Source organism: Pontibacter litorisediminis (genome assembly GCF_029360645.1).
GTDB lineage: Bacteria > Bacteroidota > Bacteroidia > Cytophagales > Hymenobacteraceae > Pontibacter > Pontibacter litorisediminis.
Map to the genome: position 1 here is coordinate 1 of NZ_JARDUA010000005.1, position 55,249 is coordinate 55,249.

The following is a 55,249-nucleotide window of genomic DNA, read 5'->3' on the forward strand; positions in this document are numbered from 1 at the left end:
AGAAGATCATCATCTCCCGACCGGTGGTAGAGGCAGGCGAGAGCCTGGGCTTTTTGCCCGGCGACACGGCCCCGGCTATCAACTATAGCCGGGGCCGCGCCGTTCGTATGCCTGTGGAGTTAGGCTGTGGCCTGTGCTTTAAGCCTGTTTCTCCTTTTGTGGCTTAGTTTCCTCCTCTTCCGCTCTGGATGGTACCAGGCTGCGCAGGTAGTCGTATGTTTCGTACTGCGCGCGCACGTTGGAGGGAGTATCGGGCTTTACGTAGCTATTATCCACGGTGCGAGACTTGGTGTCGTCCTGCAGCTGCAGGTCTATGATGTGGCGCACCTGCGCCACCAACTCCTGCTGGTACAGCGGAAAAGCCACCTCCACCCGGCGGTTCAGGTTGCGCGTCATCCAGTCGGCAGAGGCCACATATACTTTCTCGTCGCCGTTGTTATGGAAAATGTACACCCGCGCATGCTCCAGGTACCGGTCCACGATGCCCCGCACTTCAATGTTCTCGCTCACGCCCTTTACCCCCGGCATCAGGCAGCAAATGCCCCGCACCAGCAGCTGCACCTTTACACCAGCCTGGCTGGCCTCGTACAGCTTCTTAATCATGCGGGCGTCCTGTAGGGCGTTCATCTTCAGAATCATGCTTGCCGGCAGGCCTTTCTTGGCATTCTTGATCTCGCGGTCTATCAGCTTCACGAATTCTTGCCGCATGTTAATAGGGGCCATCAGGATGTGCTCAAACTTCTTATCCGTCTGCCGATCGATAAAGAAATTGAATACCTGCTCCACATCCTTTGTCAGGCGCTTGTCTGCGGTAAAGAGGGCATGGTCGGCGTAGATCTTGGAGGTGGTCTCGTTGTAATTGCCGGTGCTCAGGTAGGCATAGTTTACCAGCTTCCCTTTTTCGTTGCGGGTGATGAGGCCCAGCTTCGAATGCACCTTCAGGCCAGGGAGGCCAAAAATAACGTTAGCCCCGGCTTTCTGCAGCTTGCCAGCCCAGTATATGTTCGACTCCTCATCAAAGCGGGCTTTCAGCTCCACCACCACCGTTACCAGCTTGCCGTTCTTGGCGGCCTTCACCAGCGCCTTCGCAATCTTGGATTTATCAGCCACCCGGTATAAGGTAGCGCTCATGGCGGTTACCTTCGGGTCGTTGGCTGCCTCATCAAACAAGCGCAGCACGTAATCGAACGACTGGTAAGGGTAGTGCACCAGGTAGTCGCGCTCCTTCATGGCGGCAAGTATACTTGGCTCCTGCTCCAGCTGCGGATGTATGAGCGTGGGCTGTGGTTTATACTTCAGGTCGGGCAGGTTAAAGTCCGGGAACCCAAAGAAGTCGCGGAAGTTATGGTACTTGCTGCCCTCCACCAGCTCCTCCTCGGTAATGCCGGTGTGCGCCATCATCATTTCCAGCAGGTCCTGCGGTGCCTGGGGGTCGTAGAGCAGGCGGGCCGGGTATCCTGTTTCCCGCTTCTTCAGGCTCTTCTGTATCTTGGCCATCAGGCTACCCGATACCTCTTCCTCAATATCCAGTTCCGCGTCCCGCGATACCTTCACGGCATGGGCAGCAAAAGACTTATACTGCGGGAACAGCTTTGGCAGGCAAAAACGGATCACGTCATCCACAAACATTACATAGCGCTGCTCATTCACGGTGGGAAGCTTCACGAAGCGGCCACCGTGCTTCTTGGTCGGGATCTCCAGCATGGCAAAGCGCTCCGGCTTGCACTCCTTCTCCGTAGAGTCCCACATCTTCACGCCCAGGTATACGGTCTGGTCGCGCAGGAAAAGGTGCGTTTCGGTCTCATCGAGGATGATGGGGAGCAACAGGGGCTCCAGCGTCTCCTTAAAGTAGTTGTGCACCCACTTCTCCTGCTCTGGGTTCAGGTCGTGCTCAGTAAGCATGTGGATGTCGTGCTCGCGCAGGTCGGCCAGAATGCCGTCGCGAAACACCTGCCCAAACTCCTCCTGCTGCCGGTGTACCTCCTTTAATACCTGCTCCAGGGTCTCCTGCGGCTCATCGTCCAGCTTGTCGCGGGTTTTGGGTTTTAGCTTGATCAGGCGCTTCAGGGTAGCTACGCGCACCTTAAAATACTCGTCCAGGTTAGACGAGAAGATCGCCATGAACTTGATGCGTTCCAGCAGGGGGACGCTCTTGTCTTTTGCCTCCTGCAGTACTCTATAGTTAAAAGCCAACCAACTTAGCTCACGGTTTATGTAGGGTAATTCTGAGCTGGCCTTCGGCTTACGTTTATCTTTCTGTTTTTCCATCTTTGGTAAGTAAGCTTTCATCCCGGGGCGGGATGTTCGGGTGATTGTTATTTGTGGTTCTTCGGGAAGTCGAGGAACAGCAGCGAGCCATTCTCTTTAGAGATGTCGAACCAGCTCTCGCAGTTAAACTGCAACGCCACTATGCCGGCAGTAGGCAAGCTGCCGATCGGCTCCTGCGATAGCATGTTGGCAAATTCGGAAAGGGCTTCGTTGTGGCCTACCAGCAGCAGGCTGTCTACGTCGGCAGGGGCGTGTTGCACCACATGCAGCAGGTCCTCCTTGCCGGCTCCATACACGCGGGTATCCACGGCAATGTCGTCGGGGTCGTAGTCCAGTTCCCTGCTCACAAGGGTGGCTGTGCTGATGGCCCGCACCGCTGGGCTGGAGATGACAAGCTGGGGCGCCACGCCCCGGGCCGCCAGTTCCTGCCCCATCAGGGGGGCGTCGTGGCGGCCGCGCTTGTTCAGCGGGCGGTCGTGGTCGCTGAGGCCATCAAACTTCCAGCTTGACTTGGCGTGCCTAAGAATATATAGCGTTTTCATAAGTTTTTCTGTTTCTCAAGGCTATGCAGCTGCCTGAATGGCCACAAAGGTGGCTTTGCTACTTACTGAAAGTACGGGTAAATGGTTGTGCTGCGCCAGGTAAGCACTAAACGCGCAAAGCCGGAGGGTGGAAAAGCAAAATCCCACCCCTTGCCGCGGCAAAAGGTGGGATTTTGGTAGTTTGGCGGAAGAAAGCCTCTTACACGTTGTTCGGGTAGCGCTGAAAATGGATCTCAGCCACCCGGCGCTGCAATTCCTCGCGCAGGGCGTCGATGTTGAGCTTATCGGTGGCAGAGATGAACATAGCGGGCGCGTGCTCCTTGGCCATATAGGTGGCTTTCAGGTCCTCGATGGAAGGACGCACATGATGGTCGGTCTCCAGCATGTCCTGGTGCTCTTCCTGCAGCTCCTGCTCGCGCTGCCGCAAGTACTCATCGATCTTGTTGAACACCAGCAGCACGGGCTTGTCAGCCGAGTTGATGTCCTTGAGCGTCTCGTTCACCACAGCGATGTGGTCCTCGAAGGAGGGGTGCGACACGTCCACCACATGCACCAGCAGGTCGGCCTCGCGGATCTCATCCAACGTGGACTTGAACGACTCGATCAGCTTGGTGGGCAGCTTGCGGATGAACCCTACCGTATCGGAAAGCAGGAAAGGCACGTTCTCCAGCACCACTTTGCGCACGGTGGCGTCCACGGTGGCAAACAGCTTGTTCTCGGCAAACACCTCTGATTTGGAGAGCAGGTTCATGAGCGTAGACTTGCCCACGTTCGTATACCCCACCAGAGCCACACGCACAATGCCGGCACGCGCCTTGCGCTGCTCAAAGTTCTGCTTCTCAAACTTCTTCAGGCGGTCGCGCAACAGCGATATCTTGTCGCGCACAATACGGCGGTCAGTCTCGATCTCGGTCTCCCCTGGTCCCTTCATACCGATACCACCTTTTTGTTTGGAAAGGTGCGTCCAGAGGTTGGTGAGGCGCGGCAACAGGTACTGGTACTGGGCCATCTCCACCTGGGCATGTGCCTGGGCCGTTTTGGCGCGCAGGGCAAATATATCCAGTATGAGCAGGCTTCGGTCCACGATCTTCACCTGCATCTCGCGCTCTATGTTGCGCACCTGCGAGGGGCTCAGGTCATCGTCAAAAATAACCATGTCCACCGCATGCTCCTTTACAAAGGCCTGTATCTCCTCCAGTTTGCCGCTGCCCACAAACGTGCGCACATCGGGCTTGTCCAGCTTCTGCACAAAGCGCTTCAGGGTTTGGGCGCCTGCCGTTTCCGCCAGAAAGGCAAGCTCGTCCAGGTATTCCTCTGTCTGCTCGTCGGTTTGGCGATAGCCTGGCACAGCCACCAGCACCGCCGTTTCCTGTGGCTTGGAGGTTTCGTAATATTTCTGTTTAGCCATTCATTATTTTTTAAGCGTCATAGTATAAGCAGCCAACGCCTCTACTTCTTCATCAGAAAGCTGGCTGCCAAAGGCCGGCATCAGGCCGCGGCCTCTTTCGATTACGTGTACACGATTGTTTTGGCTCAGGTTGCTGACCTGCAGGTTTGTGGCGCCGCCCAAGCCTCTGGCCCCGTCGGCGCCGTGGCAGGTGCCGCAAAGCTGCGTGTAAATAGCCTTGGCGTTTGCCAGCTGCGCCTCGCCCATGGCGGCCACAATCTCCTGCTGCTTCTCCTCCGACTCACTCATGCCTATGTCACCGGTTTCGGTGACGTCCGTTTCGGGAGTAGCGCTCATGTTGGTAGTCGCATTCTGGATAGCGCCAGGTTGTTGCATCGTCAGGCTTTTGGTCTCGGCCACGCCGTATATGTACAGGAATAACAGCAGCGCAACAGTGGCCAGCACTTTGCTCTCGCGCTTTATGCCCACAATACCCAGCGGAATAGCCAGCAAAACCAGCGCCACCTTAAGTATAAGCCAGTTCGGCACACCCTGGTAACTGAAGAGCAGGTAACCGCCTGTTACAAGTATAAGCGTGCCAAAGGTGATGTCCAGCATGCGGGTTTGCCTGCGTGCCTTTGCCAACGCATCGTGCTTGTTTAGCAGCAGCAGTGCGGCTTTGAAGGCGAACAAGAGCAGGAAAAGTACCACCACCAGTACGTGCGTGTGCAGAAAGACAACCGTTTCTTGCATGTGTATACTTTGGTTGGATGAACAGCTGCAAATTACACTAAAATTTCTGATGCTGCGGGCAAAATGGCTAACTTGCGGCTTTTTAGACCGGGTAGCCATATGGCGGTAGAGGTAACCGTGCTGGACGACACTAATTAGCAATGGATCACAAACTTTTTTACATCGATGGCCTGGTCGAGTTCCAGCCACGCATCTTCCGCGACGACCGCGGGTATTTTATGGAGACCTTTAGCATGAAGTGGTTTGAGCCGCTTGGCCTGGCGCCACACTTTGTGCAGGATAACCAATCAGTTTCTAAGAAAGGGGTGCTGCGCGGGCTGCACTTCCAAAAGCCACCGCATGCGCAGGCAAAGCTGGTGCGGGTAACAACAGGCAAGGCGCTGGATGTGGTGGTGGACCTGCGCAAAGATTCACCCACTTACGGGCAGCACGTAGCTTGTGTACTCGATGCTGAAAAGCAGAACGTATTTTATGTGCCGGAAGGCTTTGCTCATGGCTTTGTGGCGCTGGAGGATAATACGACGTTCCTCTACAAGTGCACCGATTTCTATGCCCCCGAGTCAGAAGGGGGTATACTTTGGAATGACCCTGCTTTAGGGATAGACTGGGGTATAGCCGAGCCGCTGGTCTCGCCAAAAGATGAGGTGCTGCCGCTGCTGGAAAGTTTCAGCTCACCGTTTTAGGAAGTGTTTCCGTAATAATCATAAATGATAAAGCCAGAGAACTTATCTCTGGCTTTATCATTTATGATTATTTATCCTGATTAGAACCGCATTAGGAGCGAGATGTTAGAAACAGGCTTGTAACTTATGCTAGTCTGATCTGTTTTGTATGATCTTTCTGTATAATGGTCAGATCTTTGTGTATAAGGGTAATTGGCGAATATGGTTTGTTCTTCAGTCATTTGATTTTTGGATCGGTATAGGCTCGCTACTATTGCTGTTTCAGTGGCTATATACAACCTGTCTGTAACTTGATATGCTATACCTGAAAACGGACGTATGATAGCACCAAATGTTCTATATTGTTGAGAATAGCTAATGGTGCCATGCTCGTTAGAGTTATTGTATGCATCTAGACTTTCAGAGTTACTCCATCCATAATTGGGACCTGCTTCAGCGCCATAATATAACAGCCATTTATTGTTTAGCGGTACATGCCATTCGTATCCCCCCGTCAGCTGAACATTAAACCCTTTTGCTGTTCTCTCAATATCGCTTGTTGAGTATGAAACTGCAGTACTTTGGCTATAACTATTTTGGGAGCCAATAAAGGTGCTCCTAAACATGCCGTTGCCACTGCCTTGCCGTTTGTAAACTAAGCCCACAGGTAAGCTGGTGTTACTGGTAAAAACTTTTTGGAGAGTTGGACTTGCAACTATGCCGAAGTGGTGCTTATAAGAAGGGGTATCTGTTGTTTGAGCGTTAACAAATTGGGCTAAGCACAACAGGAGGGCAAGTAATATAATCTTTGTCTTCATAGCAGTGATTTATATTTGTATAATTATATTCAAATATAATAATTACTTATGAAGCATGCTCTATTTCAGGCATGGCAACATAGATAATTGCTATAAGGCTGAAGGCAGGAGCATGAATTAATTGAACTTATCATATCAGGAGTTAGGCAGTATACTCTTAAACTTTTAAGAATATACTGCCTGATTAACTACAGCTCTTCCACCAGCGTTTCCAGCCCCATGCCGCGTGAGCCTTTGATGAGCACATAGCTCTCGGTCACTGGGTTCTTGCGCAGCCAGGTTTGCAGCTCCGGCTTCGTCTCGAAGTATAAAAAGCTGTCCTTTACTCCGGCGGCATACTTCATATCTTTGCCGCAAAGTATCACCGTGTCGAACGGCTGCTGGGCCACCACTTCGCCCAAAGTCCTGTGCTCGGCCTCGCTCTCGGAGCCCATCTCAAACATGTCGCCAAGTATAACTACCTTTTTTGGCGCATGCATACTTCCGAAGTTGCGCACGGCGGCGGCCATGGAGGTAGGGTTGGCATTGTAGGCGTCCAGGATGATGGTGTTGCTGCCCTGCTGCAGCACCTGCGAGCGGTTATTCACCGGGCTGTAGGCGGCAACGGCCGCGTTGGCTTGCTGCAGCGGCACCCCAAAGTACTTGCCAATGCAGGCGGCTGCGGCCATGTTCTCGTAGTTGTAGCTGCCCACCAGCTGCGTACGCACCACGCTGCCTTCCTCATCCTTATACACCACGTAAGGCGATGCCTCCAATAACTCGCTGTGGTAGAAATCCCCTTGCGCAGGGTAGGTTACTTTGCTTTCAATGCGGCGGCTCATGCGCATCAGGTGTTCGTTACCGGTGTTGATGAACACGGTGCCATCATGCTCCAGCAGGTGCACGTACAGCTCACTCTTGCCACGGGCCACGCCCTCCAGGCTGCCGAAGCCTTCCAGGTGCGCCTTGCCGATGTTGGTGATCATGCCGTGCGTGGGCATGGCAATACTAGAGAGCAGCGCGATCTCACCGATATGGTTAGCCCCCATTTCGATAATGGCCATCTCGTGCTCCGGTGTGATGCGCAGCAGCGTGAGCGGCACCCCAATGTGGTTGTTCAGGTTGCCCTGCGTGTAGAGGGTGTTAAACTTTTGGCTCAGCACCGCATAAATCAGCTCTTTGGTGGTGGTTTTGCCATTGGAGCCCGTGATGCCGATTACCGGAATGCTCAGCTGGCGGCGGTGGTGGCGCGCCAGATCCTGCAGCGCCTGCAGAGTGTCCTCCACCACAAACACATTTTCCGAGGCCATGGTTGGGTCATCTACCACAGCATATTTTGCCCCCTTCTCCAGCGCCATCTGGGCAAACTTAGCACCTTTAAAATTTGGCCCGTTCAGGGCGAAGAACATACTCTGGTGCTGCTCGGCGCGGGAGTCGGTGCTGACGTGGCGGCACTCGAGGTATTTTTGATATAGAAACGCAATAGTGTTCTGCATGAAATGCGTAATTTTAGCTTGGTTCTGACGTGTTTGGTTACGTTTGGGTATAGGCCACACGTGGCAGCAATATACGCTCAAATAAATAAAAACGACAGCACGGCAACCTACGTTCATCAAAATAGCAAAAGCCATACCTGTGGCGGCAAACCCTTTACCCATGAAAGCATCCATACCGCTTCTGTTCATGCTTCTGGCACCGCTTTGTGCGTGGGCACAACAGGCAGAGCCGCTCCAGTTCCGGTTAAGCCAAGGTATACCGGTCACCACCTCTGGCAGGCAACTGGCGCAGCCCTGGAGCGGCGGCCTCAACACCCCGCAATTCTCTACCATAGACCTTAACCGCGACGGGCAGGACGACCTTTTTGCTTTTGACAGGCAGACGGGCAAGGTATACACTTGGCTGGCTGTGCAGGAAGCGGGGCAGTGGCGATACAACTACGCGCCAGAGTATGAAAGCATGTTTCCGGATGGCTTGGTGTATTGGGCGCTGCTGCGCGACTACAACTGTGATGGCCTGAAGGATATCTTTACCAATTCGCCTTTGGGCATACGGGTGTTCAGGCAGGAGCCTGGCGAGCAACTGCGGTTCACGCAGGTTACCGATGGGCTGCGCTACAGAAGCGGCCGGGTGAACATGCAGATGAACGCAACGGATGTACCCGCTATCGCCGACATCGATGGCGACGGAGACCTGGACATTCTGCTCACCAACTTTGCGCAAGGCTATAATTTGGAGCTATACGTTAACATGCAGGCGGAGCAGGGGCTGCCTTGTGAGTCGCTGACGTATGAGCAGCAGACCAACTGGTGGGGCGGTATTACAGAGTGTGAACACTGCAACGACTTTAAGTTCGGGGAGCCGTGCAGCAGCCATGACGGACAAAGTGTCGCTGCGCCCATGCACACCGGCCACGAGGGATCGACGCACCTGCTGCTGGACATGGACGGCGACGGTGACATGGAGCTGGTGTTGGGAGGGGTGTTCTGCGAAAACCTCGTGCTTCTGGAGAATAAAGGAGACCGTCACAATGCCATCATGGATGGTTTCTCGCCGGATTTTCCCGCTGCGAAGCCTGCCAGTTTCAATCTTTTTCCGGCCGCCTTTTACGAAGACGTCACGTTCGACGGCGTACCCGATCTATTGGTAACGACCCAGGCCTTTGAGGAAATCAGAGATATGGATTTCCAGCACTCTGCCTGGCTGTACCGTAACACGGGAGCTGCCGACAGGCCAGTTTTTGAGTTTGTGCAGGAGGATTTCCTGCAAGGCCAGATGATCGATCTGGGCGAAGGCGCCTATCCGGCCTTTGCCGACTTGGACGGCGATGGTGACCTGGACATGTTGGTAGGTAACGATGCTAGTTACCGAAACGGCACCTACAGCGGCTCCATCAGCTTTTTCCGGAACACCGGCACTTCCTTGCAACCCGCTTTTGAGTTGGTAACCAACAACTACTTGGGCTTGCATAACAAACAGCTGCATAGTATAAAGCCAGCCTTTGCTGACGTGAACAGTGACGGGAAACTTGATCTGGTGCTTACGCTGAAAGGCACAGGCATGGGCAGCAGCCGCGTGGTATGGCTCCGCAACTTGGCAGCCGCCGGGCAGCCGCCGGCTTTCGACTTTGCGCAACAGCAGGAGCTGCTGAAAATAGCCGATGGCGACGTGCCTGCCTTTGCCGACTTGGACGGTGACGGTAACCTGGACTTACTGCTAGGCAAAGCAGCCAGCAACCTGGAGTTTTACCGCAATACCGGCACCGCCTCCGCACCGGTTTACACCCTGGAGAGCAGCAGTTTTGGCGGCATCGGTTATGACTTTGACAGGCGCTTCCTGCACCCTTTCATCTTCGATGTGGATGGGGACGGTACCCAGGACCTGCTGACGGTTGATGAGAGTGGCGGGCTGCGCATCTACCGCCATGTTGCGCAGGGCCTGAATGGCACTCTTGCTGCAGAAACAGAATTGCTGGAGAACGAGCTGACGCAGCAGGTGCAGGCAACAAGACTGGGCAGTGGCTTAAGTATAACAGCGGCACCCTTGGGCGGCAGCGGCGAGCAGTACCTGGTGCTGGGTTCCAAAGGAGGAGGTTTATACTTGCTGCAACAGGTGTCCGGCTATAACGGCACGCCGGGCACTGGTGAAAACCTTATGCTGCAGGTATACCCAAATCCGCACGATAACAATCAGAAAGAGCCAGTAAGGGTAAAGGCATCGGAACCGGTGCAACTGGAGGTGTTCGACGTAGTGGGCAAGCGTGTATTCCGTAGTCCGGGCGGTATGTATGCCCGCTCCCAAACGTTGCCAGTGCAGGGGCTGCAGGCGGGCATCTACATTGTCAGGGCTACTACCGCTAGCGGTGCCCAGGCCACAGCTAAGCTACTAGTACGCTGATGCAGGCGTTTCTGTACATTGTTCTAACGGCAGACACGGCTTTTCTTCAACCGGTGGTGGAGCGGGTGCGGCAAAGCCTTCCTGCTGTTACTGTACTTGATTTGGATGCACGATCTGATGAACTGCTGCAGCACTACGCCCTGCGCTTGCTCCGGGAGTCAGAGCGCGCGGTGGTATGTATAAAGGCAGCGGAAAGCACAACAGGTTTCGGTAGCCTGATGCCGCTGCTGGAAGAACTGTTTGAGGAAGGTAGGCAGCGGCTTGTGCTTTTACAAGGCCAGCAGTCGCGTCTCCAGCGCATTTTTGCCGCACGCCCCCATACAGCTTTAAAAGTAGTGGGGGAGGAGGAAGTAATGGAGGAAGTAAAAGGCTTCTTTGAAGTATAGCTCGTCCTGCCAAATAAAAGCAGTCCTATTGCCGGGGTTTTTATCGCTTTCTATTAGCGCCTGCGTCCGCCTGTGCCTCTATCCGGGCGCAAGTCTCCATACTTGTGTCCGATTGTGGTGTTGAGTCTGAGACTCGACTGGCTTGTATAGCCATACCTTGTACTTGGGCTATGCTTCATACTTCTGCTGGTGCAAGCATCCGCTCGTGCTTTCCCTGTTGCTACTGCTTCCTGCAACTGGAAGCAAGCTATCCTCTCTAGCCACTCTTCATCCTCCAGTCTTACATACCTATTGTTTCATCTCTGGCTTTGGTGCTCTCAAGCCCGAGAGGGCTCGTCCTGGGGGTAGGGGCCCTCGATAAGGGCATCGCGCTGTGTTCCCTTCCTGCCCTCGTGCCTCGGGCTGCCTCACTAGCGTTCGGCACCGGAAAAACTCGCATAGGCGCTCAACCCAAGGACTGGGATTAGTTTCCAATAGCCACGGCTGATGGAGTTTCAGCCAAGTTATGGGAGGATGATAATCGTCTGCTAATTCCCCTCCTTAGCCAAGGAGGGGCAGGAGTGGTTGGGCCCAGAACAGCCCCAGGTCCTCCTACGCAGCGATCAGCTAAAGTCAGCCATCTAACCTTACGACTCCAGGCTGAATTTATCTGCATCCAGGTGTGCCGGAAAAGCCTCCCTGAAATCCTCCAGTTCCTTTTTGCTTAGAGTAATGGTATGGATGCCCTCTACTTCGGCAGTCTCCAATAGGGGATAGCCTTTCGGGTGGATGATGGCAGAGTCGCCGGAGTAGGGGTGGTTGTTCCCGTCGGTGCCAACGCGGTTCACGCCTACTACATAGGCCAGGTTCTCTATGGCACGGGCCTGCAGCAGAGTGCTCCAGGGCTGCCGGCGCACTTTCGGCCAGTTCGCTACATACAGCAGCAGGTCGTAAGCATTGTCTGTGTTGCGGCTCCACACCGGAAAGCGCAGGTCGTAACACACCAGCGGGCATACTTTCCAGCCGTTTAGGTCCACCAGCAACTTCTCTTTGCCAGGCGTGTAGGTATGGTGCTCCTTTGCCATCCGGAACAGGTGCTTTTTATCGTAAGCGGCGTAGCTGCCGTCTGGGCGCACCCAGTAGAGGCGGTTCAAAAACTGCTCTCCTACCCGCACCATGACGCTGCCCGTCAGCACAGCTTGGTGCTGCTGTGCCTCCTGCCGCATCCAGTTCAGCGTGGTAGTGTCCGCGTCCTCGGCCACATCTGCGGCGTTCATGCTAAAGCCGGTTGTGAACATCTCCGGCAGCACGATCAGATCTGTTTGCGGGGCGGCGGCAGCCAGTTTTTCCGAAAACATGCTTCTGTTAGCTTCGGCATCCTGCCAGTGCAGGGTTGTTTGTACTATGGTAACGCGCAGGTCCGTCATCGTTATTAGTTACTGGTTATTGGTTTTTAGTTGTTGGAGAGTGTAGAGGCCAAACATGTTGTCTCTTGTTGGCTACAGGTCTAAAACGTGTGATAAGCACGAGGCAGTGATCAACAATCAAAGCCTGGCGAGTTTCACTCCGGCTGCCTGTAGCGTCTCCTCACCCTTGGCAAAGCAGAAGCGCAGGTACTTGTTGTCGGTTCTATCGTGGTAAAAGGCGGATACGGGTATGGCGGCCACGCCAACCTCTATGGTCAGGCGTTTGGCGAAATCCAGGTCGTGCTCTTGTGTAACGCCGCTATACTTTGCCAGCTGGAAATAAGTACCCGCTGAAGAAACCACCTCAAAGCGCGTCTGCCGCAGCTGCTCTACAAAAAAGTCGCGCTTGGCCTGGTAGAAGCTTGGGAGATTAAGGTAATGGCTTTCCTCGTCCATAAATTCAGCAATGGCCAGCTGAAAAGGAGTGGCGGTGCAGAAGGTGATGAACTGGTGCATCTTGCGCAGCTCGCTTGTAAGCTGGGGCGGTGCTACCGCGTAGCCTACTTTCCAGCCGGTGGTGTGGTAGGTCTTGCCGAAGGAGGACACGACAAAGCTTCGCTTACGCAGCTCCGGATGCTGGAGTGCGCTGTAATGCTGCTGCCCGTCAAACACCATGTGCTCATACACCTCGTCGCTCAGCACCAGGATGTCGCTTCCGCTGAGCAGGCTGGCCAGCATGTCCATGTCCTGCTTTGTCATCACGGCACCGGTAGGATTATGGGGTGTGTTAATGATGATCAGGCGGGTGCGGGAGGAAATGCGTTTTCTCACCTGGTCCCAGTCCACCGAAAAGTCGGGCAGGGCCAGCGGAACGTATATAGGCGAACCGCCGCAAAGCCGGATGACCGGGGCATAGCTGTCGTAGCAGGGCTCCAGCACCACCACCTCATCGCCTGATTTTACCACCGCCGTGATGGCGGCGTTAAGTGCCTCCGTAGCCCCGGAGGTAACCGTAATCTCAGTGTCTGGGTCGGGGCGGTAGCCATACAGCCTCTCCGTTTTCAGGCTGATCTTCTGGCGTAGCTGCGGCATGCCGGCCATCGGGGCATACTGGTTAAAGCCCTCGTGCATATACTTCGTCACCAGGCTCATCAGGCGTTCGGGGCAGTTAAAGTCCGGAAAGCCCTGCGACAGGTTAATGGCCTGGTACTCGTTGGCCAGCGCCGACATCACTGTGAAGATACTGGTGCCAACATCAGGTAGCTTGCTTGAGGGGTAGTTCATCATAACGCACGGAGCTAAGGGTGTAAGGGTGCTACAGAAACTCAATATACGAATGTTTCTAAAGAATTGCCTGTACCAACTGTTGCACATAAGGAATAGCCTCGGCCTCGAACCACGGGTGGCGACGCAGCCAGAACTGGTTGCGGGGCGAGGGGTGCGGCATAGGCATATAGGCTGGTAAATACTCGTGCCAGTTAGTAACGGTTTCGGTTAGAGTTGGCTTTGCCCGAGCCCCCAGGAAATGCTCCTGGGCATACTTGCCGATGAGCAGTGTGAGCCGGATGTGGGGCAGCTGGCTGAGCAGTTGCTGGTGCCAGTGCCGGGCGCACTCGGGGCGTGGCGGCAGGTCACCGGATTTGCCTTTGCCGGGGTAGCAGAAGCCCATGGGGATAATGGCCACCTTGGTGGCATCGTAAAACACCTCCGGCTCCAGCCCCAGCCACTGCCGCAGGCGCTTGCCGCTCTGGTCGTCCCAGGGGGTGCCGCTCGCATGCACCCTGGTGCCGGGCGCCTGCCCCACAATTAACAATTTTGCCGTTTTGCTGGTCGCCAGCACAGGGCGCGGCCCCAGGGGCAGGTGCTCCTCGCAGATGCGGCAGGCGCGCACCTTTTGTAATAAACTCTCCAGGTCCTCCATCTATGCAAAGTTACAAAGTATAAGCGGAGTGGCGGCAACAGGGCAGGAAAGGTTAGGTTTTTGGTATCAAGTGGGTGGGGTGATAAGTATAAAGCCTTATATGAGCACTAAAATTATACCCTGCCTGCTATCGCTGCTCCTGTGCCTGCACCTACTGCCGGTGCGTGCACAGGAGCAGCACGTGTACAAAAATGCCGTTACAGTAAAGCTATTCGGCCTGTCGGCGCACCTGAGGCAGAGCCAGAACCCTGAAATTTTCCCGAACAGATTGGATGAGAGGGGAGTGCTGGTACTGAACCTGGGCGCGATTGTAGGCTATGAGCGATTTGTGCTGCGCGACAGAATAAGTGTGCGCGTAGAGCAGGGGTTGTATGCCGATTGCGCAGCAGAGTTGGCAGGCTTCTCACACATCGGTTTCAGGGGCGTGCTATTACATAAGGGCAGGCACTCTGTTAACGGCGGCTTCGGCCCCACGCTGGTGTACCGCAAAGATTGGAACAGGATAGAGGGCTATGGCGACGATGGGTACTTTAACCGCTACGGGCAGTGGCAATACCGGTTTTACTGGTATGGCGGTGAGTTCGAGTACAACTACAGGTTCAAGCCTGATACAGAGCTTTCGGTGAACCTGGTGCCGGGTGTGCCAGAACTCGTATCAGTGGGGTTTGGCCTGCGGAAGCTGTTTTAGTGTTGTGCCAAAAAAACGAAAGCCGGACTACACCGGCTTTTATCATTTTACACTTTGTGCCAAGGCACGTTAGTCCTCATAGTCCTGCCAGAAGCCATCGTAATGGCGCGGCGGGCGGCGGTCCGGGTGTGGCATCAGCGGGTCCTCGAACCAACGGTCTTCTACGCGCTGGTTGCTGGGGGCAAAGTGCACATCGCGCTGGCGCCATATAGGTTCATGCGGCGGCCGCTGCTCCCCCATGTGGTGTTGGTTAGGGCGGTGCTGGTGCTGCTGCTGCTCAGGGAGCCACTCCTCGCGGTAGTACCTGCCCCTGTTCTCGAAGCGGTCGGTTGCCTCCGGGTGCCACTCCTGCTGGTGTTGCTGGTAGGGGGGCATAGGCTCACCCCAGCGGCTCCTGAAGTCCTGAAAGTGCTCTGGATGGTGCGTGTGGCGACGGTGCTGCTGGTGCTCCCAATGGTGTGGGTGATGTCTTGGGTCTTGCTCTTCGTGCTGCATGCTGTGATTTTTAAAAGTTAAAGACTACTCCTGAAAGGCCAACGGTTCCTACATGTACGGCGTGATAATCAGGAGGTTCTTTTTTAAGATAAGCAAAAAAGCCTAGAATAACAAAGCCAGCTACACGGCTGGCTTTGTTATTCTACTAACTAAAACTAATCTACTTCCAAATCTACCTAATCCGTTTAACCTATACGGCTTAACGGCGGTAGCGTTGGTCTCGGTCGGTATCGTTGTAATAGTTGTCTCTCCCTGAGTCGGTTTCGTCAGCCCAGCGAGGGCCTCCCTCATAGCCTCTGTCAAAGTTGCGGTCGCGGTAAGGCTCGGAGCCGTAACGTTGTCTGGAGCTGATGCGGTCTGCCTGGGATCTGTGCTGCTCGCGTGGGTGATAGTTCGGGTCGTCAGAGTGCCAGATGTCGCTCCAGGTGTCTTTCATGCGCTCCATAAAGCTGCGGTGGTCGCGTGGGTAAGGGGCGGTTTCCTCACTGTCTGGCGTGTAGCGGCCCTCGCGGTACCAGTTGTGCGAGCCGCTGCCGTAGCGGTAATCGTCTTCCTTGTAGCGGCTGCGGCTACCCGGGCCCTCACGCCACGGGTCGGTGTGGCGTTCGTTCATGTCGCTGTAGTTGCCTTGCAGGGAGCCCCCCGGTGTTTGCGGGCGCTGCATGTACTGGCCACCGTGGTCGCCGTAGTTCAGATACTGGTCTTCGTGGCGGTAGGCGCTGCCCTCGCGGCTGCCGTAATGGTCGCTTAGATGGGCGTTGCGGCCCTGCGCGTAGGTGGAGTTGCGGTCGTGCTGGTAGTTCTCGCCATACTTGCGTTCGTTAGAGTCCTGGGCGCCTCGAGGGTTGGGCCCTGTATGGAAGAAGTTACCCTCCCCCCACTGGCTGGAGTTCTTGCTGCCACGGTAGCCGTAGCGCTGCGGTTGCTGCCCTTGTTGCTCTTGGTCTCTGCGGTATAGGTCGCGGCCTATCTCATGGTTCTCTCCCTCGCTGGCGTTAAGGTTCTCTGGTTTGTTTGCCATAGCTTTATTTCTTTTGCTGTTTTACAATGTTTTTTGCCTACTGAAAGTATAGGCTTACATCTATTTACGGCAATGCGGAGGGGATAGTTAACAAGGGGTAGACACAAAAAAGCAACGGCACCCTTGCCTGCAAGGGTGCCGTTGCCACAGCCGGACAATGATGGCCTAAAAGTATTCCTGCAGAATCTCGCGCACGTCGGCCTCAGCCAAGGGCTTAGAGTAGTGCTTGCGCACATCCGGGAAGGCCTTCAGCTTCTCCAGGTCGTAGAAGCTGGCCGAGGAGGTGAGCATCAGCAGCACGGTCTTGTCTTTCTGGCTTGGTGAGAACTTCTGGTACTCCTCCAGAAACTCAAACCCATCCATCACCGACATTTTGATGTCCACGAAGACAAGGTCGGGGCGTGGGTAGCCCTCGACGCCGGCAAAGGCGTGCTCCAGGTAATCCAGGGCCTCCTCCCCGTTCATCACGACCCGTATATCCGGGGCAACCTCCAGGCGCGAAAGCAGGCGGTGGTTAAGGTAATTTGTTGTTTCGTCGTCGTCTATTAAAAGTATCGTATTCAATTGTCTCATGTCGGCGTTTGCTATGTCAGATTTCTACGTTCCTCCTTCTAAGTTTGAGTGAGAATTAACAGAAGCTCTTGTTATTATCCGTAAAGATAACATATATCCTAACGTTTCCTTTTCAAATGTAGTGTAACGGCGCTAAAGCAGCCTTACCCGGTGTGCTCCCCGGCGGCACCGGCGTTCTGTGCCTTTTGCTTGCACTGCACGAGCTCCGTAACCTCCAGGGCAGAAAGCAAGATGCCCTCTATCTGCTGGTCTGAGTTGATGATGGGCTGGAGCTGCAAATCAAAGTAAGCCTCTTGCTGCGGGTCGCCAAAGTGTCGGCTAAAGGGGATACACACTTCCTTGATGGTGACAGGGCTCTGCTCCTGGTATACTTGGTCGAGGGACAGCATGAACTCGGGCTGGGGCATGTCTGGCCAAATCTCGCGGGCCGGCCGGCCCAGGTATTGCCGGCTGCCATACATTTTGTATATACCTGGCGTTACGTAGCGGCAAACGTAATCCGGGCCCATGAGCAGGCAAAGGTGCGCCGGCGACAGCCTCAGGATGTTCTCCAGCTGCTGGTCCTTAAGCTGCACCTGGGCCAGGGCGCTGCGTTGCTCTTCTATGTCCGTAAAGGTTCCGATCCAGGCCTCTACCTTGCCCTGTTCGTCAAACATAGGCACCCCCCGGTCCAGAAACCAGCGGTAGGTGCCATCGGCCTGGTTGCGGATGCGGTACTCATGCTCAAACATGTAGCCATGGGTATAGGACTCTGCCCAGGCAGTAAGTACATGGGCGGAGTCTTCTGGGTGGATGGCGTTTATCCAGCCCTGCACCTGCCCCTGCGGAAGGCCGGTATAGTCGTACCAATTTTCGTTAAAGTATATCAGGCGGCCTTTGGCATCAGCCATCCAGGCCATGTGCGGCAGCCGCTCCAGTATGTGCCAGAACCGGGCCTTGCTTTCCCTCAGGCTCTCCTCCGACTGCTTGCTTTCTGTTAAGTCGATCATGGCACCGAAGAGGCGTTCTATCCGGCACTTCTCGTCATACAGGATCACACCCTGGTCCTGCACATAAGCGTAGGCGCCATCCGCCTTCTGAAAGCGGTACTCACTCGTCCAGGTATTGCCTCCGGAGGAAACGGCTTGTTCCAGGTTCTGCTGCACGGCCTCATAATCAGCGGGGTGCACGCGGCTGCTCCAGGATTCCCTGCCCCGCGCCATGTCTTTAGGGGAGTAACCAAACACCTGCTGCAGCTTCTCGCCCCAGTTCAGTTTGTCTTGTGCCACCTGGTACTCCCATGTTACCGCGTTCAGCGTTTCGGTAAGCAGGGTCAGGCGCTCCTTGTTTTCTTCGTTTAGTTGCTCCTGCAGCACGGTTTCCGTCACATCACGGGTTTCCTGCAGGATGTACACCAGCTCACCGTTGGCATTCAGTATAGGGGTGTGGGTGGTGGTCCAGTACCTGCGCTCAAAGCCGCCTCCTGCAAGGGGTACATCGTAGCGCACCTGCGGCATTGTGTGAGGCTGTTTTTGCGCCAGTACATAGCTTAGCGACGCCGTTAGGTCTGTTTTGGCAGGCTCATCCGATTTCTCAGGGTTCTCAGGAAAAGTATCCATGATGTGTTTCCCGATAGTGCCTTCCAAGTCAAAATTCGAGGTACGGGCATATCTCTCAGTAGCATCCAGCACCTTCAGTTCAGGCGAAAGAAGTAGGTACAGCCCAGGCAGTGCGCGAAACACAAGGGCAAAGTCTGGGGAAAGTTTGACTTGGGTTATAGGCATAGTAAGCTGACTTGGATGCTTATACTTTAAAAGTAAATTAGGTAAAAAAGTTATCTGGCGCAACGAAAGAGTTGCCTGCCACCGCAATCTCTTTTTACGAGGAGCAGCAGAGGCAGGCACCTTAAAAGCAGATAAATTAACTTATACTTTTACTTTGTCCGGTACAACCTCCTTCAGCCCAAAGCCCCCGAATACCTCCTTGGCGTCGGCTAAGCTTTGTATGTCCTCCACAATCACAATGAGCTTGTCCTTCGACTCCTTCAGGCGCGAGCGGCGCGGGTGCTGCTGCACATATTTGAGGATGTTGCCGAAAACGTCTGACTGAAAGTACTTGTCGTTGTTCTCGGCGGGAAGGTAGCCTTTCATGGTTTCTTTCTTGATGGTGAGCTTCTCGAACCCAAGCTGTTGTGCCTGCCAGCGCAGCTTCACGATCTCCACCAACTGCTGCACAGCCTCCGGCATTGGGCCGAACCGGTCTCGTATACTGGCGCACAGCTTGTCCAGCTCTTCCATGCTTTTCACGCTGTCGAGCCTGCTGTACAGGTTCAGGCGCTCGGAGATGTTGCTCACGTAGCTCTCCGGGATCAGCACCTCCATGTCGGTCTCAATATTACACTCGCGCACCGGCTCTATGAACTCGGCCAGGTTATCTTTCATGAACAGGTCGCGGAACTCTGTTTCCTTTAGCTCCTTGATCGCATCGTCGAGCACCTGGTGGTACATCTCAAAGCCAAGGTCGGAGATAAAGCCACTCTGCTCGCCGCCCAGCAGGTTGCCGGCGCCGCGGATATCCAAGTCGCGCATGGCGATCTTGAAGCCCTCGCCCAGGTCGGAGAACTCCTCCAAGGTGCTCAGGCGCTTGCGGGCGTCTGTCGGCAGGCCAGCCACCGGTGGGGTGAGCAGGTAGCAGTAGGCTTTCTTGTTCGATCTGCCCACGCGGCCACGCATCTGGTGCAGGTCCGAGAGGCCAAACATATGCGCCCGGTTGATGATGATGGTGTTGGCGTTCTCAATGTCCAGGCCGGACTCGATGATGTTGGTCGATACCAGCACATCGTACTCGCCGTTCACGAATTTCATCATGCGCTTCTCCAGCTTCTCCGGCTCCATTTGCCCGTGGGCGTACGTAACCCTGGCATCCGGCACATGGCGCAGGATCATATCGGCAATTTCCTCGATGTCTTTGATGCGGTTGTGCACGAAGAACACCTGGCCACCACGCTTCATCTCGTTCACCACGGCATCCCGGATCAGGACTTCGTCGAACACGTGCAGCTCTGTTTTTACCGGCTGGCGGTTGGGCGGCGGCGTGGCGATAACCGAGAGGTCGCGGGCACCCATCAGCGAGAAGTGCAGCGTGCGCGGAATAGGCGTGGCCGTCAGGGTCAGGGTATCCACGTTCACGCGCATCTCCTTGAGCTTGTCCTTTGTCTTCACGCCAAACTTCTGCTCCTCGTCTATTACCAGCAGGCCCAGGTCCTTAAACTTCACATCCTTGCTCACAATGCGGTGCGTGCCGATCAAAATATCCACTTTGCCTTCGGCTACGCGCTTTAGTGTCTCCTTGGTGTCCTTGGCAGTTTTAAAGCGGTTGATATAGTCGACCGTGATCGGAAACTGCTCCAGCCGGTCGCGGAAGGTGCGGTAGTGCTGCATGGCAAGTATGGTAGTGGGCACCAGCACGGCCACCTGCTTGCCGTCGCAGGCGGCTTTGAAGGCGGCACGTATGGCCACCTCGGTTTTGCCGAAGCCCACGTCGCCGCACACCAGGCGGTCCATGGGGTGGGGCTGCTCCATGTCAGCCTTCACATCCTCGGTAGATTTTGCCTGGTCCGGGGTATCCTCGTAGATAAACGATGACTCCAGCTCGGCCTGCAGAAAGCCGTCCTTGCTGAAGGAATATCCCGGGGCGGCTTTGCGCTTGGCATACAGGCTGATCAGCTCGTGGGCAATGTCCTTTACCTTGCCCTTAACCTTCTTCTTCTTATTTTCCCACTCCGGCGAGCCCAGCTTGCTCATACTTGGCGGGCCGCCTTCCTTGCCGCTATACTTGCTAATCTTGTGCAGCGAATGGATGCTAACGTACAGCAAATCGTCGTCGCGGTACACCAGTCGGATGGCCTCCTGCAGGCGGCCGCCCACTTCCACTTTCTCGAGTCCCGCAAAGCGGCCGATGCCATAGTCCACGTGGGTTACGTAATCGCCGGGCTGCAGCGAGCGCAGCTCTTTCAGCGTCATGGCCTTGGACTTGGAGTGCCCGGTTTTGGCCTTGTGCTGGTAAAAGCGGTCGAAGAGCTGGTGGTCGGTGTAGCAGGTAATCTTTAGTGTCTGGTCGATGAAGCCCTCGCGCAGCGAGATAGGCAGATGCTGGAAGCGCACGTCGTGGTCCAGCTCATCGAAAATCATGGTGAGGCGGTTGATCTGGCGCGGCGAGTCTGTAGCGATCACGTTCACGAAACCGGCGCCCTGCTGCTCGTGGAGGTCTTTTACCAGCCGCTTAAAGTCCTTGTTGAACGATGGCTGCGGCTTGGCTTTTAGCTGAATCACCTCTGCGGACTTGTAGTGAAAGCGCTTGCCGATCTCCACCACGTTATACTTCTCCAGCAGTTGCTTGAACTGCTTTTGCGTCTGGAACAGCTGCTCCGGGTCCGATACGATCTGCGTGCCGCCGCTGCCGGCCATCATCTTCTCGAAACTGTGCGAGGCCTTGTCGAAATACTCCTCGATCACGTCCAGCGTCAGACGCACATCCTTAAACCAGATGGTGGTGTTGCCGGGTAGGAAATCCAGAAAAGCCTCGCGCGTTTCCTGCAACAGCTTCGTCTGCACGTTGGGAATAATCGAGATGGCTTTCTTCGTCTCTACCGACAGCTGCGTGTCCGGGTCAAAGGTGCGTATACTTTCGATCTCGTCGCCGAAAAGCTCGATGCGGTAGGGAAGGTCGTTCGCGTAAGAGAACACGTCCACAATGCCGCCGCGCACAGCGTACTGGCCTGCCTCATACACAAACTCGGTGCGTTCAAAGCCATACTCAGCCAGCATCTCGCTCAGGAAAGCCGTGTCCAGCTTCTCGCCTACCTTGGCGCCCAGCGTGTTCTCCACCAGCGACTTTTTATTGATCACCTTCTCAGTGAGCGCCTCCGGGTACGTCACAATCAGCTCACCTTTACCTGTCTTCTGGTTCAGGCGGTTGAGTACCTCGGCCCGCATGAGGATGTTGGCGTTCTCGGTATCGTCGAAGCTGTAAGGACGCTTGTAGGAGGTAGGGAAAAGCAGGATCTCTTTCTCCTCGCCCAGCAGGTTCTTCAGGTCGGTGTAGAAATAGGCAGCCTCCTCCCGGTCATGCATCACGAAAAGCTGGTGCTGCGGGTTTAAAGTATAAACAGCCGATGCCAGCACGGCGTCCTGGCTGCCCGCCAAGCCCTTTATCTGGAGCCGGTAAGGTTTATCCGCTTTGAGCCGGTCGGCGATGGTCTGCACCTCGCCATCGAGGCGGTAAAGCTCTAGAAAATCAGTTACTTTCATTCAGGTCTATTACAAAACAGCAAAGGCAGAACGCAGGGCTTTTACCAAGTCGCGTTCTGCTGTTTCTTCTTTACAAAGATACTACAAGTTAATGTCTTATCAGAACAGGATGCAGGAGCAGAAGGTTGCAGGGGAGTAGAATATGCTGGCGGGTGCGAACGGCCCATGTGGTAATTCAGAAGCACGAACTGCAAGCTTGCGGGAGCGGGGAGCCGTGGGCTGTGCCAGCGGAAAGTATAGAAGTGATCTAAAAGTACCCAAGCACCCAAAGCTGAACTATGATTACAATCATGTTCATGATCGCAGCATTTAGTAGCTGCTCTTTGTTATGCCACATGGCTACTCCAAAAATGGCTATCAATCCGAACGCAATAGGTATAAATGCGAAACTGCCAAATATGCTCGCTCCTTGCCGTAATTCTTTTTCAACACCATTAGCTTTAAGATAGGCTGTTTTTACAATTTTAAATATTCGCGTAGTAACCAAACGAGCCGAGTCTGCCTCCTTTGGATTGAATCGCTGTACTTTGTGATAAGCGTACCGGAAGTGCTCGGTATAAAGAATTTCGTTGTCTAATTGAATTGTGTAGCTGTGGTTACTGTATCTAGAGCGCCCTGTATAGTGTATCTCCTGCCGGGAGACGATCTTTTCATTGTAGACTTTATATGGTAGAACATAAACGTCAAGAAGGGCAACTACTGTAAAAAGTAAGCAGCCGGCGTTAAACCATCGGAAGAAATGTAAAGCGGGTAAAGGTAGTTTGTCAGCATAGGCCATAGCCAGGCAATATATGAAAACAAGTATAAATATTTATTCCCGCTCTTTCGGATTTACAATCCGACTTCTGCAGCGGCGTTAGCTAATTGCGCCAGCGGGGAAAGTTATCTGTAAAAGCTGTATATTTAAAGGCTATGGAAACACCTTTACTTCGCTACAGGCTAACCGACCCTCCAGGCTATGGGACGAAGGTAAGCGCTATCATTATTACAACCGGAGGAATAGCCTTGGCCATAACTCAGCCCGTGGTAGGCTTGATCCTGATTGTAACTGGCATTCTGCCGTTTTTGTACTTCAAGTGCCTCGAAATAGATATGTATAGCGGGACCTATAGGATAGGAGTGCATGTCTTAGGATATACATTGGGGCAGCAAGAGCCATACCCCGGGATCAAGTGTATTTTCCTGAAGAAGAACAGAACAATCCACCAGCCTTCCGTACGCTCTTGGTCTCGGGTCGTCTCCACTTCTTTTGACGGCTACCTCTGGTTGGAGGATGGCACCAAAATACTGCTGTCACAGGAGGGGAAGAAGGAAGTTGCCTTGCTTAAACTACAGCCCTTTGCCGATGAATTGCAGACTGAAATCAAAGATCTGACAGCTCCTCTGTCGCAGGCGTAGTGGTTTATTACATTGAACCAGCCATAAGTATACCCACGCGTAAGTTTTAGAAAGCGAACCATCGTTAAAAGCCCCAATCCGCTCTTTCGGATTTGCAATCCGAAAGCACCTACTGCGAGGATTTGTAATCCGACTTCAACAGCTGCTTTAGCAAAGAGAACTGCCACTTCAAAAGTATAAAAGCGGATTATAAATCCTGATAGTATTCGTTTTCGGATTGTAAATCCGAAAAAGCAGTGGGAAAAGCGGATTACAAATTTGAAAGAGCAACCCCTATTCCACGCGCTCACCGCCGCTCTTCGGGATTTGTAGTTCCGAAGCACCTGTTATGAGAATTTGTAATCTGACCTTTACTCCAGCAGTATAACATCCAGCAGGCCGGGGTGACCGGCGTAATTCAGCGCCGAACTATACAAGTAATGCTCTGGCTCGGCTACAATTTCAGCTGCTACTGGGTTCTGATGGATATACTGTAGCTTCTGTTCCATGAAGCTGTTTGTGTGTAGTTCCTTGGCTTCGTTGCCGTCCTGCCAGAATTTGAAGTTCTTGGTTTTTACATCATTGGCCGCTGCGTATGCAAAACGATTGAGCAGCCAGTCTTTGCGGCTTTCATTTTCTTCCTGTATAGCCTTTAGGATTGCTTTGCTGGAAAATTTCTTGAAATCACGAAGTATGTCTGAAAGATTATAGCCGTCTTGTGCCCCGGCAATTAGGTGCAGGTGGTTGCTCATCAGGCACCAGGCACATAACTCCAGTCCTTTGTGTTGCTGGCAATATTTCAGAGAATCTATGAGGATGTGCCGGTATGCCGGGCGGGTAAACACATCCACCCAGTCCACTACCGTCAGGGTGAGGAAGTATAAATAAGCTGAATGTGTTCTGTTTTTCAGTCCCATGCAGGCTTGTACGGCTGTTCGCGACGGATTATAAATCCCTGTAGTAGAAAACTTTCGGATTACAAATCCGAAAGAGCGGGTGTTCTAGCCGGTGTAATGCTCATCTCTATGCTTTGGCCCGTTACAAAATGGCTGCCACGCTTAGCTCCTCTTTGATGCTGCGCTCAGCAAGCAGTATAAATAATGATCTGTCCTGCCCGTCTGCACGGCTGTCTGCTCCAAGGTAGGGTGTAAAGTATAGAAAAGCGCCTGAGGCTACAGCCCCAGGCGCTTTTCTATACTTGTATTTTATACTTAATCCCAATAGGTTGGCTCGGTTACTTCCTGGCCATCCTCAGCAAAAACTATCTTTTTGTCCTGGCCTTTTTGATCGAGCTCTAACTGGTAGTAGGTTTTGCCGTCTTTCTCGACCTGCTCCACATCATCTACACGCATACCTTTGTATTTTTGATCTATGGCAGTGCGTATACCTTGTGGCAGGTCTTTCTCCATTACATCGCGCTTGGTCATCAGTATCTTGCCGGAGGGGTCGATCATGGCAGCATAGTCGATGCGGTCCACGTCGAAATCAGCCTCGTAGTTATTGCCATCTTTTTCCCACTCAAGGTCTGTGGCGTTAGCATATTTCTGAGTCAAGGCACTTTTCACAGCCTCAGGAACTTCCTTGGCAGGTACATCCTGTGCCTGTGCGGCAATAACTGAAGCTCCAACAACGGCGAGTCCAACAAATATCTTCTTCATGGTTCTAAATTTTTGGTGAAACATGTGTTCAATTACAATCTAACGAGGTGAATCTGAAGAAAATCTGAACTTGGGAGGATTTGCTTGAATAAGGGTGGAGTTTTGCCCTTTAATACTGCCTTAAAAATGGCCTGTGTTGGCAACCCATGAGGAGTAATGAGCTGTGACTGCTGGCAAAGAAATTTTCGGACAGTTTTACCTTGGTGCTTGGATTTAGCTTTTTTAAAGCGCAGCGTTAGCGCGTTTTCCAACTTGCGGTGCGCCTGGGTCACTTTCATACTGCCGTTGTGGGGGCAGCGGAAGTGGGCGGTATAGTTGGTTGTCTCTACTTCAACAGTGCCTTCACCATATGCGGGTCCTGCAGGGCACGGAGATTTTGCTTCAGCTGCTCCAACTCCCGGTTCAGGTCCTCTTTGGCCCTCTTAAACTTCTGGTCCATTTGCCCGGGGCTGCCGCCAAAGCGGGCGTAAAAGCCTGCGTTGGGGCCAGAAGCGAATTCCTGAAGTCTGGCTTTGAGCTCATCCTCCTGGTCAGCCAGTATGCGTACGTAGTACTGCAGCCGTTCATCAGGAAGTTCGCTCAGGGCCTGGCCTTGTTCCTGCATAAACTCCATCTGCAGGCGCAGCAGCTCAAAAAAGTCATCGTGGTGGTAGGCCTGGGTTACGCGTTTCATGGCTTCTTCTTTCCAGGCGCGTTTGGCTGCATCCTGCTCCTTATCGGGGTGCAGCTGCTTGGCCAGCTCGGTGTACACGCGGCGGCTGGCTTTGCTGATGTTGCTCAGCTCAGCCTTTGCCTGCGCCTCCTTGGCAAGCTGCGCTTTGGTTTTGCGGCTTTTCTGGCGGTGCTGCTTTTCACGCTCCCGGCGCTCCATCTCCCGGTCCAACTCCGCCTGTATGCGCTCATAGTCATCCAGATCTTCGAGTTCACCTGCTGCCTCGGCCTCATCATCCGCTATACTTTCATCCAGGCCTTCTGTACCCTCATCGGTGTAGGCTGCTTTTTCATCGTAAGTGAACGCGGCATACCTGTCGTGCAGCTCCACCATGTCCCGGCGCTCATAGTTGCTTATCAAGTCAAAGGAGAGGTTCTCAATAAGGGCAGCTAGTTTTTCTTTTTCCCGGTAACTGAAAATGGGGAGTGCATAAGCCTCATCAAGCAGTTTGGCCAGCTCCACCCGTTTCTCGAGCTGCTGCTCTATAATAGGCCGCAGTTCCTTCTCGACACGCTTCTGCGCCAGGTTTATACTTGCGTGCCTGTCTGCAAGCTCCTGCTTCAGTTGGGCTATTAGCGCCGTCTTTTGGTTAAACTCCTGCTGCAGCGCGCTCAGTTTTCGCGTGGCCGGAGCGGCGATCTGGGGCGTGAGCTGCCGGACAGGCTTATCAGTTGGTGACATAAGGGTATGGCGGCAAAGTAAATCAGGGGTAAAAGCAAGGCCCTGCAGCAGGCAAAGTTACCAAATTCGGCGCCAGGCGTTACTCCTGCGCATCGAAAGGTATAAAACGGTTGTTTTGCAGCACGTAGAGCGTGGTGCGGTTGTCTTCTAACACTGAAATGCCATCTGTTTTCAGGCTGGCGCTTTGCTGCTGGCGCGGGTTGCGCACCAGCGAGTCCTGCGAGGCAAGCTTAAGTTGGTAAGTGCTGTAGCGGCCGCCGTTCAGGAGCTGTGCGGGATAGCTGGCCACCTTTACCTCCCGGGGCCGTTGGGTGTAATCCAGGAAGGCCAGGATTTGGATAGAGTCGTTCTGGAGGACCTGCACCGCGTAGTCGGGTGTGCCGTTGCCGTTAAAATTACCGCGCAGGAACAGCGGGTTACGAACCTGCGCCTTTTTGTTGGCCATGGCCTGATCGGTGAGTGTGGCCACCTCCGCCTTGGGCTGCCTTTGCTGCAGCAACCGGACTAATGTGTCGGGGAGGGGGTGCAGAATTGTGCCCTCCTCGGCTGCCTGCGCTATGCTGTCGATGGTGGCTTTGGTGCTGGTGTCTACCTGCGCTGCTATCAGGTCTTCGTCTGCGGCGCGGTTATAGTTTCCGTCGGCGGAGTCGGAGCCGCAGGAGCTTAAGCAAAGCAGGGCGGCAAGTATGGCGTGGTATGGTTTCATGAAAATATCTGTTTAAGGTAGGCAGGCATACCTGATTGCCTGTCACAAAGTTACAACGTGCATCGGCAGCTATGGGCCCGGATGACATAGATGCGCCGGCTTATTCAGGGCTATTGCCACGGCCTATGGCGCTTGCCTGGGCAGGCACCCCATCGGGGTTGATGAACTGCACCTGCTGGCGAGGGTAAACGGGGATGATCTTGCCCCGGTACTCGGGTTTGGCTGTTTCCTTGGTGAGGCGTAGCGAGAGTTCGCTCTTCCACTTGCGGCGCTCCCGGGCACCCACCAGGTAGCGGATGATGATGTTGGTCCAAGACTCTTCCAAAGAGATGAAGACCTGTGGCCTGTCGGTTACATTATAGTCCAGGTCCGCGCGCTTGAGCAAAGCGGCGTAGCTCCGGGCAGGGTCCACCATGTAATTGCCCAGCAGTTCTTCGGCCACATTGCCGATCACCTCCATCGCGAGCGGAATATCCGACTCATTGGCCACGCCGAAAGCAAGTTCATCCCATACAAAAGGGAAGTCGCGCGTCAGGTTAATAACAGTGCCCGTCAGGATCTCGTTGTTTGGGAACGTAACCAAGCGGCCGGTTGGCTGCTCTGCCATCACAAAGCCAGGCTGGTAAGGCGCCCCGATCTCCCACACGGTGGTTGTCAGGAAATCAATCCGGTACACATCGCCGAATACATCGCCTACCCGCACCCGGTCGCCTACGCGGTAGTACCCCTGAAAAGAATTAAGCAGCCAGCCCGTAAAGCTCTCGATCGGCGTCTGTAGCGACCAAGACAAGGCCAGGCCGATCAGGCCCAGAGAGCCTAGCATGGCGCGTATGTCGCCGGCCACCACACTAATGGCAATGCCTATGGCCAGGAGCCATACGGCAATAGAGAAGAGCGAGATGATGGCGTTGGAGCGCTCCCAGCGGCCCAGAATTTTCTGGAGCAACAGCCGCAGCAGCCGCACCGCCCCCCAGGCCAGCAACAGCGTGCCCAGGGCGATGAGCATCTTGGGCAGGTTGTAAAAAAAGCTGTCCCACATGCCTTGCAAGGCTCCAATGGCTTCGTCTGCCGCTTCCTTGCTCGATAATAGTTGGGAGGTGTCTGTTGCGGCAGCGCCGGCAACTGAGTCTGCGGCCACTAAGTCCTCCACGGCTATCTCCTCGATAACGGCTACCGTGTCGATGGTATCCTGCCCACCCCCCTGCGCCAGGCCTGCCTCGCTCGGGGCGAAGAGCAGCATCATAAAGCCCGTGATGGCCACTGCCAGTATGGTGGCCTGCCGAAAGTTCTTGAGCCTGTTCTTAGCACCCTCCACCGCCGAGCCACGCCTTACACGCCGGCTTCGTGCTTTGCGGGAAAGCCTTTTAGCCGCTTGGGAGGAGCGGCCAGCGCCGTAAGTCTGCCCCGGCTCAGGGGCGGCGTAGCGGGCCCTGCCGTAGGCTGTTTCCTGCTTTGGTGTGCGGCTGGAGCTCCTGGTGTTTCTGCTGTTGTAGGCTGATGATGGCATGAAATACGTGTTTTCGAGGTTCGGTGCTGTGGTCTTACCTTCCCCTCCCTATACGGAAGAAACGGCCAATGTTGTAAAGCGGCTGGAGCAGCCGGGGCCTTGGCTGCTCATATTCTCTCCTGATAATCAGGTAGTACTTATACTTGCGGAACGCTTTTACGTATGTTGTTCTTGAACTAAAACTATAGCTCGTATGAACAAATCTAAGGTAATGAGTTGGTGCATGCTGTTGGTTGGCATGCTGATGTCTTTTAGCGTGCTGGCACAGGGTAACCAGCAGAAGGCGAGTCCGGCAGCCACTGCCACGGGCAAAGTCGGAGATGTGACGGTAACAGTCAACTACAGCAGCCCTTCGGTGAAAGGCCGCAACATTTGGGGCGGTTTGGTGCCTTACGGGCAGGTGTGGCGCTCTGGCGCCAACGAGGCTACCACCGTAACCTTTGACAAGGATGTGCTGGTGGAAGGCGAGCGGCTGCCCGCAGGCACCTATAGTTTCTACACCTTGCCTAGTGAAGAGGAATGGACTGTGATCTTTAACAAAACAGCCAAGCAGTGGGGAACGCAATACGACGAAAAGCAGGATGCGCTGCGCGTAAAGGTAACACCGCGTAAATCCGGTGAAATGAACGAGCGCCTGAAGTATGATGTGACGGACGAAGGGTTGTTGTTGAGCTGGGAGAACCTGGAAGTGCCGGTGAAGATAACGGCTGGTAAATAGGCTAAGTATAAAGTATAAGCAAAGGGGGCAGTTGCTACAATGCAACTGCCCCCTTTGCTTATACTTTCAAAAGGTTTTGCCTGTAACCGGAGGTTGATTATACTTTATACCTTCTGCTGGCGCAAGCGTCCGCTTGTGCCTTTCCTAGCCGCAGCTTCCCCTACTGGAAACAAGCTATCCTTACTAGCTCCCGTTTATCCTCCAGACTTACATGCAGCTCGTTTCACCTCTAGCTTTTGTGCTCTCAAGCCCGAGAGGGCTCGCCTTCGGGCATCGCGCTGTCTACATTTCCTTTGCTCCTGACGTCGCAATGCCGCTAAGGCGGCACCAGAAATCTAGAAGGCGCTCAACCCAAAGGCTGGAAACAGGTTCGATAGCTAAGACTGTTACTACTGTCCCCTTGAGGACAAGTGAGAGCGCGAGTTCGAAACTTGCGAGCGCAGCTCTAGGGGTGTAATCGTCTCTTGAAAGGCTCCCTCTCCTGTTTTTAGGAGAGGGTTGGGGAGAAGTGAATTCCCCTCCTGGGAGGGGTTGGGGTGGGTTTATACTTGTGCTGATGAGGACTGCAGCTATGCCACTTACACTTCAGCAAAAGCAACTACAGGCTCCCCTCCTTGGCTAAGGAGGGGTAGGGGTGGTTGGACCCGGTGCTGCATAAAACTCCCCCCTGTTTTTAGGGGAGGGTTGGGAAGGGGTAATCGTCCCATAAATCCTTATCCAGCCAAAACTCACTTTTTCCCAAAATCTCCCAAAATCAAAGTATAAACTCGTATTGTTTCCGAGCTGCCGTTTCTGTACTTTTCTTTTTGCTAAGCCCAAGGCCTATGAGACAGAGTATTAACCGGGAGCTGATCTACAGCGTTGCCCGGCACAGCAACTGGCAGGCAGCCGGTATCGAAAACAAGCTGCGGAGCGAGGAGGTATATGCTACCGCCCGCAGCTGGGCCACCTTTGTCCGGCTTTTCTTGCTGGGTACGGGTGCCAGTTTTACCCTGGCAGGCATCGTCTTCTTTTTCGCCTACAACTGGGCCGATATGCACAAGTTCGTGAAGCTGGGCCTGCTGGAGTTCCTGCTGCTGGCTACCACCCTGGCTGCGCTTCTCCCCAAATTCAGCAAAACCATCCGGAACGTGCTGCTAACAGGTAGTGCCGTGCTGGTAGGTGTGCTGTTTGCCGTGTATGGGCAGATCTACCAGACCGGTGCCAACGCCTTCGACTTCTTCTGGGGCTGGACCTACTGCGTGGTGCTGTGGGTACTGGTGGCCAACTTCCAGCCGCTGTGGTTTATTTTCCTGGCGCTGCTCAACACCACGTTTATACTTTATACCCAGCAGGTAGCCACCCATTGGAGCTTTGCCCTGGTGCTGGATGCGCTGTTTGTACTTAATGCTGCGGCCGTGGTAGTGTGGGAGGTGCTGGCAGTAAAAGGAAAAGTAAATGTGCAGCACAGGTGGTTTCCCAGAATCGTAGGGCTGGCCGCAATTGTGTTCATCACCATCAGCATGATTTCGCTCCTGTTTAGCAATTTCGAAGAAGACTATGGCCTGGCGCTCTTGCTGGGATGCGGCATGTATGGCGGGGCCATCTGGTACGGCAAACGGGTGCGCGAGCTGTTTTACCTCACGGCTGTTCCCTTTAGTGCGATCGCTTTCCTTACCGCGCTTTTTCTGAGAATCGGAGAGAACCTGCCTGAACTGATGTTCATGCTGGTCACAGTGTTTGTGGTTGGCAGCATTACCTTGCTGGTGCAGTACCTGGGCAACCTTTACCGACAGTGGCATGGAAAATAACGAGACAGCACAGCTCGACGCGCTGCTGCAGGAGCTAGCGCAGGAGCAGCCCGGCTTTACCTTCGACCGCGACAGCATCGTGGCGGAGAACACCGCCACGGCTTCGCTTATGAAGCGTGTTCCTATTAAGGTGCTAACCATCCTGGGCAGCCTGTTGGGCATGGCTACTTTTATAGGCTTCCTGCTGGCGGCCGGTCTGTACAACTCCAGTATAGGGATGCTGTTTTTTGGCCTGTGCAGCTTGGCGGGGGCAGAGGCCCTGATCAGAACGAAAAAAGATGCCTCTGCGGACTCTATCGGAGTTTCGCTCTACATAACAGGTTATGTGCTGCTGGCTGTTGGTATAGGGCAGTTTACTGAAAATACCACGGCAGTAGCCGTGATACTGGCATGTGTGGCAGCAATAGCCATCGGGGTTACAGTAAGCACTATAAGCGTGTTTATCGCGGTGCTGGTGCTGAACGGAAGTTTGCTGGGCCTGATCTTCATCCATAAGGTATACTTCCTTTCCCACGGTTTTACGGCCATACTTGCTCTTGTACTTACCTTCCTGAGCCTGAACGAGGCCAGGTTAATCGCTGTTTCCCGCCGCTTTGCGCTGGTGCTGGGACCGGTGAGGATGGGCGTAATCTTCTCGCTAGCAGCCACACTGGCGCTGTTCGTGCACCAGAAGTTCCTATCTACTACCATAGCGCACCTCTGGGTATCGAGTCTGGTGCTGATCGGTTGCCTGCTGCTGCTCGTGTACCGTGTGCTGCGCGATGTGGCTATACTTAGCCCGAAAACAAAGCTGGTCATTTATACTTGCGCGGTGCTCTTGCTGGCGCCGTTTATACTTACCCCCTCGGTGCCGGGGGCGCTGCTTATACTTTTGGCCAGCTTCTACATCGGCCACAAACCGGGCTTTTGGGTGGGGCTGCTGGCGCTTGTATACTTCATCGTCCTCTACTACTACGACCTGAACATGACGCTGCTTGCCAAATCCGGTGTGTTGGTGGCGAGTGGGCTGCTGTTTCTGGGTGGGTTTATACTTCTCAACAATTACCTCAAACACCATGCTGACTAAACGGGTGATCATCATACTTACTAACCTGGCGCTGCTGCTGGTGATGTTTAACTTCTCGGTGGCAGAGAAGGAAGAGGTGCTGGAAAACGGCGAGCTGGTGTTGCTGAAACTGGCCCCTGTAGACCCGCGCTCGCTCATGCAGGGCGACTACATGCGCCTGAGCTACGCCATCAGCCAGACAGAGGACCTGGAGAAGCTGCCTGCCAGAGGATACGCCGTAATAAAGCTGGACGAAAAGCAGGTGGCGCAACTGGTTCGCTACCAAAAAGACAAGGTGCCGCTGCACCCGCAGGAGCACCTGCTCAGGTACACCAAGGGCGAGTGGAGCATCAATTTGGGTGCTGAGTCATACTTTTTCGAAGAAGGGCAGGCCAAGGTGTTTGAGGCGGCAGAATACGGCGGGCTGAAGGTGGATGAGCAGGGCAACAGTATCCTGGTGGGGCTTTACGACGCGCAGCGGCAGCTGATTCAGCCGGAGCGGAAGTGATAGCGACTCCTGCTCTGGATGTCTCTGTCCGTGTAAAGTGTGCTCCTATACTTTATGCCTAAGCTGGCGCAAGCGTCCGCTTGTGCCTCTCTTAGCCGCTGCTCCCGCTGCCTGAACAAAGCTATCCTTCCAGCTGGCGCGACTTACCCTGTTGCTGCTGCTTCCTGCAACTGGAAGCAGGCTATCCTTACTAGCTGCCGTTCATCCTCCAGACTTATTAGCGGCTTGTTTCATCTTAAGCTTTGGCTCCCTCCAGGCCGGGAGGCCTCGTCTTCGGGCATCGCGCTGTCTATATTTCCTTTGCTGTCGCAATTTCGCTAAAGCGAAACCGGAAATCTAGAAGGCGCTCAACCCAAAGACTGGGAATATGTTCGATAGCCACTGCTATTACGACTGTCCCCTTGAGGGGACTACAGGGGTGTTAAAGCAGAACCTATGAAATATATACTTCAGCACCAGTAATAACAGGCTCCCTTAGCCAAGGAGTGGTAGGGGTGGTTGGACCCGGTGCTACTGAACTCCCTCCCCCTGTTCTTAGGGGAGGGCCGGGGTGGGGTTAATTCCCCTCCTCGGAGGGGCTGGGGGTGGGTTTATACTTCTGCTGATGCGACCCCAGCAGCCATAAAGCTTATACTTCAGCATCAGTAATGACAGAACTCTCCTCCTTTGACAAGGAGGGGTAGGGGTGGTTGGACCCGGTGTTACAGAATTCCTGTCCTTTAGGCTAGCTAAAGCACGAGCTTCAAAGAACGATCGTAGCTCTATCTTATGGCAGCATACTTCTACTTCACCTCCCTTCCTCCAGAACCTTACTAGAAGAAAAACTAGTGGCATGGGTTACTTGGACGGTTAAAGAAGCTGTAAGTGTAATGCCCTTACCTATCCAGGTCTTACCAAACTTTTTAGGGAAGAAGTAAGGTGTTAGGCTGAATTCTAAAACAGCCGAGAAACCCTTCTCCTAGAGCAAAAAGGAGCCCGCTACACCCGCAGCTCTTTCTGGCTCATGTTCCGGAGGTCCTCCAGTCTAAACTTATCCAGAAAGCTCCTGGCATCCGTTATATTTCTCTCCTGCCAGCCTAGCGTGTGCGCTATGGTTTGCCAGAACGCTTTGCTGCTGAGGCCGCCTTTGCGCATCTCTGTAATAGATAGGGAGTCGTGGGATTTGGAGAGCTTGCCGCCCTCGGGGTCTGCTACCAGCGGGTGGTGCACAAAGTTTATACTTGTAAAGGCTTCCGCGCCCAGTAGTTGCGCCAGGTACAGTTGTGCTGCTGTGGAAGAAAGCAGGTCTTCGCCCCGCACGATGGTGTTGATGCCCATCTGCAGGTCGTCGGCCAGCGAAGCAATCTGGTAGGCGGGGATACCTTCCTTGCGCTGCACCACGAAGTCAGGCATCTCCTCGGCTAGTTTTACCGTGGAGGTTTGCAGCAGCTGGTCCTGAAAGGTAACCTCTGTACCTTCAGGTATGCGGATGCGCCAGGCAATGCCGGACTGGTGCAGGGGCAGCTGCTCGTGGCGGCAGGTATGCAGGTCGCAGGTGCTGCTGGGCAGTGCGGCCAGTTGTTTGCGGGAGCAAGGGCAGGCGTAAACAACTCCCTGCTCTACCAGTTGCTGCAGCAGGGCATGGTAGCGCGGCAGGCGCAGGTGCTGCGAGTAACCTTTCAGAAAGTCCTCGGCATCGGCAGGGCCCTCGTCATAATCCAGTCCCATAAAGTGCAGCGTGTCGAAGATATCCTGCAGATACTCCGGCCGGAAGCGGGCATTGTCCAGGTCATCGACCCGAAGCACCACGGTGCCGTTCTGCTGCCGCGCCAGCGCCCACGTAATGGCAAACGAGAGCGCGTTGCCCAGGTGCAGGTAGCCGCTGGGGGTGGGGGCGATGCGGGTTTTCAGCGTTGAAGGCATGGGCGTATACATTGGGTGTTGCGGCAAGGTAGCTGTACGCATAAGCCGGCCGAAAGGCGCCGGCACTCACTGTACCTTCACCCCGTACTCCTGCGTATATATCGCTTACCTAGGCTGCTAAAATAGGACTTAGGCTTAAAATTACGTAATTTAGAAAATTCCGCAGCGCCCGATCTTAGGACGCGCACTGTTGTTCAACTTACCCTACTACTGTTTATGGAGATCCTGTTTGGCGAAATGCCTAACCCCTTTGTCTATTTTGTACCCCTGTTCTTCCTGCTGATCGTTGGCGAGGCCTACATTAGCTACCGCGAGGATAAGGACCTCTATAGCCTGAAAGATTCACTGGCCAGCACATGGGTAGGGCTGGGGGCCGCCGCGCTAAACACGCTTACCAAAGCGTACCAGATCGGCTTGTTTTTCCTGTTCTATAAACTCTTTGAGCCGCTACGCGTGGAGTTCCTGGGTTACGAAAACCTGGGCTGGGCCTGGTGGGTGTGGGTGCTCTGCCTCATCGGCGACGATTTTAACTTTTACTGGCACCACCGCTTCTGCCACACGATACGGATTTTCTGGGCAGCGCACCTGGTGCATCACTCCTCCGAGAAATTTAACCTGGGCACGGCCTTCCGCAACGGCTGGACCATTTTCCTGTACAAGCCCATTTACTGGATCTGGATGCCGATACTTGGCTTTAACCCGGTGATGATCGCGCTGTGCATGTCGTTCAACTCTATTTACCAGTTTTTCCTGCATTCCACGCTGGTGCCTAAAATTCCGGTGTTCGGGCAGGTGTTCAACACGCCCTGGGTGCACCAGGTACACCATGCCCGTAACATAGAGTACCTTGACCGCAACCACGGCGGCATCCTCATCATCTGGGACAAGCTGTTTGGTACGTATATGGATAAGGACAAACAGCTTAAGACAGAGTTTGGGGTGCTGCACCCGCCTACCAAGCACGACCCCATCACCCTCAACTTTCATGAGTTTAACGACATCTGGAAAGATGTGCGCAGCGTGAAATCGTGGAGGGCAAAGTTCATGTACGTATTCGGCCCTCCGGGCTGGAGCCACGACGGCAGCCGCAAAACCTCTAAAATGCTGCAGCAGGAGTGGCAGGAACAACAGAAAGCCATGGCTGCCCCCACTGCCAGGGAAGATAAAGCAGAACTGGTGGCATAGAAGACGATTAAACCGGCGCGGCCCCCAAAGTATAAGTTCTTACTTTGGGGGCCGCGCCGGTTTAGTTTACATCGTTTTGCCTACTGCTCTCTGGCCGTAAAACCCACCGGAATCAGCAGGTCGCCCTCGTCGTACATGTTCAGGTAAAGGCTTAGCGTGTCGGTGCCGCCATCCCAGTATACCCTGTACAGGTCCAGCAGGCCGGCATCGCCCATCAAACCGTTTGGGGTTTTAAAGGTACAGCAACTGCCTTCGCGGTAGTACCCTACTTCCTCGCCATTGGGCCCTAGCAGCGCATTCAGGTAGCGCCTCTCGTTCATTGGACCGCTTTGGTCGCGCGCACCACCTACCTTTATGGCATTCTTCTGCTCATAGCCATAACTGTTGTCGTCCGACTGCCGGGTTAGCTTATAGGTTCTGTCGTTTAGGTACTCCACGGCTGTGGTGCGGGTGTCGCCGGTAGCCTGGTTGCCACTGGTGGCCAGCTTTTGGGTGGCGCAGGCCGTAAGCACTGCTGCGGCGCTCAGGGAGAGTATAAGTTTTTTCATGTGTAGGTTGGTTAGGGTGTAACTTTTAGGGGATGTGACTTTATTTATACTTCGTGCCCGGGAAGAGGCAGGCGCAGCTGGTACAGATCAAAACCCGTGGCCCAGAAATCCTTTTCTGTCTTCTCCAGCACAAATCCCTGTTTCTGGTAAAATGCGTACACCAGCTGCGTCGTCCGGACGATGACCAGGTGTATACCTGATTTGCCCATGATAACACGGAGCCTGTGCTGCAAGAGCTGTTTGCCGATGCCTTTGCCCTGGTGCGCCGGGTGAATCATGTCCCAGGAAATACGCGCCAGCCCCTCCTTCGGAAAATAGTTGATGCCACCTGCGCCTATTATCTCGCCCTTTTCCTCCACTACAAAATAGTCTTCTCTATACTTGTCCAGGTACTCCGCGAAATCATTTTCTTCGGCCTCGGCGAAGTAGGTTGGCGTGTTGAGCCGCAGCAAAGCTAGAAGCTGCTCTTTGTCGGTCGGGGTGTAAGGCCGGATCAAGTTTGGGATGATAGTTTAGGTTACTGCTTTACCTCATTGAGAGACTTCTCGATCTCGTTCAGTAGCGGCAGGTAGGCTGGGGGGACATCTCTTCGCGCTTCATCGAAAATCCAAAATTTCCTCTCGCCTCCTTTAGCGTACTCTATGTAGTAGCCGCTCCAGTTATGGTCTGTTTTGCCCACAAAGCCGCTTTTTATCTCCAGCAGTTCTTGTGGGATGCTGGCTGCAAGCGTGCTTATTCTATTATACTTCTCCTGACTCAGTTTTCGGAAATCACCAGTGTGGAACTGGTTAAAGGAAGGGTAGTTGGTGCTGTCCTCCAGAAACTCATAAAGGCTGTTGTTTTCGAGCTTGTACAGTTTCATGCACTCGCCGCCCACGCAGTCCTTGTAAAAACGCCCGAAGATAAGGTAGCTGTCTTGTGTTGGCGTTTTTTGGATGAAGCCGGAGGCCAGGAGAAGTATAACTCCAAGCAGCAGTAGGTGATGGGTTGTTGTTTTCATGGCTTTTAACGTCTAGTATAGGCAACGTTATTTTTCATTTTGTCAAAATTGCCCTTTATCCTCTTTATCATTTCATAATCGGTAAAGTCAGCAATATTGAGAACTTTTTCGCCGCCTGTCGTTTTTAGTCGCACCTCCTCTAAGCCAATTGTGATATTTTCAATTAATTCTGTCGGGATGGATTGTTCAGTGCTGTCTTCTCTCAACTTATAACTAATCTGGTTCTCTTGCCATTCGATAAATTGGCCACCTCTACCTTTAGTAGTTTTATAGCCTTTATACATTAGATAAATCGGGAAAGCCATTACTAGCAAGTCCAGCCAAAAACCTGTTGTCCCAAATTTATTAGGATTGAAATATATCTTTAAAACTAACAGGACTAAAGCGGCTAAACCCAAAAAGAGAAACATCTTATTTGATTTTTCCGCTCTGTTTGTTTCTATTCTGTCAATTATCTGAGTTTCCACTGAATCTTTTATTTATTTTAATGTTGCCTAACGTCTCTGCTAAACGACGGCATAGGCCATCGGCCGTAGGCTGGGGTTTAGGTTTTGTTAGGTTTAGTTTTTCTTTTTCAGTGTCTGCTTAACCAAGTATTTTATTTGGATCTAACTCCGCTGTTCTAAGAATAAGCTCATAAGCTCTCAAGAAACCATTGAGTTTTCTTTTATCAGAATCATATTTGGGTGTATTAACATGAAAGGATACAGCTGTGCCCAATGAGCCATAGGAGATAGAACAAGCTTCCCCATCTAAAAGAGAAGGATGCGGACCACCTATAATTTCTGTTTGTTTAATTCCCTGTATAGCATTTACAATATAGTTAAACTGCCTTTCTGTTATAGTAATTTCTTTGTCGATGGATTTAGCAGGATCTACCTGCTGAAGAGATACCGACTCCACTTTCAGATTGTAGGTATTGTTTGTGTTGGGTTTGATGGTAACTTTTACAGAAGCATTCACAGGTTTAACCGCTGTGCTATATTCCAGGATTATAAATCTAATATCTTGGCTTTGGGCTGTTATCGACATCAAAATAAATAAGCTAACAAGCAATGTAGCTCTGATATTAAGTATACTATTCATTCGCCTTAGTATTTAGATCTGACAACCATTCTTATACTTAACCTATTTTTAGCAAGACTATTAAACAGGTTTTATTACTAACTAATACTTTATATTAAACCTTACTATAGTGTATAAGGAGCTGTTCCGGTTATTGGCCCTATATGTGGAGTACAGCGTCTCATTCTTAACCAACCGGCTTAACCAGTTTCGAGAACAGAAAATAAATGGCCGCATACACTACACCCCACGTGGCCAGGTCAACTGCGAACTTGAGGTGAAGTATGCCTTCCTCTAACAAATCATACTTGAACCCTGCCAGGAAATGCACAAGTTTCACGGTAAGGTAGGTGATAAAGAATGGGACAAGCGCGGCCTGTGTGGTGCCTTTTCTCATGTCTAGTTCCTTTACCTGGTTATAAAAAACTGATAGATGTAAGCGCCTGCTGCTATACCGAGCACCAGCAACAGGATGATGTTGGCTATGAGCGGGATCTTGATATGTTTCTTTTTCTTGTGATTGTACAAGGAACCTCCTAAAATAACGGCAAGCAGAACGGAGTTGATTGTCGTAAGGACGCTGTTGATGGCAAGCCAAATGTTTCTGAAGGTAAAAGCCATAGGAGGTTCTTGTTTAAGTGCTCTGGATATTAAGCTTTAACAATATAAGTAATTCCAGATGAAAGTATAGTGCCTGTTCAAGAAATTATACTTTATAATTGATTGTACATTGCAAAAAAAAAACAGGAGCCAGGGTTTGTTTGCCCTGGCTCCTGTTCTTTAAGTATAAATTTATAGGCTTAAACCTGCGTAAAGCAGCTTTGGTCGGTCATTAGCAGCTTCTCCACCGGAAACCCTTTCTGGTCGGCCAGCTGCACGAGGCGCTCCAGTACGTCCTGGTCCAGGGTGGGGGTGCGGGAGAGGATCCAGAGGCTCTCCCGGTCCGGAGCACCCACCAGGGCGTAGGCATAGTCAGGGTCCAGCTCCAGTACCCAATAGTCGCCCCGGAACGGCCAGAAGAACTGCACGCGCAGCTTGCTGTGGTTGCTGCCCTCTACCGGAAAGCCTTTGCCCTCGGCCATGCTAAGCTTGCCGTTCGGGCCGCCTTTGCGGCAGGCGTTCTTCACCTCCACATAGCCCTCCGGGTTCAGGCTGTATTCAGCGTACACGCAGTGGCAGGCTTTCTCATAGCGCTGCGGCAGGCGGGCAATCTCATACCAGCGGCCCATGTAGCGGTGCAGGTCCAGGTGAGGCACGGTTTTGAGCGGGGCATGTTTGCGGCCCCGGTTGCTAAGTATGGCCACGCCGGCCAGCACCGCGCCTGCGGTTAGCAGTAGTTTCGTTTCTTTTTTCATAGTAGCAGGTTACAGCTGCTTGGCCATCAGGTAGTGCTGTATGGAGCCGAACAGCAGGTGTGTTTTTTCTACTACTTCATACCCGTTGCGGCGGTAAAAGTTTACGGCATTTTCGCGCGCCTGCAGCGTCATGCGCGCTGCCCCCAGGGTGCGGGCGCGCTGCTCCATGTACTGCAGCAGCTGGTCGCCAAGGCGCTTGCCCTGCTGGTCGCTGCGGATGCCCATAAAGCGCAGCTGCCCCTCCTGCGGCGTGGCCAGGTGCAGGCGGCAAACGCCAACAGCCTCTCCGGCCTCGCTTAGCAGCAGGGCATGTATGGCGGTGGCATCATCGGCGGCACGCTCACTGCCCTCCGGCTGCCCCCAAGGCTGGCGCAGCGTCTGGTAGCGCAGGCGGTAATACTGTTCAAACTGTTCGGGCGTGGCGGGTTCTATTATTTTCATTGCTGATTGTTAGTGGTTGATTGTTCCAGACCGGTTGGTATCACCTGTAAACTTCTTATACTTTAACCAATAGCTGCGGCTTTAAAAGGTATTAGAAACCAGTTTAACAATTCCTGCCTCAACAAACAACAATTTAGCCGTGCAGCCATTCAGGCTTGCAGCTCCTCACGGATCGGCTGGCTCAACAAACAGCAAATACCAGGTAACAATTAGCAATTAAGAAATAACTTTGTTGGGTTAATTAAGTAAATCCATTCTTAAAGCATAAGTATAAAACTATGGCATCTTTCGACATTGTAAGCAAGGTAGACCCGCAAACCATGGATAACGCCGTGAACGTGGCCCGCAAAGAGATCCTGAACCGCTACGACTTCCGCGACACCAAAGGGAGCATAGAGTACGACAAGAAAAGCAACATCGTCAACATAACCATGGAAAACGATATGCGGGTGCAGCACACCGAAGACGTGCTCATCAGCAAGATGGTGAAGCAGGGGCTTGATGCCACCGCCCTCGATTTCTCTAAGGAGGCTTACCAATCGGGCGCCATGCTGAAAAAAGACATCAAGGTGAAGGCTGGCATAGAGAAAGACACCTCTAAGAAGATCATGAAGATCATCAAAGACAGCAAGCTGAAAGTGTCGGCAGCCCTGATGGATGAGACCATACGCGTTACCGCCAAGAAGATAGACGACCTGCAAGGGGTAATCGCCCTGTTGCGCAGCAACTCCGAGGAAATAGGCATGCCGCTGCAGTTCGTGAACATGAAAAGCTAAAACCCGGATTGTTGATCGTAAGTTGTTGATTGTTGGGAGTCCAAGCGATAGGTGCTACCCTCTAATCAGTATCAGTAGATGAGCATACGTGTGCAGGAAGTAAGCTTGTTCGCAATAAAAAGCTTGCATGCTGTTTTAGGCGAACAGAAAGATCAGCAATCGTCAATAAACAATAAACTAAACTATGGAAATATTCGCCAATCCGGATACCTGGATAAGCTTGCTGACGCTGACCTTTATGGAGGTGGTGCTGGGTATCGATAACATTGTTTTCATCTCCATTATCGTGAGCCGCCTGCCGAAGGAGCAGCAGGCAAAGGGCCGCAATATTGGCCTGATGCTGGCGTTGGTGTTCCGCGTGATCCTGCTCTTGTTTATCTCCTGGATCGTGAGCGCCTCCGACCCGATCTTCTCGATCAACCTGCCGTTTACCGAGGAGGCGTTTGCCGTCTCCTGGCGCGACATCATCCTTTTTGGCGGTGGCTTGTTCCTGCTGGCCAAGTCGGTTACCGAGATCCACAACAAGCTGGAGGGCGAGGAGGAAACCCATGCCGCAGGCAAGGCATATGCCACGCTGGGCCAGGTGCTCATCCAGATCATCCTTATCGACATCGTGTTCTCCTTCGACTCCATACTCACAGCCGTAGGCCTGGCGCAGGAGGTAATCATCATGATCATTGCCGTGATCCTGGCCATGGGTATTATGCTGATCTTCGCCAAGTACGTAAGCGACTTTGTGAACAAGCACCCGACGGTGAAAATGCTGGCCCTGTCCTTCCTGCTCCTCATCGGCTTCATGCTGGTAGTGGAGGCGCTGCACCAGCACATTCCGAAAGGCTACATCTACTTTGCCATGTTCTTCTCGCTGATGGTAGAGATGCTGAACCTGCGCCTGCGCAAGAAAACCACGCCGGTACACCTGCGCCAGAACGAAGTACTGGAGCCAAAGGAGGAGGGAGTGGCAAAATAACCGTCCCGGAGAAGTATAACCACAGCACCGGCACCCCTGCTACAGGTGGTGCCGGTTGTTTTTTAACCCCGCCGTGAGTAAAAGAAGGGCAACGTAAGGTGATCTTGTCTGCAGATTTTAAGTATATTAGCTTTATACTATGCTGCTCCTGCCATGCGCCAACGCCCTACTGCCTTTGCCCTCCTGCTGCTGCTTGCGCTCCTAGGGCTCTCCCTGCTGAGCCTGTGGCTGCTGATGCCGCCTGCCCCGCTGCCTGCCACGGCGCCGGCCACGGAGTTTTCGGCGGAGCGGGCCATGGTGCATGTGCGGCAGGTAGCGCAGGAGCCACATGCCATGGGCACCCAAGCCCACGCCGCGGTAAGGAACTACCTGCAGCGGCAACTGCAGGAGTTGGGGCTGGAGCCACAGGTGCAGGAGGCGACGGTGGCTGGCAACGAGGGCACAACTGTGGGCCATGTCTATAACCTGCTGGGGCGGCTGCAGGGCACCGGCCAAAGCGGCAAAGCTATACTGCTGATGGCCCATTACGACTCGCAGCCTAACGCCCGGGGTGCCGGCGATGATGCCGCCGGGGTAGCCGCCATCCTAGAGACTATCCGTGCCCTGAAGCAGGGCGAGCCACTGCAGCACGATGTGCTGGTGCTGCTTACTGACGGTGAAGAGTACGGGCTGTATGGGGCCAGTGCTTTTCTGAGGCACCCCTGGGCAAAAGAGGTGGCGCTGGTGCTGAACCTGGAGGCCCGCGGCAACAGTGGCCCGAGCATGACTTTTGAGATGAGCCCGCAGAACGGCTGGGTAGCCAGGCAGTACGCCCAGGCCGCGTCATACCCTTTCTTCAGCTCGCTTGCCTACGAAATCTACAGCCGCATGCCTAACGATACCGACTTTACGGTGCTGCAGGCTGCCGGCTACAGTGGCCTGAATGCTGCCTTCATAGACGGCTTTGTGAACTACCACCGCATCACCGACTCACCGGAGAACCTGAGCCGGCGCAGCCTGCAGCACCACGGCAGCAACCTGCTGGCCCTTACCCGCCACTTCGGCCATACTTCGCTGGAGCAGACAAAATCGCCGGATCGGGTGTTCTTCAACGCGATCGGCAGCTGGGTGGTAAACTACAAGGCCAACCTAAACCTGCTTTGGATGGCCCTGGCTACGCTGCTGTTGTTTGTGACGGTGCGGGTGGCGCTGCAGCAGGGGGCCGCGAAGGGGCGTGGTATTGTGATGGGCGTGGTGGTGTACCTGCTGTTGCTGGTATTAATCACGGCCCTCTTTTACCCCTTGAACGAGTTGGTGCTGGCACAGCTGCCGCTGCCGCGCAGGCAAAACGGGCTGTTTGGCGCGAATCTGTTTTTTGCGGCGTATGTGTTGCTGGCATTGGGGCTTTTTTTGCTGCTATGCAGGCTGGCGCTGCGCTGGATGCGAGTGGCCTCGCTGCTGCTGGGCGTGTTTTTGCTGCAATTCATACTTTTGGCGGCTGTGTACCTGGTGGCGCCCAATGGGGCTTACCTCTTCCTGTTTCCGCTGCTCTTCGGGCTTGGGGGGGCGCTGGCGCTGCTGCTGATGGGCTGGCAAGGGCACTATGCGCTGAAGCCGAAGTTCGCGCTGGTGCTGCTGCTTGCCGCTTTGCCGGCCATATTCCTGGTGCTGCCCATTGCGCAGGCTGTTTTTACGGCTTTCTCGCTGCAGTTGCCTTATGCACTGGTGTTGCTGGTGCTACTTATAGCCGGCTTGCTGCTGCCGTTGCTGGTGTTTATAGCGCGTGCCCTGCGCCTGAAAAGTATACCGTTGCTCTCGCTGCTGCTCCTGTTGAGCGGGGTGGGGCTCCTGGTGCTGGCCATTGCCGGGGAGAGACCTTCTGCTGAGAAGCCGCTGCCGAGCCACGTCAGCTATTACCTGAACGCCGACACCGGCCAGGCCTGGTGGGCCTCCCGGTTCCATACCCTTGATGAATGGAACCAGCAGTTCTTTAGCAGCCCTACCACAGCGCCCCTAAAGGAGATGTATCCGCATGCTTCCATCCAATACCTGAAAAATGAGGCGGAGGAGGTGGCGCTACCTGCTCCGGTGGCTAAGGTGTTGCAGGACTCTGTACGTGGCGGTGAGCGTATGCTTCGCCTGCACCTGAGCTCGCCGCGTGGGGCTGCCCATCTGGAGCTGGCGCTGCAGCCAGAAGATGCCGGGGCGATACGAAGTATAAAGCTGGCGGGGGAGGAGCTGCCGCTGCAGCCGATAAAGACAACAGCGGGGGGCGTTTACTTTACCCGTTTCCATGGCCTGCCCGCAAGTAAGGCAACAGTCCTGGAGGTACGCCTCCGCCCCGGGGCAGGCCTTACGCTGCATCTCCTCGACCAGAGCATTGGCCTGCCACAGGAGCTGGTCTCAGAACCGCGCCCGGCGCACATCATCCCCGAGTTGGGCCGAGACAGCAACCTGACGGTGGTGCGGAAAAGTTATACGTTCTGATGCCTCACTGGTAATTGATATAGCCAGATTTATACTTTATGATGAATCTTAACATCCGTTAAACCAAAGGGGTAGCGTGTGTAGTATAGGGTATAACAACCGAGAATATGCTACCAGACACCACATGTTTTTAGATAAGATCATCACCTTTGCCCTTGCCGCCATTTTTCTAATAGCCTTGTCCTGCGAGGGGCCCGCTTCCGAAGAGTCCACAGCCCAGGAAGTCCCCCGAAAGAAGACCCTGCAACACGAGCCCGCTTTCTGGGACTACGCCGCCAGCAGCAACATGCTGCAGGTGGCGGTAGCCAGCGTGGCCGCCGAGCAGGGCGCCGCAGCGCACACCAGAAGTATAGCTGCCGATGCCCTAGCCTTTCACCGGCAGGCGCTGAAGCGACTGCAGCAGCTGGCACAGCGGCACGAGCACATACAGCTGCCCGACAGCCTGGGCGGTGCCGACATGGGACTGGTATCGGAATTTAAGTTATTGCAGGGGGAGGAGCTGGACACGCGCTTTAGGGACTTTGTGATGAGCACCCACAACGCCCAGCTGGACAGGTATGAGGAAGCGCTGCTGAAAGCAGATGACAAAGAGACCCGTGAGTGGTTGATGGACATGCGCGCGCACCTGCGCGAGGAGATACACCTGATGGCAGCCGCAGACTCAGTGGCTGCAGTGCCAGAAAAGTAAAGTATGGCGTTTTACTTCCAGAGCTCAGAGGCTTTGTGTGCCATCCGGAAGAAAAGCTCACGCTCCAGCCCCGCTACCTGTCGTGCCTCGCACTCAGAGTAGCCGTTTTCCACCGCGTTCAGGTAATCGTAGTATAACTGGGCCAACTCCAGGGAGTCATCCTCAAAGCACTCCTTTAAATCCTCGGACGACTGCCTCTCCGGCTCAAACAGTTTGGAAGGGTACAGCTTGTCTAGCTGGTAAATGAGGTACTTCTGGCGCGTTTTGTTCTGCTTGCCGCCGAAAAGCTCTTCCAGGGGCAGGTCTTCGTCGTTCTCGTCCAGCGCCTCCAGATCGTCCTCTACGGCCAGCGGCTCATACACAATAATATCGTGGCCGGTTAGCTCCAGGTACTCGTCAAACTTTTCTTTTATGGGGATAAGGGTGGGAGAGTCGTAAGGCTTGTCGAGCAGCTCGGCCATGTGCAGGGCTATCTCCTTGCCTTTGTCGCCGGCAGCAATCAGGATCTGGTTAAACTGACTGAAGTCGCAACCTAGGTACACAAATTTATACTCATCGTCGAGCACCGTAAAGCACCAGAGCGTGATAAATTCCGTATCATCTATCACCACCGTGTCGATGTATAGTTCGTTGATTTGAACATAACGTGGCGAATATTCCTGAGCATCCATGGCGTTAGGCTTTAAGGTTATGGTTGCGGCACAGTATAGGTACTATTACAGGGTATACGGAGTTTTGCCCCACATGGCAAATAATATATATACAAATTTCAACGGACTGTCCGCCATTGTGCCAGCGCAGGTGGTAAAAGTCACTGTCCCAAAGAGGTAGCCTCATTCCGGCTTGCCCAGCTCCTGGATTTGCTAAACATGTATAACATGTTGGCAGCTATGCATTTACGTCCATGGTATCCACTTCGCGTACTATAGGCCGCGCCAGCAACACAGCTAAGCCCACAAACCACAGGCAAAGAAATTATTTAGTGAAGGTGCTGTAATAGTAAGCCAGCTTCACCACCAACCTGCCCACTATGATATATAAGCTTCAATAAATATAGAAAAAAATAAGTATAAAACCAGACTTTCGGGGTTTATACGTAGTAGCCTGCCATGGGCCCATGAGGTGGCCTAAACAAGGAAGCCCGCAGGTGCTTTAACGCCAGATGCGTTCTATAAACCGCTGCGCATTTCCGTAGGCCAGCTTCTGGAGCTGCTCCTTCGTAAACTGCTCCTGCAGTCGCCCCAGCACATAGGCATAGCTGCTGTTGGCCTGCGCATGCTCCGGGTAGTAAAACGGGTAGCGGCTCTGGTCCTGCTCGTCAGCAAAATAGAAGTAATCGGCCCCAAAACAAATGGCGTCTTCCGCACCTTGGTTAAAGCCGTACGCAATGTGTTGCAGCAGCGCCTCCGGGTCCTCGGTGTTCAGGAACTTGCGCAGGAAGTTCATGCCGATCAGGCCTTTGCGGCGGATAATCTCCTGCGTCAGCTCATCAGGCAGGTTACGTTCGTGCGGCCATACCGGCCGAAAGTTGGAGTGGCTGGCAATAACGGGGATGTCCAGTCGCTCAGTATCGATGTGGTTCAGGATATCGAAGGCCAGGGCATCGCTGGTGTGGGAGAGGTCTACGGCAATGCGGCGGCCATGCAGGTAGTCGAGCAGCATGCGGCCATCGGTGGTAATGCCATGGGTGGGAGCGGAGAAGTTGCCGCCGCCGAAGCGGTTAGCGGTATGGTGGGTAAAGCTGATGTAGAGGATGCGTCCGCATACTTCAATCATCTTCTCCAGGCGTTTGAACCCTTCCTCCAGCGGTTCATCCTCCTCGCAGAAACCGGCAGCGTTCTCTATGGAAGCCACCATGCCGGTGCTTCCTTGCCGTTGCATAGCCTGCTGCAGCTGTGGCACATCGGTTATGGCTGTCAGGCAGTTTTCGGCATCGGCCAGCTGGCGGAACATGTCGCGCTGCAACGCCGCGTAGCGGGTGCTTCCGGGGCCGGTGGCCGAGTAAATGGCCATTACCTGCAGCCGCACGTTGCCCTCCACCAAGGCAGGTGCCGCGCATCCTATTTCCTTTATGTGGTTCATGTCGGAGTTGGGCACATCGGTCAGGTATACCAGTAAGTCGCAGTGCAGGTCTATTATGGGCAGGCGGTTAGCGGGTGTCGGCATCATGGGCTGTGGTTTAAAGCCCCAAGATAAGGCAAAAAAGCGCATTTAAGCTACACCAAGTATGGCTTATTAAGCTGGAGGAGAGGCCAGAGAGGCTCTGTGAGGCTAGCTACAGCTGGCTGGTGAAGCGGGTTTCTTCCATGCGTGCAATTCCCTCAGTCATCCAGCAGTCTTTGTAAGTGCCTTTGCGCTGCTTGGTCAGGATGAACATAAAGGCTTCCTGCTGCCCGTCTGCGGTTTCGATCACCACCAGCTGGTACGCATGTTTACCGGATACTACCAGTTGTCCTGTTTTGTAACTTTTAAAGTTTAGGATTGGACGATATGCAGGCTCGCGGACCATCAGGCGGAAGTGCCGGAGCGGTCCCAAGTAAGCCCTGTTGGAGGGTGAGGAGAAATTGAACAGCGTGATTACGCCGCTATCGGCGGGGTCGTTCTGCTGTAGGGCATGGAGCTGTATGCTGATCACCTGTCGCGGCGAAAGCGCCTTATCAGGCTTCAGGTAGGTCCATTTAGAGGTATGGGTTATGTCGGGGCTAGCCGAAGTATAGGAGGCGTAGTGGTGCTCATCGGCAGTGGGCATGGCCGGAAACTGCATCCAGAACATTACGAGCAGTAACACGCCAATGGCAAGCATGATTTTGTCGAATATGTTATCTGGCAGCTTCATGTAAATATGTACTTTATTTAGGCAGGGATTGTTGTGAAAGAACAGGCTTTTGGGGTAAACGGGTGCCTGTGGCCTGCCAATGTTTCAAAAACCTGTAACAAAGGATAGCGTCTCCGTATATTCTTTCAGCGACATATCATGAAAAAATACATCCTGACAGACAAAGTCCGAGCAGCCACCAGTTGGGTGCTACACCAGCCGGTGGTGGTGCGCCTGCGGCAGCGCTACCCGAGGCTTACCTCCTTTGTGGCCAACCGTTTTGATACTAGTTACTTTGTTGGCCTACCGCTGACGCTGGTGGTGCTGGCTTGCCTAGTGAACATGATGCTGCTCTCGAACCTGACCGAAAGCGTGATGGAAGCCGAGTGGGTGGTGCAGGTGGATAAGAAAATCAACACCCTGCTTTACGGCATCCGCACCGACGGGCTTAGCCAGTTCCTCTACACGGTTACCTGGCTCGGAGATCAGCAGGCCGTGTTCGGGCTGGGCGGCGTGGTTACAGCGTACCTGCTGCTGCGCAGAAAATGGCTGTACATCCTTGCCTTTTGGCTGGCCATGGGCGGGCTGGGGCTCTCGGTCAGGTATGGCAAGACGATCATCTCCCGCAGCCGCCCCTCGCAGGACATGGCCTACTATGCGGTTGAGCATTTTTCCTTCCCGAGCGGGCATGCCACCACGGCCATGGTGCTGGTGGGCATGCTGGTGTACTTTCTCTACCGCCACCAAGAGCGGAAATGGCTGCGGTACCTGCTGTTGGTCCTAGGCGCCATCCTTATTGCCCTGGTGGGCTTCAGCAGAATGTACCTGGGGGTGCATTATCTCTCAGACGTGCTGGCGGGCTTCCTGCTCGGCATCCTATGGCTGCTAGTGGGTATCAGCCTGGTGGAGGTGCTGGATTACCGCAGGAAGCGCTACAACAACCTGCACCGCCTGTAGACAGCACGTTTGGCCTCCAATTACGTAACGTCACAAGTATGAAGCATAATCTATATAGAGGAGCGCTGTGCCTCACCCTGCTGGCGCTCACGCTGCTGCCGGTAAAGCCTGTGCAGGCCTATGGCGTACTGACGCACCAGGCGGTGATAGACGCTTGCTGGGAACCCAGCCTGAAACCCCTGTTGCTGAAGCGCTACCCCCACGCCACAGAAGCGGAGCTACGAAAAGCGCATGCCCATGCCTACGGCGGGTCTATTGTGCAGGACATGGGGTACTACCCTTTCGGCAATACCTTCTTTACCGACCTTACTCACTACGTACGCAGCGGCGATTTTGTGGAAAGCCTCGTGCGCCATGCCGGCAACATCGAGGAATTAGGCTTTGCGCTGGGTGCCATGGCTCACTTCAACGCCGACATTTACGGGCACCCCATAGGTACCAACAGGGCTGTGCCGCTGGTATACCCCAAGGTGCGGCAGGAGCTTGGCGATACGGTAACTTATGCCGATGACGCCATCTCGCATATCAAGACAGAGTTTGGCTTTGACGTGCTGCAGGTGGCGCGGGGTAACTATGCCCCTGAGGCGTACCAGGAGTTTATCGGGTTTGAGGTATCGCAGGAGCTGCTGGAGAAAGCCTTTCTGGAGACATACGGGCTGGAGCTAAACAAGGTGTTCACCAGCTTAAAGCTCGCCATTGGCAGCTACCGCTACACCATCAGGGGGCTGTTCCCGGAACTGACGAAAGCGGCCTGGCAGGCTAAGAAGAGCGAGATACAGGAGGCGCAGCCGGGGGTGACGAGGAAACAGTTCATGTACCGTATGAGCCGGGCCAGCTTTCATGCACAGTGGGGGCAGGAGTATGAGCGGCCGCACTTCTTTGCCCGCGCCGTGGCCTGGGTCATCAAGGTTTTGCCGAAGGTTGGCCCCTTGCGCCCGCTGGCCTTTGTGCCGCCCACGCCTGAGGCTGAGGAGCTATACTTCAAGAGCTTTAACGTTACCGTAGACAAGTATGGCGCGATGGTGCAGCAGTTGGGGCAGCAATCCGCCAGGCTACAGAACCTGCAGCTCGACACAGGTGAGCCTACCCGCCCCGGCTCCTATTCCCTCACCGATGAAACGTATGCCGAGCTGTTGGAAAAGCTCGCCAAGGCAGAGTTCAGGCAAGCCGACCGGCAACTGCAGCAGCACCTGCTGCAGTATTTCGATAAGGCAGAAAGCCCGGATGGCGGCGACCGGGATGCTCTGAAGGAATGGGAGAGAACCCAGGAACACCTGGTGCAACTGAGGCAGCTGCATGCGGGGCAATAGCTGTTAAGAGGCAGCGTGTTTTTGTACTTGTTCGTGTAAGGAGTTTTACATTGAACAGGAGGCGCCAAATTTAAAGATAGCGCTGCATTGCGTTAAAAATATGCCTGTAAACGTAACTAAGCTCTGCGATTAACGATAAATATAGTTACGAGCCCAGGTTTAGCTGCGAGTTCTGTAGCTAAATCGGCTCATGTAAAATTGTATCATTTATAAATAGACGCATAAAGAAAATGGAAACGAACAAGAATAATAACCCAACTTCGCAGAACCAGAGCCAGTCTAAGGCCAATACCAGTAACACAACATCAAGCAACACCTCGAGCAACATGCAGGGTAGCGCAAACCAAAGCCAGGGCAGCTCCTCTAAGAGCGGTAACAGCAGCCAGAACATGCAGGGCCGCAGCAACCAGCAGGCAACTACCGGTAAAGGCGGCATGAAGGATATACAGGATAAGCTAAGCCAGTTTGGCAGCACTGCCGCCACCAAGTTTAATAACCTTACTACCAAACAGAAAGCCATGGTAGGCGGAGCCGTGCTGGCGTTAGGGGCTGGCTGGATGGCCATGAGCCAGAAGAACAAAAACAAGATCAAGGGCCAAATCAGCTCTGCGGCCTCTTCGGCCAAAGATGCCATGCACAATGTGAACGCCAAGCAGCATAACACCTCAGGCAGCTCCAAAAGCAACATGACTGCCAGCAGCTCAGGCTCATCAAGCACGAACGCCCGAGTAAAATAAGTTAAGGCAAATGCCTGCAAGAGAAAAGCCGGACCTGGATGGTCCGGCTTTTTTATGCCCATACGGCAAATTGCTAACTGGTGCGGCAGCTGGCTTCACCCCGCTTCAACAGGTACTGCTGGTGGTACTCCTCGGCAGGATAAAAGGTGTCTGCAGGCACGATCTCAGTCATGATCTGGCGCCCGCTAAACTCCGGTGACTGCTGCCAGTTCTCCTTAGTGGTTTCGGCCATCAGGCGCTGCTCGTTGTTGTGGAAAAAAACCGCCGAGCGGTACTGAGAGCCCACATCCGGCCCCTGCCGGTGAAACTGCGTGGGGTCGTGCGCCTGCCAGAACACCTGCAGCAGTTGGTCGTAACTTACCTGCAGCGGGTCGAAGGTTACCTGCACCACCTCGGCGTGGCCGGTGCGGTCGGAGCAGACATCCTGGTAGGTAGGGTTAGCTACATGGCCACCCATGTAGCCCACCTCCGTGTCTACCACGCCGGGTGTGTTCCGGAAGGCAACTTCCACACCCCAGAAGCATCCTGCGCCAAAGGTGGCTTTCTCTAGATTCCTGTTTTCTGATGATTGCATAGTCTTACATATGTATAAAACCCGTGGGCGGGTGCGTTACTACAGGGGCGGCACTCGTAAAAGTGCCGTATACACTCCTTAAAACCGTAAAATGAAAGAGAAGGTTATACTACAGTTCGATCCTGAATTAAGCCTGAATCCGGAAGGCAAGCATGTGCGCGATGGCCTCTCCGCGGCCCTCTGTACGGGCAACAACCTGTGGGTCAGTTGCGATGAGCGCACTACCATAGAGCGCCTTACCCGCCAGCCCGATGGCTCCTACGCCCGGCACAAGTCTTTTAACCTGGAGGATTTTATCGAGCTGCCTTCCAAAGGCAAGAGCGAGATTGACATAGAGGGCATGGGCATTGCCGACAATTACCTCTGGATTATGGGGTCGCACAGCCTGAAGCGCAGCAAGCCTAAGCGCCATCAGTCTACTGCCAAGCAAATGAAACGGCTGGCCCAGGTGAAGAACGATCCTAACCGCTACCTGCTGGCCCGCATCCCTATACTTCTGGATGAAAGCACAGGAGATTATACGTTGCACCGCGAGGCGAAGGACCCCGGCCTGCCGGAGCGCACGTTACGGGCGGCGCAACTGCACGGCACCACCCACAGCAGCATCCTTACCGAGCTGCTGGCCCACGACGAGCACATCGCCCCCTTCATGAACATCCCCGGAAAGGATAATGGCTTTGACGTAGAGGGCCTGGCTATCCACGGCAAGCGCATTTTTATAGGGCTGCGCGGGCCCGTGCTGCGTGGCTGGGCCATGGTGCTGGAGGTGGAGGCAGAGGAAGACAAGGAAGGCGAACTGCACCTGAAGCAACTGGAAAACGGCAGGCGCTACAAAAAGCACTTCCTGAACCTGCGCGGCAAAGGCATTCGCGAACTCCGTTTCTTTGGCAAAGATTTGTACCTGCTGGCCGGCCCCACAATGGACCTGGATGGCGTGATCGCCATTTATCGCTGGCCTAACGCAGTAGGGGAGCAGGAGCAGATGGTGCACAGCAAGGAGTTGGAGCGGCTACGGGAGGTGCCCCACGGCATTGGCGCCAATACCAGCAAAGACAAGGCCGAGGGCCTGGCCGTGCTGGATGCGCATCACGTGCTGGTGGTGTTCGACAGCCCGACAGATGAACGCAAGGAAGGAGAGGATGCCGTGTGGGCCGATGTGCTGCGCGTGGCGGAGTAGATGTAACCTTCTGCCATAAAACTCCCTATACCTGTTAAACAGCCTGATGCTGCACAAACCTAATCGAATAAAACTATGAACAACGCTATAAAAGCAGTGGCAGGAGGCGTGGCCGGTGCCTGTGCCTTAACACTGCTGCACGAGACAGTGCGCCGTGTGGTGCCTAACGCCCCGCGCATGGATATCTTAGGCATGCGTGCCATTTCCAAGCTAATGAATATGGCTGGCGAAGAGCCACCCCGGGATAAGGAGGAGCTGCATAACTGGTCTTTGGTAGGGGACATTGTGTCTAACTCTGTTTACTACAGCCTGGCAGGCACGGGCAAAGACGCCTGGTGGCGCGGCGCCATACTTGGTGCGGCGGCCGGTGTGGGCGGCGTGTTGTTGCCGGGGCCAATGGGGCTAGGCGAGGAGCCGAGCAACCGTACTCCTAAAACCCAGGCCATGACCATAGGCTACTATCTGTTAGGAGGGCTGGTCGCCGCCGCCGTAGGGTATGCCCTCAGCGGCGATGAGGAGGCCGATGAAGCAACATAAACCTTAATCCACCTAAAGCACGAAAGGCAGATGCTGTAACGCATCTGCCTTTCGTGCTTTAGGTCCCGGACCAGGTTCTAGTTTCCGCTAGTGGTGGTTCCACTAGTGGTGGTGCCCCCTGTGGTCGTGCCACTCGTGGTGCCGCTTGTTGTTCCGCCGGTAGTACCCATGTTCGTGGTGTCACCCATGGTATTGTTCATGGAGGTATCCATCATGCCGTCATCCTGCATCATATTGTCATTTTCCATGTTGTCTGTCTCGGTGGTGTTGGCGTCAGTCTCCACACCTGTGGTGGTGTCGGAGCTGCAGCCTGAAATGGCTGTGACAGCCAGCAAGGAGCCGGCAAGCACAAAGGCATATGTTCGTTTCATAGTTTTCATACTTAGTTTAACATCTGTGTGAAGTACCTTTTACGGACGCGCCCCAAAAGCGATGTCCCTGCCTTTACTCAGCCTGATTGGCGCAACTGCAGAGCACCTCACGCGTAGGCACCGCCAACTGGTAGTCAGGTAACGATGGTTCTTTCATGTAAATAACCTCCAGTTGCTGAATAGGCTGTTGCGGGTGCGCCTCGTTCCAGCGGCGCATCAGGTAATTGCAGTAGTATGGCCGCATGTACGCATAGTAGGTGAACAGGTAATTCTCGGAGTACTTACGCCAGCGGTCGTTCTTGAACATCGACACCACCGATGCCGGCTTACTGTAGTTAACCTCCTTTCCCTGTTGATTCAGGTCTATGTTGATGCCGTTGGCAGTATACCCTTCCAGCACATACCAGCCGTCGTCTTTGAACACCGTGGGCGAGAACATGCGCCAGTGCTGGTCCAGGCGCAGCAGGTAGCCAAACCAGCGGCTGCTGTCAGGTATCTTGTGAAGGGGCAGGTGCGTGGTGCTTAGGTTCCACCAAACGCAGTATAGGAGGACCGCCGTTACAAAGCCATTGCGAAGCGGCGATAGCATGTGCCTCGGGATGAGTGGCTTCTGCCAGTTTACCTGCAGGCTTACGGGGCTGCTCAATCGGTTAAAGACCTGCTTAAACTGTCCCATCCTTGGCCTCCGGAAAGAGCCCAGCACCCGCTTGTCGAGCCAGTTCATGGCAGGAGCAGGCAGCAGGCCGGCCACCGAGGCAATATTGATGAGGTAGAAAAGCCCCACAAACAAAGTTAGACTGATGCCGATGTGGAACCCCACCAGCACTACCACCACTACCATGCGGAAGAACCTGTTGTGCCATGGGATGAGCAGCAGGAAAGGCAGTAACAGCTCGGTATACCAGGTTGCTAGGGTTAGCACGCGCAGTAACTCGGGGTAGGGGTAGATCAGGCGGCCTAGTGGCATCAGGATCTGATCAAGGCTTAGCGCATAGTAAAGGGCGGTGCCTTCAGTGTGCCACTCCGGCGAGTCCTTGAGCAATGCGGTGCAGAAGTAAACTAACCCCACCTGCACAATATAGGCCACAGTGGCGGCACTGAAATAGCTGGTTTGCTGCGGCACTACACCCTGCTGGCGGGCATGCACGGCATCGGCAGAGTAAAACCTACCCCAGGGCAGGAAAATGCCCCAGAACAAAAGCATCCTCAGGAGGTCGTCGCCGCCCTGTGCTATCAGGGGGTTGCGGTTCTGCAGCGAGAGCAGCAGCAGCCAGGTAACGGCTGTGGAGAGCCGGGTTTTGTATCCCAGCAGAAGGCTGAAGGCAAACCCGGCGGCAAGTATAAACAACAGCAACTGGAACTGCCACAGCCCGCTTAAAACGTGCAGCGAGAAGAACTGCGGCAGCCACAGGTGCTGGTGCAGCACGTGCAGCGGCAGCACACCCATGTTGGAATAGTGCGCCTCCATAACGCTTGCCCTAATGGCCAGGTCCAGCAGTACAATGCCAGCCAGCCAAATCCGCATCATGGCGAGCGCCCGCAGGTCTACGGTGAAAACTTTACGCAGGTATAGCTCCAGGTACTTCATGGGGGCAGCTTGTGTAAAAACAGAA

General features: G+C 54.1%; 57 protein-coding genes. 20 read left to right on the forward strand and 37 right to left on the reverse strand.

Annotation, left to right across the window (positions count from 1 at the left end):
- The first annotated feature begins 11 nt into the window (after positions 1-11).
- Entirely contained in the window at positions 12-167 is a 156-nt protein-coding gene (locus PXG97_RS15550) for a hypothetical protein (RefSeq protein WP_276498821.1), read from the forward strand.
- Here the strand turns inward: PXG97_RS15550 and ppk1 are convergent.
- The 4 genes from ppk1 to PXG97_RS15570 all read right to left on the reverse strand — a co-directional run bounded on the left by ppk1 (position 139) and on the right by PXG97_RS15570 (position 4,950).
- Complete coding sequence (gene ppk1, locus PXG97_RS15555; RefSeq protein ID WP_276498704.1) at positions 139-2,268, reverse strand: polyphosphate kinase 1; 2,130 nt, start codon at positions 2,266-2,268, stop codon at positions 139-141. The genes PXG97_RS15550 and ppk1 overlap by 29 nt on opposite strands.
- Positions 2,269-2,315: 47 nt before the next feature.
- Entirely contained in the window at positions 2,316-2,810 is a 495-nt protein-coding gene (locus PXG97_RS15560) for a SixA phosphatase family protein (protein ID WP_276498705.1), read from the reverse strand.
- A 199-nt stretch (positions 2,811-3,009) separates the two neighbouring features.
- Entirely contained in the window at positions 3,010-4,218 is a 1,209-nt protein-coding gene (gene hflX / locus PXG97_RS15565; RefSeq protein ID WP_276498706.1) for a GTPase HflX, read from the reverse strand.
- Positions 4,219-4,221: 3 nt separating this feature from the next.
- A complete protein-coding gene (locus tag PXG97_RS15570) occupies positions 4,222-4,950 on the reverse strand; it encodes a SirB2 family protein (protein ID WP_276498707.1) in 729 nt (242 codons plus the stop codon).
- Positions 4,951-5,090: 140 nt separating this feature from the next.
- Between PXG97_RS15570 and rfbC the strand changes: the two genes are divergently transcribed.
- Positions 5,091-5,633, forward strand: coding sequence for a dTDP-4-dehydrorhamnose 3,5-epimerase (gene rfbC / locus PXG97_RS15575; protein ID WP_276498708.1), 543 nt, complete (start codon positions 5,091-5,093; stop codon positions 5,631-5,633).
- Between the two features lie 80 nt (positions 5,634-5,713).
- Here the strand turns inward: rfbC and PXG97_RS15580 are convergent, their stop codons facing one another.
- A complete protein-coding gene (locus PXG97_RS15580) occupies positions 5,714-6,430 on the reverse strand; it encodes a hypothetical protein (protein WP_276498709.1) in 717 nt (238 codons plus the stop codon).
- A gap of 188 nt (positions 6,431-6,618) precedes the next feature.
- Entirely contained in the window at positions 6,619-7,905 is a 1,287-nt protein-coding gene (locus PXG97_RS15585; RefSeq protein WP_276498710.1) for a UDP-N-acetylmuramoyl-tripeptide--D-alanyl-D-alanine ligase, read from the reverse strand.
- Positions 7,906-8,065: 160 nt separating this feature from the next.
- Between PXG97_RS15585 and PXG97_RS15590 the strand changes: the two genes are divergently transcribed.
- Positions 8,066-10,303 carry a T9SS type A sorting domain-containing protein gene (locus tag PXG97_RS15590; RefSeq protein WP_276498711.1) on the forward strand — a complete coding sequence of 746 codons (2,238 nt, stop codon included), beginning with the start codon at positions 8,066-8,068 and terminating at the stop codon, positions 10,301-10,303.
- Positions 10,303-10,689 carry a hypothetical protein gene (locus tag PXG97_RS15595; RefSeq protein WP_276498712.1) on the forward strand — a complete coding sequence of 129 codons (387 nt, stop codon included), beginning with the start codon at positions 10,303-10,305 and terminating at the stop codon, positions 10,687-10,689. The genes PXG97_RS15590 and PXG97_RS15595 overlap by 1 nt, the downstream gene beginning before the upstream one ends.
- 626 nt (positions 10,690-11,315) lie before the next feature.
- Here PXG97_RS15595 and PXG97_RS15600 read toward each other — a convergent pair.
- The 3 genes from PXG97_RS15600 to PXG97_RS15610 form a co-directional block, all read right to left on the reverse strand.
- Positions 11,316-12,095: an amidohydrolase gene (locus PXG97_RS15600; protein ID WP_276498713.1), complete on the reverse strand. Its 780-nt coding sequence runs from the start codon at positions 12,093-12,095 to the stop codon at positions 11,316-11,318.
- 117 nt (positions 12,096-12,212) lie between these two features.
- A complete protein-coding gene (locus PXG97_RS15605; protein ID WP_276498714.1) occupies positions 12,213-13,361 on the reverse strand; it encodes a methionine aminotransferase in 1,149 nt (382 codons plus the stop codon).
- Between the two features lie 55 nt (positions 13,362-13,416).
- Positions 13,417-13,995 carry a uracil-DNA glycosylase family protein gene (locus tag PXG97_RS15610; protein WP_276498715.1) on the reverse strand — a complete coding sequence of 193 codons (579 nt, stop codon included), beginning with the start codon at positions 13,993-13,995 and terminating at the stop codon, positions 13,417-13,419.
- A 100-nt stretch (positions 13,996-14,095) separates the two neighbouring features.
- On the opposite strand from PXG97_RS15610, the gene PXG97_RS15615 reads away from it, so the two are divergent.
- The gene (locus PXG97_RS15615; protein WP_276498716.1) at positions 14,096-14,683 is read left to right on the forward strand and encodes a hypothetical protein; all 588 of its coding nucleotides are present in this window, start codon (positions 14,096-14,098) and stop codon (positions 14,681-14,683) included.
- 69 nt (positions 14,684-14,752) lie between these two features.
- Here PXG97_RS15615 and PXG97_RS15620 read toward each other — a convergent pair whose 3' ends face one another.
- From PXG97_RS15620 to PXG97_RS15645, 6 genes are all read right to left on the reverse strand, one after another.
- Positions 14,753-15,178: a hypothetical protein gene (locus tag PXG97_RS15620; RefSeq protein WP_276498717.1), complete on the reverse strand. Its 426-nt coding sequence runs from the start codon at positions 15,176-15,178 to the stop codon at positions 14,753-14,755.
- 199 nt (positions 15,179-15,377) lie between these two features.
- The gene (locus PXG97_RS15625; protein WP_276498718.1) at positions 15,378-16,199 is read right to left on the reverse strand and encodes a hypothetical protein; all 822 of its coding nucleotides are present in this window, start codon (positions 16,197-16,199) and stop codon (positions 15,378-15,380) included.
- Between the two features lie 165 nt (positions 16,200-16,364).
- Complete coding sequence (locus PXG97_RS15630) at positions 16,365-16,772, reverse strand: response regulator (RefSeq protein WP_276498719.1); 408 nt, start codon at positions 16,770-16,772, stop codon at positions 16,365-16,367.
- A 143-nt stretch (positions 16,773-16,915) separates the two neighbouring features.
- Positions 16,916-18,535 carry a PAS domain-containing protein gene (locus tag PXG97_RS15635; protein WP_276498720.1) on the reverse strand — a complete coding sequence of 540 codons (1,620 nt, stop codon included), beginning with the start codon at positions 18,533-18,535 and terminating at the stop codon, positions 16,916-16,918.
- Between the two features lie 141 nt (positions 18,536-18,676).
- Positions 18,677-22,060 (reverse strand): transcription-repair coupling factor, encoded by a 3,384-nt coding sequence (gene mfd / locus PXG97_RS15640; RefSeq protein ID WP_276498721.1) that lies wholly within the window; start codon positions 22,058-22,060, stop codon positions 18,677-18,679.
- 247 nt (positions 22,061-22,307) lie between these two features.
- Complete coding sequence (locus PXG97_RS15645) at positions 22,308-22,838, reverse strand: hypothetical protein (protein ID WP_276498722.1); 531 nt, start codon at positions 22,836-22,838, stop codon at positions 22,308-22,310.
- Between the two features lie 134 nt (positions 22,839-22,972).
- Between PXG97_RS15645 and PXG97_RS15650 the strand changes: the two genes are divergently transcribed.
- The gene (locus PXG97_RS15650) at positions 22,973-23,458 is read left to right on the forward strand and encodes a hypothetical protein (protein WP_276498723.1); all 486 of its coding nucleotides are present in this window, start codon (positions 22,973-22,975) and stop codon (positions 23,456-23,458) included.
- Between the two features lie 350 nt (positions 23,459-23,808).
- Here the strand turns inward: PXG97_RS15650 and PXG97_RS15655 are convergent, their stop codons facing one another.
- From PXG97_RS15655 to PXG97_RS15680, 6 genes are all read right to left on the reverse strand, one after another.
- Positions 23,809-24,354, reverse strand: coding sequence for an REP-associated tyrosine transposase (locus PXG97_RS15655; RefSeq protein WP_276498724.1), 546 nt, complete (start codon positions 24,352-24,354; stop codon positions 23,809-23,811).
- A gap of 294 nt (positions 24,355-24,648) precedes the next feature.
- Positions 24,649-25,095, reverse strand: a complete 447-nt coding sequence (locus tag PXG97_RS15660) for a PepSY-like domain-containing protein (protein ID WP_276498725.1) — start codon at positions 25,093-25,095, stop codon at positions 24,649-24,651.
- Positions 25,096-25,127: 32 nt separating this feature from the next.
- The gene (locus PXG97_RS15665) at positions 25,128-25,373 is read right to left on the reverse strand and encodes a hypothetical protein (protein WP_276498726.1); all 246 of its coding nucleotides are present in this window, start codon (positions 25,371-25,373) and stop codon (positions 25,128-25,130) included.
- 47 nt (positions 25,374-25,420) lie between these two features.
- Complete coding sequence (locus PXG97_RS15670) at positions 25,421-26,488, reverse strand: coiled-coil domain-containing protein (protein WP_276498727.1); 1,068 nt, start codon at positions 26,486-26,488, stop codon at positions 25,421-25,423.
- A gap of 79 nt (positions 26,489-26,567) precedes the next feature.
- Positions 26,568-27,194, reverse strand: coding sequence for a hypothetical protein (locus tag PXG97_RS15675; protein WP_276498728.1), 627 nt, complete (start codon positions 27,192-27,194; stop codon positions 26,568-26,570).
- A 100-nt stretch (positions 27,195-27,294) separates the two neighbouring features.
- Positions 27,295-28,701 carry a mechanosensitive ion channel family protein gene (locus tag PXG97_RS15680; protein WP_276498729.1) on the reverse strand — a complete coding sequence of 469 codons (1,407 nt, stop codon included), beginning with the start codon at positions 28,699-28,701 and terminating at the stop codon, positions 27,295-27,297.
- A 193-nt stretch (positions 28,702-28,894) separates the two neighbouring features.
- Between PXG97_RS15680 and PXG97_RS15685 the strand changes: the two genes are divergently transcribed.
- The 4 genes from PXG97_RS15685 (at position 28,895) to PXG97_RS15700 (ending at position 32,762) form a co-directional block, all read left to right on the forward strand.
- Complete coding sequence (locus PXG97_RS15685) at positions 28,895-29,419, forward strand: DUF2911 domain-containing protein (RefSeq protein ID WP_276498730.1); 525 nt, start codon at positions 28,895-28,897, stop codon at positions 29,417-29,419.
- A gap of 824 nt (positions 29,420-30,243) precedes the next feature.
- Positions 30,244-31,209 (forward strand): DUF2157 domain-containing protein, encoded by a 966-nt coding sequence (locus PXG97_RS15690; RefSeq protein WP_276498731.1) that lies wholly within the window; start codon positions 30,244-30,246, stop codon positions 31,207-31,209.
- The gene (locus tag PXG97_RS15695) at positions 31,199-32,275 is read left to right on the forward strand and encodes a DUF4401 domain-containing protein (RefSeq protein ID WP_276498732.1); all 1,077 of its coding nucleotides are present in this window, start codon (positions 31,199-31,201) and stop codon (positions 32,273-32,275) included. The genes PXG97_RS15690 and PXG97_RS15695 overlap by 11 nt, the downstream gene beginning before the upstream one ends.
- Positions 32,265-32,762 (forward strand): GDYXXLXY domain-containing protein, encoded by a 498-nt coding sequence (locus tag PXG97_RS15700; RefSeq protein WP_276498733.1) that lies wholly within the window; start codon positions 32,265-32,267, stop codon positions 32,760-32,762. The genes PXG97_RS15695 and PXG97_RS15700 overlap by 11 nt, the downstream gene beginning before the upstream one ends.
- A 978-nt stretch (positions 32,763-33,740) precedes the next feature.
- Here the strand turns inward: PXG97_RS15700 and PXG97_RS15705 are convergent.
- On the reverse strand, positions 33,741-34,664 hold the full coding sequence (locus PXG97_RS15705) for a glutamate--tRNA ligase family protein (RefSeq protein WP_276498734.1): 924 nt from the start codon (positions 34,662-34,664) through the stop codon (positions 33,741-33,743).
- Between the two features lie 216 nt (positions 34,665-34,880).
- Here PXG97_RS15705 and PXG97_RS15710 point away from each other — a divergent pair, with 216 nt between their 5' ends.
- Positions 34,881-35,849, forward strand: coding sequence for a sterol desaturase family protein (locus PXG97_RS15710; RefSeq protein ID WP_276498735.1), 969 nt, complete (start codon positions 34,881-34,883; stop codon positions 35,847-35,849).
- A gap of 80 nt (positions 35,850-35,929) precedes the next feature.
- Here PXG97_RS15710 and PXG97_RS15715 read toward each other — a convergent pair whose 3' ends face one another.
- The 9 genes from PXG97_RS15715 to PXG97_RS15755 form a co-directional block, all read right to left on the reverse strand.
- Entirely contained in the window at positions 35,930-36,397 is a 468-nt protein-coding gene (locus PXG97_RS15715) for a hypothetical protein (RefSeq protein WP_276498736.1), read from the reverse strand.
- Positions 36,398-36,441: 44 nt separating this feature from the next.
- Positions 36,442-36,894 carry a GNAT family N-acetyltransferase gene (locus PXG97_RS15720; protein ID WP_276498737.1) on the reverse strand — a complete coding sequence of 151 codons (453 nt, stop codon included), beginning with the start codon at positions 36,892-36,894 and terminating at the stop codon, positions 36,442-36,444.
- Between the two features lie 20 nt (positions 36,895-36,914).
- On the reverse strand, positions 36,915-37,397 hold the full coding sequence (locus PXG97_RS15725; RefSeq protein WP_276498738.1) for a hypothetical protein: 483 nt from the start codon (positions 37,395-37,397) through the stop codon (positions 36,915-36,917).
- 5 nt (positions 37,398-37,402) lie between these two features.
- On the reverse strand, positions 37,403-37,864 hold the full coding sequence (locus PXG97_RS15730; protein ID WP_276498739.1) for a hypothetical protein: 462 nt from the start codon (positions 37,862-37,864) through the stop codon (positions 37,403-37,405).
- A gap of 118 nt (positions 37,865-37,982) precedes the next feature.
- Positions 37,983-38,483, reverse strand: coding sequence for a hypothetical protein (locus PXG97_RS15735; RefSeq protein WP_276498740.1), 501 nt, complete (start codon positions 38,481-38,483; stop codon positions 37,983-37,985).
- 166 nt (positions 38,484-38,649) lie between these two features.
- Positions 38,650-38,859, reverse strand: a complete 210-nt coding sequence (locus tag PXG97_RS15740; protein ID WP_276498741.1) for a hypothetical protein — start codon at positions 38,857-38,859, stop codon at positions 38,650-38,652.
- 11 nt (positions 38,860-38,870) lie between these two features.
- Entirely contained in the window at positions 38,871-39,083 is a 213-nt protein-coding gene (locus tag PXG97_RS15745) for a hypothetical protein (RefSeq protein WP_276498742.1), read from the reverse strand.
- Between the two features lie 179 nt (positions 39,084-39,262).
- On the reverse strand, positions 39,263-39,817 hold the full coding sequence (locus PXG97_RS15750; RefSeq protein ID WP_276498743.1) for a lipocalin family protein: 555 nt from the start codon (positions 39,815-39,817) through the stop codon (positions 39,263-39,265).
- Between the two features lie 9 nt (positions 39,818-39,826).
- A complete protein-coding gene (locus PXG97_RS15755; RefSeq protein ID WP_276498744.1) occupies positions 39,827-40,258 on the reverse strand; it encodes a GNAT family N-acetyltransferase in 432 nt (143 codons plus the stop codon).
- Between the two features lie 278 nt (positions 40,259-40,536).
- On the opposite strand from PXG97_RS15755, the gene PXG97_RS15760 reads away from it, so the two are divergent.
- The 4 genes from PXG97_RS15760 to PXG97_RS15775 all read left to right on the forward strand — a co-directional run bounded on the left by PXG97_RS15760 (position 40,537) and on the right by PXG97_RS15775 (position 45,158).
- Positions 40,537-41,034: a YajQ family cyclic di-GMP-binding protein gene (locus PXG97_RS15760; RefSeq protein WP_276498746.1), complete on the forward strand. Its 498-nt coding sequence runs from the start codon at positions 40,537-40,539 to the stop codon at positions 41,032-41,034.
- A gap of 184 nt (positions 41,035-41,218) precedes the next feature.
- Positions 41,219-42,004 (forward strand): TerC family protein, encoded by a 786-nt coding sequence (locus tag PXG97_RS15765; protein WP_276498747.1) that lies wholly within the window; start codon positions 41,219-41,221, stop codon positions 42,002-42,004.
- 153 nt (positions 42,005-42,157) lie between these two features.
- Entirely contained in the window at positions 42,158-44,470 is a 2,313-nt protein-coding gene (locus tag PXG97_RS15770; RefSeq protein WP_276498748.1) for a M20/M25/M40 family metallo-hydrolase, read from the forward strand.
- A gap of 124 nt (positions 44,471-44,594) precedes the next feature.
- Entirely contained in the window at positions 44,595-45,158 is a 564-nt protein-coding gene (locus PXG97_RS15775; protein ID WP_276498749.1) for a DUF4142 domain-containing protein, read from the forward strand.
- A gap of 11 nt (positions 45,159-45,169) precedes the next feature.
- Here the strand turns inward: PXG97_RS15775 and PXG97_RS15780 are convergent, their stop codons facing one another.
- From PXG97_RS15780 to PXG97_RS15790, 3 genes are all read right to left on the reverse strand, one after another.
- Entirely contained in the window at positions 45,170-45,829 is a 660-nt protein-coding gene (locus PXG97_RS15780; protein ID WP_276498750.1) for a hypothetical protein, read from the reverse strand.
- Positions 45,830-46,310: 481 nt separating this feature from the next.
- On the reverse strand, positions 46,311-47,327 hold the full coding sequence (locus tag PXG97_RS15785) for a dipeptidase (protein WP_338088608.1): 1,017 nt from the start codon (positions 47,325-47,327) through the stop codon (positions 46,311-46,313).
- A gap of 106 nt (positions 47,328-47,433) precedes the next feature.
- Complete coding sequence (locus PXG97_RS15790) at positions 47,434-47,994, reverse strand: DUF4864 domain-containing protein (RefSeq protein WP_276498751.1); 561 nt, start codon at positions 47,992-47,994, stop codon at positions 47,434-47,436.
- A 138-nt stretch (positions 47,995-48,132) separates the two neighbouring features.
- Here PXG97_RS15790 and PXG97_RS15795 point away from each other — a divergent pair, with 138 nt between their 5' ends.
- The 3 genes from PXG97_RS15795 to PXG97_RS15805 all read left to right on the forward strand — a co-directional run bounded on the left by PXG97_RS15795 (position 48,133) and on the right by PXG97_RS15805 (position 50,977).
- Complete coding sequence (locus PXG97_RS15795) at positions 48,133-48,930, forward strand: phosphatase PAP2 family protein (RefSeq protein ID WP_276498752.1); 798 nt, start codon at positions 48,133-48,135, stop codon at positions 48,928-48,930.
- 38 nt (positions 48,931-48,968) lie between these two features.
- Positions 48,969-50,240, forward strand: a complete 1,272-nt coding sequence (locus tag PXG97_RS15800; RefSeq protein WP_276498753.1) for a zinc dependent phospholipase C family protein — start codon at positions 48,969-48,971, stop codon at positions 50,238-50,240.
- 230 nt (positions 50,241-50,470) lie between these two features.
- A complete protein-coding gene (locus PXG97_RS15805; RefSeq protein WP_276498754.1) occupies positions 50,471-50,977 on the forward strand; it encodes a hypothetical protein in 507 nt (168 codons plus the stop codon).
- Positions 50,978-51,050: 73 nt separating this feature from the next.
- Here the strand turns inward: PXG97_RS15805 and msrA are convergent, their stop codons facing one another.
- Positions 51,051-51,551: a peptide-methionine (S)-S-oxide reductase MsrA gene (msrA, locus tag PXG97_RS15810; protein ID WP_276498755.1), complete on the reverse strand. Its 501-nt coding sequence runs from the start codon at positions 51,549-51,551 to the stop codon at positions 51,051-51,053.
- A gap of 91 nt (positions 51,552-51,642) precedes the next feature.
- Here msrA and PXG97_RS15815 point away from each other — a divergent pair, with 91 nt between their 5' ends.
- Together PXG97_RS15815 and PXG97_RS15820 are read left to right on the forward strand one after the other, a co-directional pair.
- Positions 51,643-52,728: a DUF3616 domain-containing protein gene (locus PXG97_RS15815; protein WP_276498756.1), complete on the forward strand. Its 1,086-nt coding sequence runs from the start codon at positions 51,643-51,645 to the stop codon at positions 52,726-52,728.
- 75 nt (positions 52,729-52,803) lie between these two features.
- The gene (locus tag PXG97_RS15820) at positions 52,804-53,265 is read left to right on the forward strand and encodes a hypothetical protein (protein ID WP_276498757.1); all 462 of its coding nucleotides are present in this window, start codon (positions 52,804-52,806) and stop codon (positions 53,263-53,265) included.
- 77 nt (positions 53,266-53,342) lie between these two features.
- On the opposite strand, the gene PXG97_RS15825 is transcribed toward PXG97_RS15820, so the two are convergent.
- The gene (locus PXG97_RS15825) at positions 53,343-53,636 is read right to left on the reverse strand and encodes a hypothetical protein (RefSeq protein WP_276498758.1); all 294 of its coding nucleotides are present in this window, start codon (positions 53,634-53,636) and stop codon (positions 53,343-53,345) included.
- 73 nt (positions 53,637-53,709) lie between these two features.
- Complete coding sequence (locus PXG97_RS15830) at positions 53,710-55,224, reverse strand: HTTM domain-containing protein (RefSeq protein ID WP_276498759.1); 1,515 nt, start codon at positions 55,222-55,224, stop codon at positions 53,710-53,712.
- Positions 55,225-55,249: the final 25 nt, after the last annotated feature.

Bases quoted from the DNA above. Each gene is read 5' to 3' on its own strand.
- ppk1 (WP_276498704.1), bottom strand. From the start codon at position 2,268: ATGGAAAAACAGAAAGATAAACGTAAGCCGAAGGCCAGCTCAGAATTA.
- PXG97_RS15560 (WP_276498705.1), bottom strand. From the start codon at position 2,810: ATGAAAACGCTATATATTCTTAGGCACGCCAAGTCAAGCTGGAAGTTT.
- hflX (WP_276498706.1), bottom strand. From the start codon at position 4,218: ATGGCTAAACAGAAATATTACGAAACCTCCAAGCCACAGGAAACGGCG.
- PXG97_RS15570 (WP_276498707.1), bottom strand. From the start codon at position 4,950: ATGCAAGAAACGGTTGTCTTTCTGCACACGCACGTACTGGTGGTGGTA.
- rfbC (WP_276498708.1), top strand. From the start codon at position 5,091: ATGGATCACAAACTTTTTTACATCGATGGCCTGGTCGAGTTCCAGCCA.
- PXG97_RS15580 (WP_276498709.1), bottom strand. From the start codon at position 6,430: ATGAAGACAAAGATTATATTACTTGCCCTCCTGTTGTGCTTAGCCCAA.
- PXG97_RS15585 (WP_276498710.1), bottom strand. From the start codon at position 7,905: ATGCAGAACACTATTGCGTTTCTATATCAAAAATACCTCGAGTGCCGC.
- PXG97_RS15590 (WP_276498711.1), top strand. From the start codon at position 8,066: ATGAAAGCATCCATACCGCTTCTGTTCATGCTTCTGGCACCGCTTTGT.
- PXG97_RS15595 (WP_276498712.1), top strand. From the start codon at position 10,303: ATGCAGGCGTTTCTGTACATTGTTCTAACGGCAGACACGGCTTTTCTT.
- PXG97_RS15600 (WP_276498713.1), bottom strand. From the start codon at position 12,095: ATGACGGACCTGCGCGTTACCATAGTACAAACAACCCTGCACTGGCAG.
- PXG97_RS15605 (WP_276498714.1), bottom strand. From the start codon at position 13,361: ATGATGAACTACCCCTCAAGCAAGCTACCTGATGTTGGCACCAGTATC.
- PXG97_RS15610 (WP_276498715.1), bottom strand. From the start codon at position 13,995: ATGGAGGACCTGGAGAGTTTATTACAAAAGGTGCGCGCCTGCCGCATC.
- PXG97_RS15615 (WP_276498716.1), top strand. From the start codon at position 14,096: ATGAGCACTAAAATTATACCCTGCCTGCTATCGCTGCTCCTGTGCCTG.
- PXG97_RS15620 (WP_276498717.1), bottom strand. From the start codon at position 15,178: ATGCAGCACGAAGAGCAAGACCCAAGACATCACCCACACCATTGGGAG.
- PXG97_RS15625 (WP_276498718.1), bottom strand. From the start codon at position 16,199: ATGGCAAACAAACCAGAGAACCTTAACGCCAGCGAGGGAGAGAACCAT.
- PXG97_RS15630 (WP_276498719.1), bottom strand. From the start codon at position 16,772: ATGAGACAATTGAATACGATACTTTTAATAGACGACGACGAAACAACA.
- PXG97_RS15635 (WP_276498720.1), bottom strand. From the start codon at position 18,535: ATGCCTATAACCCAAGTCAAACTTTCCCCAGACTTTGCCCTTGTGTTT.
- mfd (WP_276498721.1), bottom strand. From the start codon at position 22,060: ATGAAAGTAACTGATTTTCTAGAGCTTTACCGCCTCGATGGCGAGGTG.
- PXG97_RS15645 (WP_276498722.1), bottom strand. From the start codon at position 22,838: ATGGCCTATGCTGACAAACTACCTTTACCCGCTTTACATTTCTTCCGA.
- PXG97_RS15650 (WP_276498723.1), top strand. From the start codon at position 22,973: ATGGAAACACCTTTACTTCGCTACAGGCTAACCGACCCTCCAGGCTAT.
- PXG97_RS15655 (WP_276498724.1), bottom strand. From the start codon at position 24,354: ATGGGACTGAAAAACAGAACACATTCAGCTTATTTATACTTCCTCACC.
- PXG97_RS15660 (WP_276498725.1), bottom strand. From the start codon at position 25,095: ATGAAGAAGATATTTGTTGGACTCGCCGTTGTTGGAGCTTCAGTTATT.
- PXG97_RS15665 (WP_276498726.1), bottom strand. From the start codon at position 25,373: ATGAAAGTGACCCAGGCGCACCGCAAGTTGGAAAACGCGCTAACGCTG.
- PXG97_RS15670 (WP_276498727.1), bottom strand. From the start codon at position 26,488: ATGTCACCAACTGATAAGCCTGTCCGGCAGCTCACGCCCCAGATCGCC.
- PXG97_RS15675 (WP_276498728.1), bottom strand. From the start codon at position 27,194: ATGAAACCATACCACGCCATACTTGCCGCCCTGCTTTGCTTAAGCTCC.
- PXG97_RS15680 (WP_276498729.1), bottom strand. From the start codon at position 28,701: ATGCCATCATCAGCCTACAACAGCAGAAACACCAGGAGCTCCAGCCGC.
- PXG97_RS15685 (WP_276498730.1), top strand. From the start codon at position 28,895: ATGAACAAATCTAAGGTAATGAGTTGGTGCATGCTGTTGGTTGGCATG.
- PXG97_RS15690 (WP_276498731.1), top strand. From the start codon at position 30,244: ATGAGACAGAGTATTAACCGGGAGCTGATCTACAGCGTTGCCCGGCAC.
- PXG97_RS15695 (WP_276498732.1), top strand. From the start codon at position 31,199: ATGGAAAATAACGAGACAGCACAGCTCGACGCGCTGCTGCAGGAGCTA.
- PXG97_RS15700 (WP_276498733.1), top strand. From the start codon at position 32,265: ATGCTGACTAAACGGGTGATCATCATACTTACTAACCTGGCGCTGCTG.
- PXG97_RS15705 (WP_276498734.1), bottom strand. From the start codon at position 34,664: ATGCCTTCAACGCTGAAAACCCGCATCGCCCCCACCCCCAGCGGCTAC.
- PXG97_RS15710 (WP_276498735.1), top strand. From the start codon at position 34,881: ATGGAGATCCTGTTTGGCGAAATGCCTAACCCCTTTGTCTATTTTGTA.
- PXG97_RS15715 (WP_276498736.1), bottom strand. From the start codon at position 36,397: ATGAAAAAACTTATACTCTCCCTGAGCGCCGCAGCAGTGCTTACGGCC.
- PXG97_RS15725 (WP_276498738.1), bottom strand. From the start codon at position 37,397: ATGAAAACAACAACCCATCACCTACTGCTGCTTGGAGTTATACTTCTC.
- PXG97_RS15735 (WP_276498740.1), bottom strand. From the start codon at position 38,483: ATGAATAGTATACTTAATATCAGAGCTACATTGCTTGTTAGCTTATTT.
- PXG97_RS15740 (WP_276498741.1), bottom strand. From the start codon at position 38,859: ATGAGAAAAGGCACCACACAGGCCGCGCTTGTCCCATTCTTTATCACC.
- PXG97_RS15745 (WP_276498742.1), bottom strand. From the start codon at position 39,083: ATGGCTTTTACCTTCAGAAACATTTGGCTTGCCATCAACAGCGTCCTT.
- PXG97_RS15750 (WP_276498743.1), bottom strand. From the start codon at position 39,817: ATGAAAAAAGAAACGAAACTACTGCTAACCGCAGGCGCGGTGCTGGCC.
- PXG97_RS15755 (WP_276498744.1), bottom strand. From the start codon at position 40,258: ATGAAAATAATAGAACCCGCCACGCCCGAACAGTTTGAACAGTATTAC.
- PXG97_RS15760 (WP_276498746.1), top strand. From the start codon at position 40,537: ATGGCATCTTTCGACATTGTAAGCAAGGTAGACCCGCAAACCATGGAT.
- PXG97_RS15765 (WP_276498747.1), top strand. From the start codon at position 41,219: ATGGAAATATTCGCCAATCCGGATACCTGGATAAGCTTGCTGACGCTG.
- PXG97_RS15770 (WP_276498748.1), top strand. From the start codon at position 42,158: ATGCGCCAACGCCCTACTGCCTTTGCCCTCCTGCTGCTGCTTGCGCTC.
- PXG97_RS15775 (WP_276498749.1), top strand. From the start codon at position 44,595: ATGTTTTTAGATAAGATCATCACCTTTGCCCTTGCCGCCATTTTTCTA.
- PXG97_RS15780 (WP_276498750.1), bottom strand. From the start codon at position 45,829: ATGGATGCTCAGGAATATTCGCCACGTTATGTTCAAATCAACGAACTA.
- PXG97_RS15785 (WP_338088608.1), bottom strand. From the start codon at position 47,327: ATGATGCCGACACCCGCTAACCGCCTGCCCATAATAGACCTGCACTGC.
- PXG97_RS15790 (WP_276498751.1), bottom strand. From the start codon at position 47,994: ATGAAGCTGCCAGATAACATATTCGACAAAATCATGCTTGCCATTGGC.
- PXG97_RS15795 (WP_276498752.1), top strand. From the start codon at position 48,133: ATGAAAAAATACATCCTGACAGACAAAGTCCGAGCAGCCACCAGTTGG.
- PXG97_RS15800 (WP_276498753.1), top strand. From the start codon at position 48,969: ATGAAGCATAATCTATATAGAGGAGCGCTGTGCCTCACCCTGCTGGCG.
- PXG97_RS15805 (WP_276498754.1), top strand. From the start codon at position 50,471: ATGGAAACGAACAAGAATAATAACCCAACTTCGCAGAACCAGAGCCAG.
- msrA (WP_276498755.1), bottom strand. From the start codon at position 51,551: ATGCAATCATCAGAAAACAGGAATCTAGAGAAAGCCACCTTTGGCGCA.
- PXG97_RS15815 (WP_276498756.1), top strand. From the start codon at position 51,643: ATGAAAGAGAAGGTTATACTACAGTTCGATCCTGAATTAAGCCTGAAT.
- PXG97_RS15820 (WP_276498757.1), top strand. From the start codon at position 52,804: ATGAACAACGCTATAAAAGCAGTGGCAGGAGGCGTGGCCGGTGCCTGT.
- PXG97_RS15825 (WP_276498758.1), bottom strand. From the start codon at position 53,636: ATGAAACGAACATATGCCTTTGTGCTTGCCGGCTCCTTGCTGGCTGTC.
- PXG97_RS15830 (WP_276498759.1), bottom strand. From the start codon at position 55,224: ATGAAGTACCTGGAGCTATACCTGCGTAAAGTTTTCACCGTAGACCTG.